Source organism: Streptomyces sp. CG 926 (assembly GCF_003148825.1).
Lineage (GTDB): Bacteria > Actinomycetota > Actinomycetes > Streptomycetales > Streptomycetaceae > Streptomyces.
The window spans coordinates 1-57,671 of sequence record NZ_QGGZ01000010.1 but is presented as its reverse complement, the minus strand read 5'-3'; the positions used below and the strand labels follow the sequence as shown (position 1 = coordinate 57,671).

Genomic DNA, 57,671 nt, shown 5'->3' with positions numbered 1-57,671 from the left:
AGGCCCTGGCCCATCTCGGTGCCGCCGTGGTTGATCAGGACGGAGCCGTCCTTGTAGATCAGCACCAGCGCGCCGGCCTGGTTGAAGGCCGTGAGGTTGAACGAGATGCCGAACTTGATGCCGGTGATCGCGAGCGCCCGCTTGGTGTGCGGGTGCGCGGCGTTGAAGGCCGCGATCTCGCGCTTGCGGTCGGCGATGCCGCCGTCGTTCTCGACCTGCTGCCAGACGGCCGCGATCCGTTCCGCCTGCGGGACGGGCTGGCCGTACGGCGTCGCCTGACCGAGACCCGGCTGGTAGAAGTTGCGCTTGCGCAGCTCCATCGGGTCCAGGCCGAGCAGCGGCGCGACCCGGCCCAGGATGTCCTCGATCACCAGCATGCCCTGCGGACCGCCGAAGCCGCGGAAGGCCGTGTTTGAGACCTTGTTGGTCTTGGCGATGCGACCGGCGACGCGGGCGTTGGGGATCCAGTACGTGTTGTCGATGTGGCACAGCGCACGGGCGCACACCGGCTCGGACAGGTCCAGGCTCCAGCCGCCGTCCGCGGTCAGCGTGGCATCCAGGGCCTGGATGCGGCCGTCGGCGTCGAAACCGATCTTCCAGTCGGCGTGGAACCCGTGCCGCTTCCCGGACATCGTGAGGTCCTGGGTGCGGTTGAGCCGCACCCGGACCGGCCGGCCGGTCAGCTTGGCACCGAGCGCGGCGATGGCCGCGAAGCCGTGCGGCTGCATCTCCTTGCCGCCGAAGCCGCCGCCCATCCGCAGGCACTGCACGGTCACCTCGTGGCTGTGCAGCCCGAGGACGTGCGCGACGATCTCCTGGGTCTCCGAGGGGTGCTGGGTGCTGCTCTGGATGAACACCTGCTCGGCCTCGTCGATGTAGGCCAGCGCGGCGTGCGTCTCCAGGTAGAAGTGCTCCTGGTCGGCGAACTGGAACTCGCCGCTGAACACGTGCGTGGAGTCGGCGAAGCCGGCGTCGATGTCGCCGGTCACCATCAGGGGCCGGGCGCCGTGGAAGCTCTCGGCCGCGATCGCCTCCTTCAGGGTGATCACGGAGGGCAGTTCGTCGAGTTCCACCTCGACGGCCGCCGCACCGAGCCGGGCCGCCTCCAGGGTCTCACCGAGCACCCACGCGACGGCGTGGCCGTGGAACATGACCTCGTCGGGGAAGAGCGGCTCGTCGTGCTTCATGCCGGCGTCGTTGACACCGGGCACGTCGGCGACGGTCAGCACACGGACCACACCGGGCACGGCGAGCGCGGGCTCGGTGCGCAGCGCGGTGATCCGGCCGCGGGTCTTCATGACCTGGACGGGGTAGGCGTGCAGGGTGTCCTTGGTGCGGTACACCAGGTCATCGGTGTAGAGCGCGGTGCCGGTGACGTGCAGTACGGCACTTTCGTGCGGCATGGAGACGCCGACTACCGGCTTCTCGGGACGCTCGGACAAATGGCTCATGAAGACACCGCCTCGGTGGTTTGCGCGTGCAGCTTCAACAGGCTCTGGCCGAGCATCGCGGAACGGTAGATGGAGCTGGCACGGTGATCGCTCATCGGCGTGCCCTCACCCCGCAGCACCCGGGCCGCGGCCTCGACCGTCTCCGCCGACCACGGCTTGCCCTCCAGGGCCGCCTCGGTGGCGAGCGCACGGATCGGGGTGGCGGCCACGCCGCCCAGACCGATGCGTGCCTTGCGGACGATTCCGCCCTCGATGTCGAGCGCGAATCCGATCGCCACGCTGGAGATGTCGTCGAAGCGCCGCTTGGCGATCTTGTGGAAGGCCGTGACGGGCGACAGCGGCAGCGGGATGCGCACCGCGCGGATCAGCTCGTCGGGGCGGCGCACGCTCTGCCGGTAGCCGGTGAAGTACTCCGCCAGCGGGACCACGCGCTCACCGTCGGCGTCGGCGAGCACCAGCGACGCCTCAAGGGCGAGCAGCACCGGCGGGCTGTCGCCGATGGGGGAGCCGGTACCCAGATTGCCGCCGAGGGTGCCGCTGTTGCGGATGAGGCGGGAGGCGAACTGCGGGAACAGCTCGGCCAGCAGCGGGACGTCGCCGTCGAGGCGGCGCTCGATCTCGGTGAGCGTCACCGCCGCACCGATCTCGATGTGGTCGGACTCGACCCGCAGCTCGCGGAGCTCGGGCAGCCGGTCGATGGCGACCACGCACCCGGCCCGGCGGGAGCGGATGTTCACCTCGACGCCGTAGTCGGTGGAGCCGGCGACCACGACCGCGTCAGGCCGCTCGCGCAGCAGCTGCAGCGTCTCGGCCAGGGTGTCCTTCCGCAGGAACGTGGCGCCGTCCTGCGTGTACTCGGTGGCGACCGGCGCGGGCGGCTCCTGCTCGCGGCGCTGTGCCAGCGGGTCGTCCTCGGCGGGTTCGCCGACCGCGAAGGCGGCGTCGCGGATCGGACGGTAGCCGGTGCAGCGGCACAGGTTGCCGCTCAGCGAGTGCAGGTCGAAGCCGTTCGGACCGTGCTCGGCGTCGCCGCTGTCGCCGTTGCCGTCAGGCTCCGTGTGCGCGCAGCGGTCGGGCCGGTAGTACTCGGAGGCCATGCTGCAGATGAACCCGGGCGTGCAGTAACCGCATTGGGAACCGCCGCGGACCGCCATCTCTTCCTGGACCGGGTGCAGCGTGGGTCGCGTACCGGGTTCGCCGACCGTGGCGAGACCCTCGGAGGTGATGATCTCCTGGCCGTCCAGTGCCGCGGCCGGCACCAGACATGCGTTGACGGCCACCCAGTCGGTGGGCTTGTTCACGCCAGGACGGGCCACCAGGACCGAACAGGCGCCGCACTCACCCTCGGCGCAGCCCTCCTTTGTACCGGTGAGGCCACGCTCGCGCAGGAGATCCAGCACAGTGGTGTGGGGTGCAGCCGGGGAAAGCGGTGTCTCTTTCCCGTTGACGGTGATCCGCGCCGCTACCATGGCACATCCTCATTTCCGCGCATGGTCGAGCTGATTATGCTAGTAGCCATTTCAGGGGCTTTCTATTTCGCTGGCGCAGCCCGGAGAAGAAACCGGAGCGCGACTCGGCACGCGACGACGTGCCGCAGGCGGTGTGAGAAATCGAAAGATGCCGGGGCCGCAAAAAGGGCAAACCGGAGAAGGAGGCTGTTCAGCAGCCGTGTGCTACGAGACCCGGAGTCCAGGCGACCTGATGCGCGGGGCGGTGCAGTGCGGAGATGATCGACATCCGACTTCGCCTCCTCCATCAGTTCACGGGCCGGTCGGCTCGAAGTTACGTTGCTGCAGGTCCATCGGTCAAGCCGCCGTGCGGTCACTGTTCGGGCTCGTCGAGGGCCGAGCCGACGACGGTCGACGGGGGCGACGGCGCAAGGCCGGATTCGGCAGATCCGGAAGCCGGCCGGAATCTGACGTATCGACCGGCCGAGGCGTCGAACGGTCGGCGGCACGGGAGCCCCATACGTTCGCCGCTGTCCCATGGCGTGGCTGTGGGCCGCCCCGTTCGGCGATGGGCGAGTCGGCGCGGCGGACTGCGGACACGGGCCGGAGGCAACCGCATCCGTCCCGAGCGAACCGCCCGCCGCACGTCTTACGCCTTCACGGCGTGGCGGGTGCCCCGGGGCGCGGTGTCGGGTCCGGACGGCGACGTGGACGGGGGCCGATCGGTGTGGTGGGCGACGGCGTCGAGGTGCGGCCGGGCCGGGGGCGGATTCCCGCCACGGCCGTGGGCCGATGCGGCAGGTCCGAAATCGCCGCCGACGCGGGGCCGTCATGACGTCCGCGTCAAGGAAGTCTTGACAGGGAAGGCATGTCAAGGTTTTCTTGACGCATGTCGATCTTGAAGCTGACGGCCTCCTCCGAGGAGGGCGCCCCTCGCTCCACCAGGGCCACCACCGGGGACGCCACCAAGGCCACCACCCCGGCCACCACCTCGGCCGCCCTGCTGCCGCTCGCGGTGAGCCTGCCCGCCGTGACCGCCGTGTTCCACGACCGCTTCGGGGTCACCGCCTCGATCGCCCTGGTCGCTCTGTCCCTCGTACTCGTCGCCGCCGCGGGCGCCCTGGTGGCCCGTACCGCGGCACGGACCGATGCCGTCACGGCCCGCGCCCGCCGGGACGCGAAGGTGCTCGACGCGCTGGAACCTCTCGCCGGCGCACGGCGATGAGCGACGTACCCCTGCTCAGCTCCCAGGAGGCCGCCCGGATCCGCGAGGGCATCGCGGCAGCCGTCATCGGCGCCCCCGAGGGCCTGGCCGACGCACTCGAACACGACGCGGACGGCTATCTGCGCCTGGTGGACGCCTCGCGGGTCGGAGCCGAGGAGGCGAGCCGGCTCCTGCGTGAGGCCGTGCAGGGTGCCCGGGCCGCCGGGCACAGCTGGGAAACGGTGGGTCGCATCCTGGGCGTGAGCCGGCAGGCTGCCCAGCAGAGGTTCGCCGGGGCGCCCGCACCCGGTGCGCCGACCGGTGGTGGGCCCGGCGCCCCGGAGCGCCGCATCCTCACTCCGCTGACCGCGTTCAACGAGATGGCCGCCCTGGAGGAGGCCGGACGCGACGGATGGCACCTCGTCGGATACGGATCCTTCTTCCATGAGGTGGAGGCCTCGGCGCACCCGTGGGAGCACTGCCGTGTGACGCTCTCCGCCGGCGGTCGCCACCGGCGGATGGAGGCGGAGGGCTGGATCCCCGTCGGCGCGGGCTGGTTCCCCTGGCGCTACTACAAGCGGCCGCTCGGCCCCGTCAAGGAAGGCTGAGGACACCGACCGCGAGGCGGGCCGGTGACCGCCCCGGCCCGCCGGTCAGGCGGAACCGGGACGCTCACCGTCACGTCAGGGCTCCGAAGGGGGCGGGTCAGGGAGTTCGGAGCTTGTCCACGATCCAGCGGCCGAGTTCGTCGGTGATGACGGTGTGTCCTTGGTTGTCGCTCGCGCACATGAAGTGGTCGAACTCGCTGTCGGCGGGGTCGATCTTGCTGTAGAGCGCGTCGCGGTCGTCGATCTCGCCGGCCGCCACGGCGCTGATGCTCGGCACGAACGTGGTCGCGTTGTACGTGAGCTCCGCCGGCTCGCCCTCGAGCAGCCCGGCCAGCATGGCGGCCGTGCCGAAGTTGGCGGGGCGGCCCGGCAGGTTCAGGGCCTCGGGGAACAGCCCACCGGGAGCGCCGTCGATGTCGGGCAGGCCCCTGACGGTGATCGGGATCTCGGGGGATCCGGTCTTCTTCAGGACGGCGACGATCTGCTCGCCCGTGTCCTGCGTGTCCAGCCGGGTGCCCGTCAGCTCCGCGCCCGTGGTGCGCATCGCCGTCACGCCCGCCGGGATGTTGTTCCCGGCGCCGGTGCCCGTGCCGTTGGCGACCCCGAGCCGCCGCACGCCGGGAGGCCAGCTGCCCACGCGCTCCAGTTCCGCGAGGAAGTCGGTGCGGGCCCGGTCCTGGCGGACCTCGGCGGAGACGCTCTCGATGTGCCAGCGCAGCAACTGCCGGGCGGCCGGGCTGTTGACCATCCGCGAGAAGCTGCTGAGGAGTTCGCCGAATCCCGGGAGGGCGCCCCAGTTGTCCTTCACGAAGTGCGCGAACGCCTGTACCGAGATGGGCAGCCAGGCTCCGGTGTGCGGGGTGTCGTAGGAGAGGAAGGTCGAGGTCTGGTGGTCGCCGCCGTCGTGGTGCATCTTGGCCAAGGCGTAACGGGTGACCAGCCCTCCCATGCTGAAGCCGCCGACCGTCAGCTCGGCGGACCCCTCGCGGTCGTCGATCGCCTTCTCGATGCACTGGATCGCCACGTCGGCGTTGTCGATGATGGACGCCGACCGCTCCTCGAAGCCCAGGAGCACCAGGTCGAAGCCCGCCTCCCGCAGCTTGGAGATGAAGGGGTATTCGCCGTTCTCCAGACCGTTCCACAGGGCGTCGGGATCGCTCTTGCCGGAGGAGAATCCGTCGGCGAGGATCACCGGCTTCCTGACCCGGGTCTGACCCGGGCTGCTGTAGAACACCCACGCGGTGCCCCCGTCGAGGGGCCACTCGGTGTCCCACGCCGATGCCCTCGGGTGGTGGGGCTGGACGCCCGGGAAGGTGTTGTCCCAGATGCTCACAACGGGCATGGACATGTAGTCCGGCTCCTCTGTCTCGTGGTGCGGTACAGCCCGCCCCCGGGGCGGGGGGCGCGGCGGGGGCCGTCCCGGTTGCGGCGCGCAACACGCTCGGGGACGGCTTGCACATGCCGGCGGCGTCATGCCGTAGTCATGTGCGGAACCGGAATCATGATCCCGAAGCAGGTAGCCCAAAACCACCGAATCCCGACCATGTCACTCGTACGTGGAACGTGGTTTTGTTGCAGGTCACAGGGCTGCAAGGGAAGAAACGATGATGCGGGCCCGACACGGTTCCGCCGTGGGTGTGCATCGTTGTCGCCCGCTCTCCGTGGGTCCGGCGGTGAGCGGGGCGCGAGGGTTAAGGGCAGATCAACTGGACCTTAAACGTGCCTGTGGTCGCCGCGCCCCGAGTCGATCAAGGCCGTCGGTACGCGTGCGGCACACACGTGGACCAGCCTGAGCCACGGGGCCGTGACCTGCGCCTTCGGACGTACGCCCGTGAGCCACGAGCCGCGTGCCGGCTCGCCACGCGGCGATCCAAACCTCCTCCCGGCCGGATTCGTAAAAAGGCAACAGGACTGAACTCCCTTGCGAAGTCGGCCGTATGCAGGACGTCAGGGGGGGACAACGTCCATCGGATCGAGGAGTGCCAAGTGTCCAGAAAACGGACCATGAGTCTCAAGAAGAAGCTCGTGCTCTCTGCCGTCGCGGGAGCCCTGGTGATCGGCGGGGTCGCCGCCACGGTGGCGATCGGTAATGCCGCGGTTCCCGACGTCGTGTGTCAGGGGTCGACGGTGACGTTGTCGGGTGAGGCGGGTGCGCCGGCGGCTTCGAGTGGGACGTTCCCGGTGGGGACGAAGTTGAAGGTGACGAATCTCGACAACGGTCAGTCGACGACGGTCGCCGTGAACGGTCCGTCAGGTAGTTGTGTGCTGTTGAACAATGCGGCGTTCGAGAAGGTGCGGGAGCCAGGGAAGAATTTGATCCGGCGGGCGCGTATCGAGCGGGTGGGTGGTGGCGGTGGTGGCGCGGCGGCCCCTGCGGCGCCTGCTGCGGGTGCGTCCGGTGGGGCGGCCGCGTCGGGTGGAGCGGCTGTTCAGGTGCCGCCGGCGACCGGTGAGGTCGTGTGTCAGGGGTCGACGGTGACGTTGTCGGGTGAGGCGGGTGCGCCGGCGGCGTCGAGTGGGACGTTCCCGGTGGGGACGAAGTTGAAGGTGACGAACCTGGACAACGGTAAGGCGACGACCGTGACGGTGAACGGCCCGTCGGGTAGCTGTGTGCTGTTGAACAACTCTGCCTTCGACACGGTTCGGGAGCCGGGGAAGAACCTGATCCGGCGGGCGCGTATCGAGCGGGTGGGTGGTGGCGGTGGTGGCGCGGCGGCCCCTGCGGCGCCTGCTGCGGGTGCGTCCGGTGGGGCGGCCGCGTCGGGTGGAGCGGCTGTTCAGGTGCCGCCGGCGACCGGTGAAGTGGTGTGTCAGGGGTCGACGGTGACGTTGTCGGGTGAGGCGGGTGCGCCGGCGGCGTCGAGTGGGACGTTCCCGGTGGGGACGAAGTTGAAGGTGACGAATCTCGACAACGGTAAGGCGACGACCGTGACGGTGAACGGCCCGTCGGGTAGCTGTGTGCTGTTGAACAACTCTGCCTTCGACACGGTTCGGGAGCCGGGGAAGAACCTGATCCGGCGGGCGCGTATCGAACGCGTGGGCTGAGCGACCGAAGCTACGGCGGGCACGGGGCATGCCGTCCCCGCCGTAGCGCCGGCCCTGCCGTGAGCGCACGGCCGAGTGGACAGGGACGGACAGGACTGGACCGTCATCACCCCTGCCAGGCATGGAGAGTGGACACCGTCCGCGTCGAGTCTGTGCGCCATGAACCTTGGACGCATGAAGAGCCGGGCGGCCGCCCCACCTCGACCGGGGGCCGCACTCGCGGCCCTGGCCGCAGCACAGTTCACCGTGATGCTTGCCACCTCGATCGTGAACGTGGCGTTGCCGCAGATCCGTTCCGGAGTGGGCCTGTCGGACGGCGGCACCACCTGGGTGGTCAACGCCTACGGCCTGGCGTTCGGTGCGCTGCTGCTGGCCGGGGGCCGGGCAGGTGACCTCCTCGGCCGCCGCCGGGTGCTGCTCGTCGGCCTCGCAGTGTTCGCAGGGGCCTCGCTGGCGGCGGGGCTGGCCGGCTCGCCGGGCCTGCTGATCGCCGCCCGCGCCGTGCAGGGTGCCGGCGCCGCCGCGATCGCCCCGGCCGCGCTCGCCCTGGCGCTCGACCTGTTTCCGCCCGGCCCCGGCCGAGGCAGAGCCTTGGGTGTGTGGGGTGCCGTCTCCGGCGCCGGGGGAGCGGGCGGGGTACTCCTGGGCGGTGTGCTCACCCAGGCGTGGGGCTGGCCGTGGGTCTTCCACGCCGTCGCGCTCGGGACGGCGCTGGTCGCCATCGCCGTGGTGGCGCTCGTACCCCGGGCCGCCGACCGCGGATCCGGGCGGTTCGATCTGCTGGGTACCGCGACCGTCACCCTCGCCCTGACCGCTCTGGTGTGGGGGCTGACCACGGCACGCGGCGCCGGCTGGACGGACGCCGGGGTACTGGCCGCCCTCCTGGGCGCCGTCGTGCTGCTCGTGCTCTTCGCGCTGGTCGAACGCCGCCGACCGGATGCCCTGATCCCGCCGAGGCTGTTCAGGACCGGCCGGGTCGCCGCGGGCAATCTGCTGATGGCGTTGCTGGGGTCCGTATGGATCGCGCTGTTCTTCTTCCTGCCGCTCTACCAGCAACAGGTCCTCGGCATGGGCCCGCTGGCCACCGGGGCGGGCCAACTCCCGCTCGCCGTGGCCAACATGCTCGGCGCGATGGTGGCACCCCGTATCACGGCCCGCATCGGGGCCACGGCGACCCTCACGGCGGCTCTGCTGACCGAGGCCGCCGGTCTGTTGTGGTTGTCGTGGATGCGGCCGGACGGGAGTTACCTCGTCGACGTCCTCGGGCCGAGCGTCCTGGTCGGCCTGGGCCTGAGCATCGCCTTCGTGCAGCTGACCGCGCTCGCCGTGGACGGCGTACCCCGCCAGGACGCCGGCCTCGCCGGCGGGCTGGTGAACACCACCCGCCAGGTCGGCGGCGCCGTCGGACTCGCCGCCCTCGCCACCCTGGCCGGCTCCGTCACCGCGCACGCCACCACCGACCGGCCACCCCTGGACGCCCTCACCGCCGGCTACCAGGCCGCCTTCACCGTCTCCGCCGCCATCCTCGCCACCACCGCACTCCTCGCCGTGGCGCTCACGCGTACGTCCCGGCGCGACCGCGGGCTCGCACCCCCTGCCGCTCCCGCCCGTGCGGTACAGCCCGGACAAGGCCAGACGGCCGACCGCGCACCCGCCTCCTGATCCGGAACCGGAAAGGGCATCCGTGCCCCCGTCGTCGTCAGCCTCACGACGCTGATCGACGCCCCACTCGCCACCTTCCGGGAACTGCACACCGACATCGACAACCGGTCGGTAGGTCCGGGCGCCCGGCACCGACCGGGCCCGGCCGAACAGCCCGCCCGAGTCTTCGGTCGGCGTTCGCCGGCCGTCGCCGTGCGGCGCATCACCCCTCCCGTCACCCCGTCACCCCGCCCTCTCAGATGGAGGTCTCCACTGTGTCCGGCTCCGCAACCGCTTCGCCGCCCGTCGTCCATGCCCACCCCACCGGTCGCCCGCGTGAGGTCGACAACCGCGCGGCCTACCTCAGCTTCGGACTCGCCTACGTACTGGGCCACGGCGCCGCCGCGGCTTCCCAGGGCGACCGCCCCTTGCTCGACCTGCCCGGTTGGCTGCCCATGACGCTCCTCGGCGGCGGCCTCGTGATCGGCATCGTGCTGACCACCATGGCTGCCCTGCGGGCCCAGCTCGGGGCCTCGCCGGCCGAGATCCTGTCCGGCCGGTTGCTCGGCGCCGCCTGGATCGCCGGCTTCACCGCCCTGTTCCTCGCCATCACCGGACTCACCTCCGTACTCGGACAGCCGGAGCTTCAGTCCGTCCTCTGGCCCGCCGGCTCCGGTCTGATCGTCGGCCTGCTGTACCTCGCCGAAGGCGCCGTACGCCGCAACCTGCTGCACTACGGCCTCGGCATCTGGCTCGCCCTGACCTCCACCGCCGCACTGTGGTTCGCCACGCCCGGCCTTTACGGGGTCCTCGCCGTCGCGGGCGGCGGCGCCTACTTCCTCGCCGCGGCCCTCGAACACCGGCGCCTCCGACCCTCCTTCACGGGACGCCCCCGCGTCTGACGCCCGGCCCCTCCCGCCCGTCAGGGGCGCAAGCCGGCCCGCTTGAGTGCGATCTCGGCGAGATCGGCGATGACCCGCTGGTCCCCGCGCCGCCAGGCGTCGGCGAGACCGCCCTCGGGCGTGGGCAGCGCGGCGAGGTCGCCCAGCCTGCCGGTGAGGGCGCGCAGGGCGAGCAGGTCGGCACCCCCGGGCGCGTCGAGGAGGCGCCGCATGGTCACGCTGCGCCGGATCCAGCGCAGGCGGGCAGGGAGCCAGAGCAGCAGTACGACGGCCACCGGGACGACGATCAGCGCCAGTGTGGTCAGGTTCGCCACCTGGCTGACGGCGTCCTGGAGCGACTGTCCGGCGTCGGCGATCCCGGTACTGGCCTCGGAAGCGGATTGCAGCGGCTTCTTCAGGAGACCGCCGACGAACGGCACGTTCGAGGCCGCCTCGCCGGCGTTCCCGAGCTCCGTGGCGAGGCTGTCGCCCGAGCTCTCGACCCTACGCCCGGGCTCGGCCAGCAGCATGATGGCGTCGTGGACGGTCAGGGCGAACCACACGGCGGCGGCCATGAGGCCTACGGCGATCAGGTCCGCGAGGATCTGGCGGTTCCGACGTGCTGGAGTCTGTGCGTAGAGGCGCATCGGCGGGCTCCCGTTCGGATCGGACGTCGAGGAGGACCGGCTCCGCCGGGTGGGGCGCGGCCGGTCGTTCGACCGTACGCCGGACTCCCCCTTCGCACCGGGTTCTGTGGACGAACGTCCGCACCACGACGCCTGGTCGGCGCACCGGGAGCCCGGAGAACCGTTCCCGGGCGGGGCCGAACGACCCGGGCGACTCGCGCTCGTCGGTGTACGGCGCCCTCGATCCGGTGTGTCGGCGCACGCCACGACCCTGCCGAGGCCCGTCGCACCCGAAGGGTGGGGGAGGCGACGAGGGAGTCGACGACGGAGGCGACGAACGAGAGGGCTAGCGAGGCGGCGGGGGCAGGCGCGAGCCGCGCCGGGACTTCGCCGTCACGGCAGGAGAACGGGGCGACGGCGCACGATGACGGGGTGCGACCGCGAAGCGCGGGCAAGCCGTCGGCAGCGAAGCGGCGCCGCACCCGGACGGCCGACGGCGGCCCACGCATCCCCTGCCCCGGTGGCCGGTCGATTGCCAGGGGTCTATAGGCTGCGGCGAGAGGAGAGAAGAGCTCGCATGGACTCCCGCATCCCGCGGCTGCGACGCAAGCTGGCACGCATCCCCTACACCCCGGGCCGAAGCCATTCCTTCGGCGAGGAACGGCACGCATTTCGTCTCGGTCCCTGCCTGCTCGAAGCGCGGGTGGATGCCTTCGAAGTCGAGCACGACGTGGAACTTCCACAGCCCTATCGCGACTTCCTCATCGCCATGGGCGGCAGCGGCGCGTCCCCGTACTACGGACTGGTCCCGCTGGAACGCTGCGCCCTCTTCACGATGAACCGGGCGGTCTCCGACACCGGCACGCGAGGATTCACCCGGGTCCACCGCGCCACCCGCGACGGTCACCTCTTCCTGGCGATCATCGAACGCGGCTGTACCGACCTCGCGCTCATAGGCGTGACCGGACCCCTCACCGGTCGCGTGCTCATCGGCAACGCCGAAGGCTTCTGGGGCCCGAACGTCTCCTCGGCCCCGGACTTCCTCGCCTGGTACGAGCGATGGCTCGACCACATGGCCGCCGGACGGGACAACCGCGCTCTGGTCCTCACTTCGCCGGGCCTCCACGCGCATCCACATGCGTACCGCATGGCGTCGGAGCTCTGACTCCGGAGTCGAGCAGGTGCCACGCCCCTACTGGTGCGAAGCCTCCAGGAGGACCGTTCGTGCCGCGACGACCTGCTGGCTCTCCACCCCGGTCCGTCCGCACGGGCGTCGAAGTCGAACTACCCTTCGGATCATGGCCTTACGACCCGATGAGTTCTACGACCACGCGCTTGCCGCCGCAGACGGTGAGCGTCGGCTCCCGCTCGCGCGCATGACCGGGTGGGATGTCAGCCCCTTCGAGCCGGAGGGATTGCGCGTCGCGCCGCTGCGCCCGCCGGTTCTGCCCGAGCCTCCGCGACACGGCGAGGACCCGGCGAACTGCGGGTCGTGCCGGGACCGGGACGAAGGGATCTGGTTCAACGACAGTTGGCGCCTCACCCGGATCCCGGGCGTCGGTGTGCCGCTGGTGCTCATGCTGCATCCGCGTGAGCACCACGACATGGCCGACCTGCCCGACGCACTGGCAGCCGAACTGGGGGTCCTGTCCACGCACATCGTCCGCCACGTGCAGGCCCTGCCGCACATTTCGCGAGCCCACGTCTACCGCATCGGAGACGGCGGCGCGCACCTGCACATCTGGTTCTTCGCCCGGCCCGAGGGGCAGAGCCAGCTGTACGGATCTTGGATGCCCGTCTGGGACGACCTGCTGCCGGAGTACCCGTCGGACGTCGCCGAGGCGGATGCGGCGATCGTGGCAGCCGCGCTGGTCGCCTCCCTCGGGGGCCGCCGCTCGGCTGCCGGCGAATCGCCGCGCGACTGATCTGCCGGCGAACTCGTTCGTTGTGCCGCGCGGTGGTCGAGGACCGGCGAACTCCGGCAGATTCGGATCGGTGTCGAGGCCGCGGCGGACGTTCTGAAGCACCTTGCCGGACCGGCTCGGTAGACCGAGGTCTCGGGCCGGCGGTTGTCTTGCTGGTGGGCGCCGGGAGCACCGACGTCGGGGAGAGGTTTTGCCGAACGGTCGGCCGACGAAAGTCCCTGCTCGGATAGGCCTTCGGCATCCGTTGAAGGTGATGTGCGGGCTGCTTGCGCCATGGTGGAAGTAGCCCGGTAGGAGGCATGCGATGAGTGCCTCATCATGCAGGACCTCGTCGAAGCCGTCCCCCTGGCCGACCCGGCGCCTCGTACTCGTCGACGGCCTTCCTGTGCCGGTTGACCGCCTGTTCGCCCGGTCGGCTCACGTGGTCAAGCGGGAACCGAGTACGGGCAGAAGCCGGTCCATCAGTACGCGGCGGGCTGGTTCGGAGGACAGCCACAGCAGTTTGTGGCGGGTGCGGTCCGTCATCGTGACGGCAAGGCCGGACGTGGTGAGACCGCGGTGCAGACCGGCGTGCGCGATCCTGTCGAGGGGGATGACCTTGTTGGTGTGGTGCGCCTGGAGGACGGTCGTCGGGTCGTAGCCGATCACAGTGGTGGCATTGTGTTCCCGTTCGGCGGGGCTGATGGAGTTGACGACGGTGTCGACGAATCCGCCGCGAATGCGGACCAAGGAGTCCGGCAGCAGCCACAACTCGCCGTGGAACCAGTCGAGCCAGCCCGTGGTGCAGCTGGTGGCAAGCAGGTGGGCGTGCTGCACCTTCAGGCCCTGAGCGCGCCGGACGGCGTCGTCCAGCAGTGCGTCCCATGCCTCGAGGGAGCGGATGTGGAAGCGCTTCTCCACCGACCCGAGGGGTGCGTGGTACGCCAGATTTGCCGTCCCGTGGGGCTGCAGCTCGACGGACAAGGCCACGCCCCAGTCGGGTCCTGTGATCAGCACGGCAAGGCGGTCAGGGGCGGTGGCCGGCCCGCGCTCGGTCGGTGCGTGTGCATGTGCTCGGTGGTGGCACAGGATGGGCGATACAGACAAGCCCTCTGCGAGCCACCGCTCCCTGCGGAGGTTCAGTCGTGCGCCGGCCAGGTGCAGTTCTATTCGCTGTTTCATCCCTGTGGCGTCGTCTCGTCGGGAGGAACCACGAGGCCGGTGCCTTCGACTGCGACGGCGATCGCGAAGTCGAAGTACTGGAGGAATGCTGCCCGTCCGGTGTTCGTGTGAGTGGCGCTCGCCCCCGGCAGATCCATGGCCGAACAGTACCCGTCCGTCATCTCAACCCCGACCGAATGCCGCAACGTTGTGCGTTGTGCCGGTTCGGTGCCGGTGAGAGAAGGCCGGGCCTCGACCAGGGGGCAGTGGTCGGGGCCCGGCGGGTGCCACGGGTCAGGGCCGCGGCAGGGGGTGGTTCAGTGGCGGCGGAGGGTGTCCTTGAGGTCTTCCTTGGCCTGGCGGGCGTTGCCCTTGGCCTGGCCGGCCTGCCCGTCGGCGACGCGTACGGGACCCTCCACTGATGGCCGTCGTCCGCGAGGAAGTTGCCACCCACACCGGACCACGCTGGACCCGCCGCGCCTCCATCCGCCCCCAGGCCGGCGGCCGCGAACTACCGACCGCCCTGGGCAACATCGAACCCCTCGGAACGCCCTGACCGCGCCGCGATCGCCCTCGGCCACGAAGGCGCCGCCCTCCCGATCGCCGACGTCTTCGCCGACCAGGCCATCGCCCTCAGCGACAGGCAACCCGCTCGGTCACCGATGGTCCGTCCTCGGCGAGATGGTGGGAACAGTGACAGCCCCCGCCCTCACCGCTGCATACATCAGCGGAATGCTCCTTCTCATGCAGACCACACGCGGCGCACGCATCGCAGCGCTCCTCGCCCCCGCCGGCCGCATGGCCCTGACGAACTACCTGAGCCAGTCCCTCGTCATGGCCCTCATCTTCACCGCCTACGGTCTGGCCCTGTACGACCGCCTCAGCCCGGTCACCGTCGTCCTCGGCGCTCTTGTCCTGTACGCGACCCAAATAGTCCTCAGCGCGCGACTGATGGCCCGATACGAGTACGGCCCGTCGAATGGCTGCTACGCACGGTCACCCTTGCGCGTCTCCCGCACGAACGTCACCGGTGGTCGGCCACGCAGTGACGCGGACGCCTGTCGGCGGTATCGCCCGTCGTCCCGTCCCGTCTCGTCCCGTCCCGTCTCGTCCCGTCCCGTCTCGTATCGGTCGGGCGGCTTCGGCCGACGCGACGCCCGTCCGCGGCGTCGATGCAGAGGTCCTCACCGCGTCAAGACCCGCCCGGCCGTGTCCGCTCAGGCGGGAGGCCGGGGCCCCGCGGCCCGGAGCAGCCGGTTGGCGATCGCCAGCCCCAGACCTTCCTCCGCCGGCAGGGACGCGACGATGAGGTCGCACCCCTGCTGGTCGAGCTCACGCAGGAATCCGTAGAGCCCCTGTGCGTAGGCCGCCGGCGAATCGGGCAGGGTCACCACGGCGTGTGCTTCGACCGTCGCTCCGGCGAGGGGCGGGGGAAGAAGGACACCGACCTGGTACCCCTCCTTCCGGGCGATCTCGGCTTCGGCGACGACCTTCTCCGGCTCGACGAGTACGACCCGGGCCCGCGGTGCGTAGTGGGAGGGATGTTGGCCGGGCACCCTGACATCGCTGGTGGAAGGTACGGCGACCGAGTACCCCAGCACCGCTTCGAGGTCCTCGCGGGTCACCCCGCCGGGACGCAGGATGGCCGGGACCTCGCCCGTGACGTCGACGATGGTCGACTCGACGCCGACCTCGCAGGGCCCACCGTCCAGGACGAGGCCGACGCCGTCACCGAGCTCCACCCGGACGTCGTTCGCGGTGGTAGGGCTGACCGAGCCGAAGCGGTTGGCGGACGGCGCCGTGATCCCGCCGCCGAAGGCCGACAGCAACGCGAGTGCGACCGGGTGGTCGGGCACACGCACAGCCACCGTCTCCAGCCCACCGGTCGCCGCCAACGGCACGCGCCGGCCCCGCCGCAGGACCAGGGTCAGCGGCCCGGGCCAGAAACGGTCGGCCAGCACGCGCGCGGCTCGGGGCACCTCCTCGACCCAGTCGTCCAACTCGTCCGACGCGGCGATATGAACGATCAGCGGGTGGGAGGGCGGACGCCCCTTCATCTCGAAGATCCGCATGACGGCGGCGGTGTCCTCGGCATTGGCGCCCAGACCGTAGACGGTCTCCGTCGGCAAGCCCACCAGGCCGCCTGCACGCAGCACAGCAACTGCCCTCTCGATGTCTTCGGCTGTCGCCGTCACCCTGACACTCCCTCGCACAGTCCGGTCGTCCGACGGCCTCCATGATGCCGCCCACGCCGGTCGGCCAGGTCGCCGACCGGAACACCACCTGCGCACGCTTCGAGGGGATCGCCCGCACGCGCTACGGCCCGGGCGCCGGATGGGGCCTGAGGCGGCCGACGTGAGGCAGCCGACGCGCGCGAGTCCACGGAGGCGATCTGTTCACGGGTACCGGAGGGGACCGCACCGCGGTGACGAGACGAGAGCACGCGTCGTGCCCCGCCGTCATGGCTGTCGAGCAGGCCGCCATCGGCGGACCGAGCGGGCACGGTGCCGGGGCACGGCGACCAGCAGCCGCAGTGGCCAAGGGGCCTGGCACGCACCGAAGCCTGCCGGCGTCCCGGAGGGGCCGGCAGGCTCGTGCGCGCGCATCCCGGGAGGCTTTTCCGAGTGCCGGCAGCCCCGTCGGCGCGCGCCGTGCGACGGTGCCCCTGCGTCTGCCCGCCGGGGCCTGGTCGGCTCAGGCGGTGTGGTGGGCGAGGAATTCCGTGATGAGGTGCTGCCACTGCTCCGGGGCTTCGACCATGGGCAGGTGACCCGTGGGGAGCTCGGCGAGCCGGGCGCCGTCGATGTTCTCGGCGAGGTGGTGGTGCAGGACGGGCGGGACGAGGCGGTCGGCGGTGGTGGAGATGACCAGGGTGGGGACGCGGATGGCGGCGAGGTCCTCGCGGACGTCGACCCGGGTGGCGAGCTCCGCGTGCTCGACGGTGCCGTCGGCGATGTCGGCGGCGGCGTACGCGATGACCTGCTCCAGCTGCTCGGCGGGCATCGCCTCCAGGGCCTGCGGGCTGAGGGCTTGGGGGAAGAGGAACTCGCTGACCAGTCGGCGGTCGCCGAGGGCCGCGAGCTTGCCCCACACCCGGACGGTCAGGTCCTGCTGGTTGTTGGGGCGGGCCATGGTCGCGGTCAGGACGAGCGCGGTCACGCGCTCGGGGTGACGGGCGGCGGCGCGGATGGCGACCGGGCCGCCGAGGGAGTAGCCGTGCAGGGCGAAGGTCTCCAGGCCTTCGGCGACGGCGGCCGCGACGAGCTGGTCGGCCATCTCGTCCAGCTGCAGCGGCGCGGTGGCGCGGGGGGTTTCGCCGCTGCCGGGATAGTCGACGCCGACGACGGTGTGGTGGGCCGTCAGGTGGTCCAGGATCGGCCCGTAGGTGCCGGTGAAGCTGCTGCCGGCGCCGTGGGCCACGACCAGGCCCGGGCCGGAGCCGAGGCGGGTCCGGGCTTGGGTGGGCTCGGGGAGGGTGCGTGCGGACATGAGGGACTTCTCCTTCAGGATGTGGTGATCGGTGGGGGGTCTCGGCGGTGGGGCGTACTGGCGCCACCGGCGGCGGGCTGCTCCGGTGCGGGCAGCGGGGCCCGGCCGTGTGCGGGGGAGATGTTGGCGGCGAGGCCGGGCGGGAGCCGGTAGTGGGTGACCGGGTCCGCGGTCGGTCGGCGAGCCTCCTGGTGTCGAGGGAGCCGGTCCCGGTGCGCGGTGCGCGGTGCGCGGTGCGCGGTTCGCCGGAGCGGGCCGGGCGGGCGGCCGAGGCGTGCGGACTATCTCGTTCCACTTCGGGCCTGGCGCCCGAACGCGGTGGCCCGGTCCGCATGCGCTGCCAGGACGGGGAGGTCGGCCGGCGCTATCGGTTGCCGTCTCGCGCGTGGCGTGCCGGTATGTGGGACTCGGGTTCGAAAGCGGGGCTTTCCCGCCCACTCCCGCACGGGAAAGGGAGGTTGGGGCGGTTGTCCTGGGTCAGGGCAGGAGGACGACTTTGCTCCGGACGTGGCGGGTCTCGATGTCGGCGTGCGCGCGGGCGGCGTCGGCCAGCGGGTAGCCGGCGCCGATCGGCAGGTCGAGGACGCCGGCTGCGAGCAGACCGGCCAGCTCGGGCAGGGCCTGCGGGAAGCGGTCGGCGGGGTCGGCGCCGGTGAAGCGCACCCCGTGCTCGGCGGCGGCCATGTCTGCGATGGTGATCACCTGGCCGGCGTTCCCGGTCAGGGCGACGGAGTCCGCGAGCAAGCCCGCGCCGGAGGTGTCGAAGACCCGGTCCACGCCCTGCGGCGCGGCCGCCCTCACTCGCTCGACCCAGCCGTCGCCGTACGGGACGGCGGTGGCGCCGAGCGCGGTGAGCCGCTCCAGGTCGTGTCCACCGGCGGTGGCGATCACCGTGATCCGGCGGGCGACGGCGAGCTGGAGCGCGATGGTGCCGACCGAGCCGCCCGCTCCGTGGATCAGGAGGGTTTCGCCCTCTCGGGCGTCGAGGTGGTGCAGGCCGCGATAGGCGGTCTCGCCCACCGTCACCAGGGCCGCCGCGGTCTCGAACGAGATCTCGGCCGGCTTGGCGAGCGGCCGCTCCAGCAGCGCGTACTGGCTGTAGCCGCCCAGCGAGGCGACGCCGAAGACCTCGTCGCCGATCGCGGCGTCGGCGCCCTCGCCGACCCGGTCGATGACGCCGGCGACGTCCCAGCCCGGCAGGTGCGGGAACTCCACCGGCATGATGCTGGCCATCGTCCCGGATCGGATCTTCAGGTCGATCAAGTTGACGGCGACGGCCCGGACCCGGATGCGGACCTGGCCCGGACCCGGCTCGGGAGCGGCGACCTCGACCCGGGTGAGCACGTCCGGGCCGCCGTAACGGGAGAAGGTGATCGCGGAAGACATCAGGAACTCCAGGAGGGGAAGACGGAACACCCGCCGAATCATCCGGCGTGTGTGATTGCCCTTTCAGGTGTATCACACAGGGTGTGTGAAACGCGATGCCGGAGTGGATGGCGCACATCACACGGCATGTGTGATTTCTGGATAGGATGAGCCCATGACGTCCACCCCGCCCGTCCACCTCCGCCGGCCGAACCCGGACAACCCCCGCGTCCAGCGCACCCGGACTCGCATCCTGGCCGTCGCCCGCGACCTGCTGCCCGAGGTCGGGATCACCGGACTGACCTACGCACTCCTGGCCGAACGGGCCGGCGTCACCCGTCAGACCATGTACCGGCACTGGCCCAACCGTGCCGCGCTGCTCTCCGACCTCACCCTGCAGGGACCCGACCTCGGCTACCCCACACCCGGAACCGACGTCCGCAAGGTCGCCACCGCCTGGCTGGTCAGCCTGCGCGCCGGCATCACCGACCCCGCCACCCGCGCCGCCGCCCTCGCCATGGCCGCCCAGGCCGATCACGACCCCGACAGTGCCCAGGCCTTGCAACGCATCGTCGAAGATCGCCACGCCGCCCTCAACGAACTTCTGCGACCCTCCGGCATCGAGATCACCGCCGAGCAGTACACGCTGCTCTACGGGCCGCTTCTCGCCCGCCTCTTCTTCGACCGGGCCGAAGCCACCGACGACTTCATCGACACCACCGTCACCCAGTGGCTCACCACCCTCGACCACACGAACAGGCAGTGACCGGACATGGCACAGGCATGCCCGCAGAGTCGCTCGGCGCCGCGTCGGCAGGAGACCTACCGCCGGGGATCACCGCGCTCCATGGAGCCGCGGCGTCGGTGATCGGCGTTCGACCACAGCTTTCCGGTTCGGATGCTCGTCCCCGACAACGTGTGGCTACGACAGGTTCCAGTCATCGGGGCTTCGCGGTTCGGTGGTGGGGCGGGTGCTCTCCGACAGTCGGCGGTCTCACCTGGCCGGTCGTACCGCGGCCTCGACGGTGGCGCCGGGCCGTCGCCTGCGGTCGCACCGCCGTCGCGCACTTCGGTACGGGTGCCGCGAGGGCGGCGGGCAGTCCTGCCCGCCGGAGCCCGCTCGCTGCTGATCGGCCGGTTCCACGCCTTCTGAGCGTGGAACCTGGAGGCGGCCGGGCCGGGCACAGGGCGTGGCTGCTCGCCCACGACAAGATCGAGGTGCCCAGGGCCGTGCCGAAGGTCTCGCTGGTCGTGCATGGCGGTGCGGGGCGCCGTACGTCTCCGTTCCGGCTCGACGCCCCGCTCCTGGTCCTGGCCGACGAGGCCCCCAGGGCGAGGACCAGTTGTCCCGGGTGGTCCACCGACGCGGACGTCGGCGAGCCGGCCGCCCGCGCGGCAGGGTTGTTCGGAGCGTCGGTGGGCCGCTGACCGCGCCGGGAACGGCGCGTTGGCGGTGCCGGGCGAAATAAGGGCGCCGCACCGGCCTGAGGGGGAAGGGTTCCGGTCTCCGCTCGGCAGGTGGCGACGGTGCCGGGCGGGGGCGTCGGGGTCGTGCCCCGGGTCTGTACGGCTACCTTCCGGCGTGCAAGGCGTGCGAGAGCGCACTCATGCTGATGTCGATGACCGTGCGGAGCTGCTTGTGGCTCGCCCCGGTCCTGCTCATCAAGGCCAGCGACTGGTTGACCGCCGTCAGGTGAACCGCGAAGTCGTCGGCATCGCCTTCGGTCAACTGCGCGGCGCTCAAGGCGGTCCGCAGCCGCGCACGCTGAAAGTCCAGAGCTTCGATCGCGCGTGCGGTGATGGTGGGGCTGAGCGCCGTTGCCGCCATCGCGGTCTGGGCGATCAGGCATCCATCAGGTACGTCAGGGTCGGCGATGCGCCGCAGGGTGACCTCGAAGAACGCCCCTACTGCCTGGAGCGGTTCCTCGGACGCACATGAAAGCGCCTGGTCATACCTGTTTCCGTACCGCGCGGCATAGCGGTCCAGGCAGCGCAGGTAGAGCGAGTCCTTGTCGCCGAACGAGGAGTAGATGGAACTGCGGTTCAATCCGGTCGCCCTGGAGAGGTCGTCGAGAGACGTGTCGGCGTAACCGGCCCGCCAGAACTGGACCATCGCCGCGTCGAGGGCGGTGCCCACGTCGAACTGCTTCTTCCCGGCCATCACGCGTGCACCTCGTTCTCGTACCAGCCGTTGTGGCTCCACCATCCTATCTTGAACTGAACAGTTCAAGATGCGCTAGGCTCGAAACATGACCGACGACGCCATGGCCCCGGACCGCTCCTGCGACCAGAACCCGGTCCCCGGGTTGCCGCTGTACGACCTTGCGGGTTTCACTCACCGCTGGGTCGACGCGGAAGGAATCCGAATCCATGCCGTGGAAGGCGGCCGGCAGGCCGGTCCCACCGTCGTCCTGCTCGCCGGATTCCCGCAGACCTGGTGGGCTTGGCGAAAGGTGATGCCAGGTCTTGCCGAGCGATTCCACGTGATCGCGATCGACCTGCCGGGGCAGGGCCACTCCGACCGCCCTCGAGGGGGCTACGACACGCACACCGTCGCTTCGTGTGTCCAGGCCGCGCTGACCGCGCTCAACGTGCCGAAGTGCTGGCTCGTCGCCCACGACATCGGGGCCTGGGTCGCCTTCTCGCTGGCCCTGAAGTACGCAGAGCGCCTGTACGGCGTCGCTCTGCTCGACGCCGGCATTCCCGGAATCACCCTCCCGAACTCCATCCCGACGGACCCCGACCGGGCCTGGAAGACCTGGCACTTCGCCTTCCACTTGGTGCCCGAGCTGCCCGAGGCGCTGCTCACCGGCCGCGAGCGTGACTACGTCGGCTGGTTCTTGAAGGTCAAAGCCCTGTCCCAGGACACCTTCGACGGCGCCGAGATCGACCATTACGCCGCCGCCATCGCCGCCGAGGGAGGGCTCTCAGCGTCCCTCGCCTACTACCGCGACGCCGCGGAATCGGCGCGTAAGAATCATGAGGCTCTCGAACGCGGGCACCTGCGCGTTCCGGTCCTGGGAGTCTCAAGTTCCCACGGATCGATCCCCGACATGGCCGCCTCCGTCAGTCCGTGGGCAGAGAACGTGACCGGCGTGGTCATCCCACAAGCCGGACACTTCATTCCCGACGAGCAGCCCGACGCGACTGTGGACGCGTTGACGGTGTTCATCGATCACGGGCTCGTCGAGTAGTTCGCGAGGCGCCGGTCGGTCCGGTGACGTCGGCGAGATCAGCCGGCAGCCGCGCCCCGGCACGACCCACCACTCCTGCAGCGTAGGCGGAGACCTGAAGCCAGGGACGCGAACCGACCCAGCGACCTGATCGCGCCGGCCGGCTACGACCTCGGGCGGAACCGCGCGCGGACCACGGTCCCGCGCACACCGGAGGGAGGCGATCGGCCCGCCTCACGACAGGAGAGAACCGCCTCTCCTTCGGACGGATCGGTCCGGCGAGAGCAGGAGCAGGGTGGTTGTGACGGGCCATGGATTCGGCTGGTTCGTGAAGCCGGGAACCCAGGGTCAAGTGGGGCGGCGGCTCCTGCGACGCCCCGCCCGATGACGCCGAGCACGGCCGAGGGCGGACACCCGGTCGACAGCGGTTCACCGGACCTGGCCGACGCCAACAGGCCATCGTAATGCGGTTCGGGACGCGGCCGCAGGAAGTTTGCGGATAAGACCGTCGAAAGGCAGCATCGAACGACGCTCCGGGAAGACGTTTCGGGCGTCTTCCCGGAGCGCCGGGTTCGTGACGGACCGGCTAGCGGTCAGGCACGGGTCACACCTTGGCGAGCGAGCACGCCGTCTGTGCCAGCGCCGGCGGGACGGCCGAGACGCTCGTCAGTACAAGCCGACACAGGGCCGAGTCGGCCGGCAGGCCGGAGCCGCCGATCGTGCAGGCGAGGTTGATGTCGGTGCTGGAGAAGCCGAAGGCGGCCAGATAGCTGGTGCAGTCGCTCGGCGCCGCCTGGGCGGCCGGGGCCGAGACGACGGCGAAGCCGCCGAGGGCGAGAGCGCCGACCGCGATGCTCGCGATGCGGGCGCGCAGGGATCCCTTCATCTTTTCCTCCGAGGAGATAGGTTTCACCGGAAGTGACTACTCCGGCGCAATCAAGAGACTAAGGAGAGATCTTGCAGAAATGGCAGAAAAAAGGATGGGAATATCCGGCCGGCAGGTGCAAGGATGCAATGTCGTCTACTTTTTTCCGCGTGGGCTCTCTTCGGCCGCGCGACGCGTGAAGAGCCGGCAAACCCGTGGGGCGCATGATGCGGGACATGCCCTGCGTATGGTCAGTCAATAAGAGAAATCTGTCATTCCCGTTCATTCGCGGAAGGTTCGATCCGGCTGAAGTCGGCCGAAAATCGCCCATCCATCTATGCCGCGCGAATAGTCCCCCCGGTTCGCCCGGGGAGGGGATGGTACGACAATCAGTTCTAGGGGTGAACGGCGGCGCACGTCTGCGGCGACACCGCCGCCCCAGGAGAAGACCCCACCACGATCACCGTGTTGACCGCCCGAGCCCGGCTCACCCTCTGTCGACGTACCGACCGGCGCGGGACAACCGAGCTGCTCATCACGACCGCCCTGCGCCGCCAGGCCGCCCGGTCCGGCCCGAGGCCGACACGATCCGCACGGCCCGCAACGCGCATGCCTGCCGGCACCTCCTCCGGAAGGAATCAGCTCCGACTCCGCCTTGGCCTTCTGCTGCTCGGCCCGTGGCAACCGCATTTCGGCGGCTTCGACCGCTCCACCCGCCACTTGACCGGCGAGCCGGTCGCGCTCCCCGGACAGGACGCGTACCGGGTCGTCGAGCCGGTTGACCTTGCCCAGCAGTACCGAGATCAGCGGGCCGAGTTCTCCGCCGCCTGCCGCAGCTCGTCTTTCTGTTCCAGCGCACGTGTGAGCCGCTCGTACATCTGCATCTGATCGGCCCGCGTCTGCGCGAGGGTGACGGTGCCGGGGTCTGTGTCGGCACCGCGGGGGCTGAAGTGCGGGGCCGATGCTCGGCGTCGCGTAAGAGCTGGAGGACGTCGGCCCCTCGGCGCTCGCGGAGCCGGTCCGGCACGGTTGCGGCGATGAGCGCGATGACAAAGTGCCGGGGTGGGATACGCCCGCCCAGCAGATGGCTGACCTGGCTTTTCGATTACCCGACTGCTCCTGCCGGCACGGCGAGGGTCTTGCCGCAGGCCACCACGATCCCGCCTCCCGTAAGGCCTTGGCCGATCATGGCGGCGGCCCGCAGGCCGGGCTGGAGGCAGTGGAGTTCCAGGACTTCGCCGATCCCGCCACCCGGCCCGCCGCTCGCCCGGTCCCGGTGACACCGGCTGCCTTGCCGGAGGCCGGACGACAGACGGTGGGACGGAGCTGGTGGCCCTTCTGGACATCCGCCGGGGCCCGCACCGCAATAGCGCGCGCGGGTCGGCCCGGTGCCTACCCGTTGAGGGCAGTACCACCGGGCCGACCCCACCCTTGGAACGACGCGTCGGTGCAGTCGATGTCGGTGAACCCGATTTCGAGCTGGTCTGTGCGGCTACCGCCGTCCTTGAAGCAGGTCTTCGGGAGCCGGAGCCTCAGCCGCCGGCCAGGGCGCGGTTCAGGAGGGGGAGCAGGTGTTCCCAGTGGCGCTTCAGTCCGGAGGCGCTGAAAGCGTCGGTGTCGGACATGGTGAAGCCGTGGACGGTGCCGGGGTAGATCTCGGAGATGTGGCCGACCCCCGCGGCATCCAGGGCCCGGTTGAGCTCGCCGAGGGCCTCCGGTGTGATGTCGCCTTCCGCATGGCCGAGGTGGACCTCGGCGGTGATCTTGGCGAAGAGGTCGGGTCCGTCGGCACCTACGGGGCCGTGGAACGCGGCGACGGCGGCCACCTGGCCGGGGTAGGCCGCCGCGGTGCGCATCGCCCAGAGGCCGCCTATGCAGTAGCCCGTCACCCCGACCGGACCCGCGCCGACTTCGGGCTGGTCGGTGAGGAACCTGAGGTAGGCGTCGGCGTCGCTCAGAACACGTTCGGCGGTGTGAGCCTCGATCAAGGGCATCACCCGGCCGAAGACCGCGTGCCGGTCCTCTTCCCCGATGTACTCGGGAAGATCGAACACCGGTGCCGGGCCGTGCCGGTGGAAGGGGTTCGGGACGAGTACGTAGTACCCGTGCCCGGCCAGTTCCTGGGCCATCTCGCGCAGCACCGGCCGGATGCCGAAGCCGTCCGCGTACATCAGTACCCCCGGGTGCGGCGCGCCTTGGTCGGGGAACGCGGCGAATGCGTCGGCCTGACCGTCCGCGGTGGGAATCTGCAGCGTCTTGATGGGCATGAATTCTCCTGTCGTGGTTGATGTGCGGAACCTGTGATCAACACGACGGAGGCGGGGCCCGCGCAGTAGCACAGGACCCTCGATCGAACAGCGGCCCCTTACGGGCCTGTTCGGCGCTCAGGAGAGCACCGGGTCGCCAATCCGTGTGTGGCGCAATGCCGTCCCGGTAGTCATCCTCGCAACGTAGTCGACCGAACAAGCCAACGCCAGCACCCCAGTCCCCAGCGGCCTGCGTGGTACGGAAGGCGGCACGGAAAGTGCAGTCGCGGTCGGCGCCGGCGTCGGCGTCGGGGGCCAGGGTGCAGGCAGCGTGCGGATCCGTATTGCGGGTGGGCTCGTCGAGAAGTGGCTGCAGGAGGGCGGTGTGGGAGGTGATCGCGGCCCGGACGGCGTCGGCCGACCTGCCCGCCGAGTATCCGGTTTCTCCTCGACGCCGTAGCGTGAGCAAGATCCGCCGCAGGGACACCACGGAGACGATCGTCGGCGCGATCACCGGCACCCTGACCCGCCCCAGCTCCTCGTCCTCGGTCGCCACGACATCGACGGCCGGCTGCGCGCGGTCGGCCGCACCGTACCGCTGCGCCCGAACGCCGCCCGGCGGGTCGCCGAGCACCTCGCCCGCCACTGGAAAGCTCGCCGGGCCCGCAGCCGTCAAGAACACGAACTCGCCCAGGCAATCGCCGACGCGCGCGCGGGCACGGTGAACTCCCGCCCCGGCAAGGAGCCCACCGTGCTGGAGGCCGTGGCCGCACACCGGGACGCCGACGGCAGCCTGCTCGACCTCCACACCGCCGCCGTCGAGCTGCTCAACATCCTGCGCCCCACCGTGGCCATCACCTGGTTCACCACCTTCGCCGCCCACGCACTCCACCGCTTCCCCGCCGTCCGTGAGGAACTCCGCGAGGGCGACGGTGCGTACGCCCCCGCGCCTTCGCGCATGAGGTGCGGCGCTGCTACCCGTTCGTGCCGTTCGTGGGGGGCCTCGCCGCCCGCGACCTGCGTTTCGGCGAGCAGGACGTGCCCGAGGGCACGCTGGTGCTCCTCGACGTCCCTGGCCACCACCGCGACCCCGACCAGTGGCCCGAGCCGCACCGCTTCGACCCGCGGCGTTTCCTCGGCCGGGAGCCCGGCCCCGGCGAGCTCATCGCCCAGGGTGGCGCAGCCGCCCGTACCGGGCACCGCTGCCCTGGCGAGGACATCACCGTCCACCTGCTGGCCACCCTGGCAGCGACCCTGGCCGACCTGGAGCTCGACTTCCCGGACCAGGACCTGCGCATCCCCGTCACCCGGGTCCCGACCCGCCCCCGCGGCGGCATGAGCGTGCGGATTCCGACCCGAAGCACGAACCGTGTTCCCGCCCGGTGAGGCCGGCGGTCAAACGGAGCTTGCGCGGCTGTGGCAGGAGACGGCCCGCAGATCGACAGCAGATGAGGACGCGTTGTCAGGCATACACGATGCCCTGACGAGACTCCGTCGATGGAAGGAATTGTCATGCCCAGGGGATCCAGCGCCAAGCACGAGCGCCGGTACGAACACATCAAGGAATCCGATGAACAGCGCGGGATGTCGGAATCCTGCGCGAAGGAGATGGCCTCCCGCACCGTGAACAAGGAACGCGCGCGGTCCGGCGAGAGCAAGACCGCGAGCCGCAGCTCCACCCGGCCGATGCCTCCGCTGCCGTGCTTCGTCGCGGCGGTCCCGGCCGTCCGCGGTCCTGGGGTGTGGCGCGTCAGGTGCGGGGAAGCCGGCCAGCGGTGAAGTCGGCGTTGTCCCTGTCGGCGTGGGCGCGTTCCTCGATGAGCTGGCGGAAGCCGGCTACGGCGTAGCGTTCCCCGGTGGCGGTGCGGGCTCCGGGTATGCTGGCGATGTCATAGCGGCCTGCGGCCGAGCGCGGTCGCGGTCTGGGCCAGCAGCATGGCGTCGCTCGCAGCCTCGTCCGCGTTCCGGCCGATAGCCGCCTCCTGCAAGCAACAGCTTAGCTCGGCCTCCCGGGTCTGCTGCGAGGTCACTTTCGTTTCCTCGAGCTCCCGTTCCCTCTCACTGATGCAGACGACGGTGAGGGGTTCGGCAGCCGGAAGGAACTTCTCCCAGGCAGCGAGAGCAGTTTGGTGCGCCTCACGGGCCGGTGAAGCACACCGGCCTCCGCAGCAGCGTCGGACGCAGCCGTCTCCGCGGTCTCAGCAGCGCCGATCTGCTCCTGCAGACGCTCGGTGTCAGCCGCCTCCTTCCTCGCGGCCAGGGCACAGGCACGCCGACGGATCTCCGGCTGCCTGTCAAGCTCCTGATTCAAACGGTCCACGAGCTTCTCCCCGGTGGACCGCCGCTCCTGCAGAGCACGGTCACCGATGCCGCTCTCCCAGTCCTGGCGTGCGCGAGCCCAGCGCTCACCGAGGCCTCGATCACTGAGACGTGACAGCAAGCCTGCCCTCAGCTGACCCCGTCCCTGACTCTCGCAACACCTCACGGCATGCCACCGATAGGAGAAGCCCGGCCTTGAGTACGGGAGCAGCCGCAGTGGCCAGACGTCATCCGCCGCCCCCCCGAGAGCCGCCACACCCATCCGCCGCATGACAGGGCTTGACCGGGCGAACGACATCCCGCTGCCGCCGCGCCGTGCTATCGGCGCTACAGCCATCCGCGCTTTGTGGCGTTCACCCCTGCCTGGAATCTGCTGACCGCCTCGAGTCTCTCCATCAGGTTGGACATCATGCGGCTGACGGTGCGGGGGGAGACGGAGAGCGTGCGGGCCGCGGCTTCGTCCGTGTCACCCGCGGCGGCGAGGGACAGGAGCGCTCGTTCTGTGGGGGTGCAGCCGTTGGAGTCGGGGTGAGGAGGCGCCCCGAAGGGTGTACCTGCGGACCAGCACTGCTCGAACAGTGCACAGAGGGCGGTGACGATGCCCGGGCTGAGGATTTCGAGTGCGCCCGCGCGGGGGTTCTCCGGATCGACGGGAATGATGGAGACACGGCGGTCAATGATGATCATTTGTATGGGCACGGTGGGTATGGTGCGCATCTGACCACCGCGCTCCGTCAGCCATCGGGCGTACGCGAGAGTGTCGGGGTCGTTGCGGAAGCTGTCGCGGCACACGGCTCGGATGACGACTCCGCGGCGCAGGGCCTCTTCGTTGAGCGGAGTGGCGGCGCTGCGGGCGTCCGGGCGGTGGGCACCGCCGGGGTTCAGTGACAGGCATTCGAAGTGGGTGGTCCGCTGGAGTTGTTCCAGTCTTGTGCGGATCGCGTCGAGGCCTTCGAGCCGGGTGGCGCTGTCGGACAGTCTCGTGCCGAGGTGGGCGGCGGCGATGGCTGCTATCTCCGCTCGGGCGCTTTCCACCTGTGCTTGGCGTTCAGCGATCTCCGCCTCGGCGGAGGCCAGCAGGGTGGCGAGTCCGACTTCGGGGCTGACCGGGCGGAGGCCGTCCCCCGTCTGGCCCGACGGTTTGAGTAGGGCGAGGCGGGCGAGTTCGTCGAGGGCGTTCCGTGTCGCCTGCTCGTCCAGTCCGGTGTCCGTGACGAGGGCGGCCACCCCGTGGTCGGGTCGCTCGAGCATCGCCCGATAAACAGCTTCTGCGTGGGCAGACAGGCCCAGCCACTGCAACATGAGATCCCCCCCGATATGAAGCCTTGATCCTAAAGGATGGTGCGGGCAATTTCCGGAGGAAGTTTTTCCTGAAAAGGTGGAGTGTTGCGGGCTGAGGTGGTGTGGGTGGAGAAAATCGCGGGTTGGCGGATCGACCGATTTGCGACGCATACCCACTGTTCGGGGGAGCGGGGCGTACAAGTACAGGTGGCCGGGTGCTGCCGCACCGACGCCGTACCGCGAACTGCTCGACCCGCCCACGTATCTCCTGGCGCCTGCCGCTTCGTCCAGCGACTGCTTCCGCTCCTGGCGCTCGAGCCCGGCGTGGTCCGGCTGCGGACGGACACCCAGGTGGCGTCAAGGCGCCAGGCGCCTTGACGCCACTCGCATGCTAGTGACACCGGCTCACGGCGCGGACAGGCTTGCTCCATCGCACACGGCATCTCCCTGAACGGGGGAGATGAGATGAATCCGTCGACCAGCACGCCTATTGGGGTTGAGTTCTTCATGTCCTACGTCGCCGCACGCCTGTTCGTGCCCGCCGCACTCCTCGCCGCCATCGGATCCGGTGCGTTCGTTCTCGGCCTCTCGGAAACGCGGCACACGACTGCGGGCGATGGTTTCGGGTGGAGCAGCACGCACCAAGTACTGGCCGGCGATGGCTACGGATGGAGCGCGCCGCGAGACGGTATCGCCCACCCGTAGCTTCGCTTTCGATACAGAGCGAGAAAGGCAAACCCGCCGGAAGTCGCCATGTATATGATCACATTCAAATTGATCGGCTCCTGTGGATCACTCATAGCCCCGAACGATGTCAGGGACCTTCTTACGGCCCACTTTGCTCCTGCTGACCGCATCGAGCACGTGACCGCAACGGCGGCCGCGGGAGACGATCGCGTCGATCTGGTTCTCTTCTCCCTCGCCGGCTCGGAAGCCGAGGCCATGCTCACCGCTCGCGCCGCGTGTCTGCGCGCCCTGGAGCGCGCACCCGAACTCATCGCCTGGCGACTGTCGGACGGCGCTGCCGGCGACGGGCCGGGCATTCGCTGAGCACTCCGGTATTCCGTCAGGAAGACCCCAGTCGATCGCCTGTCGAAATCAAGCGGACAGGTTCGGATCGAGCACCATGCGTTTCCACGTTCAACCGCCATAGCTGGTGAGGGCATGGCGCGGCGCCCGGGGAGATCTCCGCGTCATATGAAATGGGAGAAAATGTCTGCAACCCTTGGTCGGCGGCTTTGTCATGCCGTGGCGACCACGCTCGGCCTGGCCATGGTGATGAGTGTCGCTTCGGTGTACACGCCGGTAGCCGCCGTTGCAGATGCGCTGCCGGTGAATGAGGGCGAGAAGGCACTCAAAGCGGCAGCCGCATCGGGCAAGCCCGTCGAGGTGCTCGGTGAACGGACCGAGTCAACGACGACGTACGCGAATCCGGACGGCAAGTCCTTCCGCCTGGACACCTCGGCCGTTCCGGTCCGGGTCAAGGCGAAGGACGGCGCCGGCTGGGTCGCTCCCGACGCCATGCTGGAGGTCCGCCCGGACGGCACCGTGGGCCCGAAGGCCGCCCTGGCCTCGGTCGGGTTCTCAGGCGGCGGCGATTCGAGTCTGGTCACCATTGAGCACGGCGGACGGTCGATGTCCCTGGGCTGGCAGGGGGCCAAGCTGCCCAAGCCGGTGCTCGACGGTGACAGCGCCGTGTACCAGGAGGTGCTGCCCGGGGTCGACCTGAGGATGACGGCGACCTTGAAGGGGTTCCGCGAGGTCCTCGTGGTCAAGACGCCGGAGGCGGCGACGAACCCCAAGCTCCAGCGTGTCGAGTTCGACCTCGAGGCGAAGGACGTTCGTCTCAACTCCACCAAGGACGGCGGGCTGTCCGCCACGGACGCCAACGGCAAGCCGGTGTTCAAGGCGCCCCCGGCCCTGATGTGGGACTCGAAGGGCGTGTCCACCTCGCCGGCCATGTCTCCGAAGGCGAAGATGTCCGCGGTCAAGAGCGAGGGCGGCGCGCTACCCGAGGCGCCCGCCGGCGCGGAGTCCGGAAGCCGTCCCGCCGACGGTCCGGCCCTCGGCTCCGGGGCGGCGAACATGCCCGTCGAGGTAGACGCTGACTCGCTGGCCGTCGTACCGGACTCCTCGCTGCTGAAGCAGAGGGACCCCGCGGCCTTCCCCCTGTATATCGACCCCTCCGTCGCCCTTGACGACGGGACCGAGCACACCGCACTCCGCAACGACGGAGTGTCCTTCTGGAACTGGGACAACGGCGACGACGGCCTGGGCAAGGGCATGGGCAAGTGCGGCTCCTGGAACGGCTACTACTGCGGTCCGGGCTACGTGCAGCGCCTCTACTTCGAGTTCTCGCCGAGCAAGCTCGTCGGCAAGGAAGTCCTGAACGCCCGCTTCAGAGTCACCGAGCCGTGGGCCTTCCAGTGCGACCTGCGCAACGTGTGGCTGGTCCGCATGGACGGAGAGATCGGCCCGTCGACGAACTGGGGCAACAAACCCAACTATGCCGACCTCATGGGCGACCGCTGGCTGTCGGCCGGCCGTGGCTCCGCATGCGATCCCAACTCGCCCGCCGCGCCCGTCGAATTCTCGGACAACCTTCCTGACGAGCCGGACGAGAACCTCACCCCCACCGTCCGCGACTTCGCCAACGGCCGCTACAACCGTCTGAACCTGGAGCTGCGGGCCGAGGACGAGTCGGACACCGCCGCGTGGAAGCGCTTCCGCAACGACGCCGTTCTGTCGGTCGACTACATCGGCAAGCCCAACATCCCCATCTACGTCGGCCTGGTCACGGGCGCGGGGGAGATCTGCTCGAACGACCCGGCCAAGCCGTCGATCGTCTCCGACCCGACGCCGGCCATGACCGCGATCACCGAGACCGTGTGGGGCGGCGAGTCCGGCGCCCAGCTACGGATTCTCATGCAGACCGAGAAGAAGGAGACCAACGGCACCTGGGCCCCGGTCAAGGCCAACGCGGCCGACGCCGACTACATCAGTCGGCCATCGTCGGGATTCGTGGGGGACAACGTCAAGGTCAGCAGTGACCCGCCCGCCACGCTGACGGACGGCGCCCAGTACCGCTTCCGGACCTGGACCCGGTCGTACGCGGACGGGAACGAACGAACCAGCGCTCCCAGTGCGGACTGCTACTTCAAGGTCGACTCCAGTGCCCCCAAGGCCCCGACGGTCACCTTCGGGGCTCCGTACAGCCAGTGCACCGGCACCGCGTGCACGGCGGCCGGCAAGCCCGGCCAGGCGGGTCAGTTCACCTTCGCTCCGGCGAGCGGCGACACCGTCACGGCATTCCAGTACAAGCTGTCCACGGACACCACGTGGACCGAGATCGCCGGCTCGAACCCGACCGTCTCGATCACTCCGCCGCTGTCGGGGACGATGAAGCTGAGCGTGAAGGCCAAGGACGCCGTGGGCCGCTGGGGCGCGACGAAGATCGTCGACTTCGTGGTCAAGGAGGGCCCCGACCCGATCGGCTACTGGACCTTCGACGAGGCCTCCGGCCAGGCCATCGACACGTCGACGACCGACCCGGCGCTCAGGAACAACATGTACCTCGCCGCCGGAGCCCAGCGCCCCGCAACCGGCCGAAGGGGCTGGGTGCAGACGCCCACCCCGCACGAGGACCGCGCGCTCCAGCTGACGAACGGCCAGTACGCGAACAGTGCCAAGCCGGCGTTCGAAACGCGTGGCTCCTTCACCGCGGCCGGCTGGGTCCGCCTGGACCGCACGGACGGCACCTTCTCGATGCTGGGCCAGAGCGGCAAGAACTTCAGCGGTGTCGCCATCACCGCCGCCGCCGGCCAGCCGTGGTCGATGCAGATGGCCACGGACGACACGGCCGGCGGTACCGGTGCGATCAAGCGGCTGAACGGTCTGAACCCGGCGCAGGCCGGGGTGTGGACCCATGTCGCCGCCACGTACAACGAGTCCTCCGACCTCGCGAAGCTGTACGTCAACGGGCAGCTCCAGGGCCAGATGACCGTCACCAACCCCATCGCCTCCACCGGAGTCATGGGAATCGGCGCCGCCAAGCAGTCCGCCGCCTGGACGGAGCAGCTCCCGGGCCGGATCGACGAGGTCAAGGTCTGGCAGGACGAGAAGAGTGCCGTCGAGGTCAAGCAGGACTCCTCGCTCTTCGACCCGGCGACCGGCAAGCCCGCCGTCGACCTGGCCGGAGCCTGGGACCTCACCATGGCCGGTCCCGCCTTCGCCGACAAGTCCGGCAACGGCCGCGCCCTGACCGCGACCACCGGTACGCCTGTCACGGGAGGCGCCCTGGTCCTGAACGGCTCCACCCAGGCGGCCACCGTCGCGGGTCCGGTCGTCGACGACACTGGTTCGTTCACGGTGACGGCCGAGGCGAAGCTCGACAACACCGCCCTCCTCGCCAAACCGAACGGCTACAAGGCCCAGGTCATCGGCCAGCGCACGGCCACCGGTTCCTCCTGGAGCCTGTGGTTCGAGAAGACCGGCATCCGCCAGGAGCCGGACGAGCAGGACCCGACCAAGATGCTGGACTTCGTCGAGGGCAGCTGGCACTTCGGCCGCCTGACGGCCGACGGCGCCGGGACCTCGGTGGCCAGCGACAGCCCGGCCGCGCTCAACGCGGGCGTCCAGGTGACCGGTGTCCACAACGCTCAGGACGGCACCATCACCCTCTACGTGGGCGCGGCCGGCCAGGCCCAGCCCAAGGCCTACACGGCCACCGTCGGCAGCGGCGAGCTCGCCGTGGGCAAGGGCTTCACCAACAGCGCCTGGGGCAACTTCCTGCCCGGCCAGATCAAGGACATGCGCCTGTGGTCCGGCGCAATGAAGGACGCCCAGCAGGTCACGGAAACCGTCTTCGGCTCCGGTAGCTGACCCTCCGACTCCATCACCGATGTGCCGTGGCCGCCCCGCACAGGGGCGGCCACGGCCTCACCCGTACCCAAAACCCCTATCCACATGGAGCATTCGTGTCCATCCGACCACCAGGCGGAACAATCCGCCACCGGCTGCCGTTGGCGGCCGCACTGGCCCTGGCCCTCGTGGTGCCGGGGGTCATCACCCCGACAGCGGAGGCCGCGGATCTTCCGGGTGCCCCGAAGATCGCGAAGCACAAGGACGCCAAGGTCCGGGCCGTCAACGCGCAGGGCGCCAAGGAGGCCCGGGAGTTGGTGGCCAGGAACCAGGCCGCGAACAAGATCCAGGCGGACCGGGCCCGCGCCGAGGCCAAGGCCGACTGGCCGAAGGCGGCCACGCTGGAGGGTTCGTCCGGACGGTCGGGCTCGCGCCCGCTGGTCGACGTACGGTCCACGGCGCGGGTCAAGAGCCCGCTGCTCAATCCGTCCGTGCCCAAGGGGCCGGCGGCGCCCACCGCGGCTCCGGAGGGAGCGGTCGGGAAGTCGACCGTCAAGGTCCTCGACCAGAAGGCGGCCGAGAAGGCCGGGATCACCGGCGTCCTGTTCACGGCAGCCAACACCGCTGGCGGATCTTCACAGTTGACCGTCAACTACGGGTCCTTCGCCTCCGCGGTCGGCGGTGGCTGGTCCACCCGCCTCGGGCTGGTCAGCCTGCCCGCGTGTGTGCTGACCACCCCCGAGAAGGCGGAGTGCCGCAAGACAACGCCCCTGCCCTCGGCGAACAGCATCAAGAACCAGACCGTGACCGCCGACGTCGCCTCACTCCCCGCCGGAACCTCCTCCGCGGCCAAGTCCAAGGACCCGGCGCAGGCTCCGGCGGTCTTCGCGGTCATGGCCACGGACACCGCATCGCCCAAGGGCGCCGGCAACTTCGCGGCGACCCCGCTCTCCGCCTCCTCCACCTGGGGGTCCGGAACCTCCAGCGGAGGCCTCACCTGGTCGTACACGCTGGCCGTCCCGCCCGCCGCGGCGGGGCCCGTGCCCGCGATGTCGTTCTCGTACAGCAGCGGTGCCATCGACGGCCGGACCGCGAACTCCAACAACCAGGGCTCCCAGGTCGGCGAAGGCTTCGACCTGACCTCCTCCCACATCGAGCGCAAGTACGGCTCCTGTGACGACGACGGCCAGACCGACAAGAACGACCTCTGCTGGAAGTACGAGAACGCCTCCCTGGTCCTGAACGGCAAGGCCAACGAGCTCGTCAAGGACGACACGACCGGCAAGTGGCACCTCAAGGGCGACGACGCCTCCCAGGTCACCTGGGGCACCGGTGCGGACAACGGTGACAACGACGGCGAGTACTGGAAGGTGGTCACCGGTGACGGCACGACCTACACCTTCGGCCTGAACAAACTCCCGGGCGCCGGCTCCGAGCGCACCAACTCCACCTGGACCGTTCCCGTGTTCGGCGATGACTCCGGTGAGCCCGGCTATACGAAGGGTTCCACCTTCGCCGGCCGCTCCGAGACGCAGGCCTGGCGATGGAACCTGGACCTGGTCCAGGACGTCCACGGCAACGCCGCCACCTACTGGTACGCGGACGAGACCAACAACTACGCCAAGAACGGCGACAAGACCAAACTCGCCGCATACGACCGCGGCGGCACCCTCTCCGAGATCCGTTACGGCCAGCGCGCCGACACCCTCTTCTCGGGCAAGCCCTCGCACAAGGTCACCTTCGGCTACGAGGAGCGCTGCTTCGCGACGAACTGCGGCAGCCTGACGAAGGACACCTCGGACAACTGGCCCGACGTCCCCTTCGACTCGATCTGCGCCGCCGACATCACCGACTGCAAGGCAACGGGTCCCGCCTTCTTCACGCGCAAGCGGATGACGAACGTGAAGACCTTCGCGTGGTCGACGGCGAAGGAGCCGGACGACTACGCGCTGATCGACACCTACGACCTGACGCAGGAGTACCTGGACGCGGGCGACCTCGGCGACACCAGTGACCAGACCCTGGTGCTGAAGTCGATCAAGCGCACCGGCAGCAACGGTGAGGCGGTCAAGGTCCCGCCGGTGGACTTCACCTACCACATGCGCCCGAACCGGGTGGACGTGGACGGGGACAACATCGTCCCGCTCAACCGTCCGCGCATCAACACGATCACGTCCGAGACGGGCGCGATCACCACCTTCACCCTCTCGGACCCGGAGTGCGTGCGCGGTTCGAAGATGCCGGTCGCGGAGGACGACAACTCGCTGTCCTGCTACCCGGTCTACTGGCCGATCAACGGCGGTGACCCCACGCTCGACTGGTTCCACAAGTACAACGTCACCGCGGTGACCGTCGCCGACCCGTCGGGCCAGAACGACCTCGTCGAGAACTCCTACGAGTACGCGAACCCGGCCTGGCACCACAACGACGACCCGCTGACCCCCGAAAAGGAGCGCACCTGGTCCGACTGGCGCGGCTACGGCAAAGTCACCGCCTACACCGGAGCCGTCGGCAAGACCCGGTCCAAGACGGTCAAGATCTTCATGCAGGGCATGCGCGGCGACACCCGCAAGGGGACGACCGACACCCGCACCACCACGGTCACGGCCCTCCCGGTCACCGGCCTGACCATCCCCGCCATCAACGACGACGACCAGTACTCCGGCTTCCAGCGCCAGGAGATCACCTACGACGGAGCCACCCCGGTCACCGTCTCGGTGACCGACCCCTGGAGCAAGCAGACCGCCGGCCAGCAGAAGTCGTACGCCAACACCAAGGCCCACTACGTCCGTACGGGGACCGCTTACGCGCACACCTTCCTGACCGCCTCGAACACGTGGCGCACCACCCGCACCGACACCGGCTACGACGACATCTACGGGATGACCACCCACGTCTCGGCCTCCGGTGACACGGCCAAGACCGGCGACGAGACCTGCACCCGTACCTGGTACGCGCGCAACGACGCCAAGGGCATCACCAACCGCACCTCACGCACCCGCACCGTCGGGGCCCTGTGCTCCGTCACCGACGACAAGCTCGGCCTCCCCGCCACCTCGGCGACCCGCGGCGACGTCCTGTCCGACACGGCCACTGTCTACGACGACCCGGCCGCCACCGGATGGACCGCCAACCAGACCCCGACCCTGGGCCTGGCCACCTGGACCGGGCGCGCCCAGTCCTACCCGGCGGCCAGCGGCACCGCCGACCGCAACCCGGCCGGCGCCGCCGGCTGGCAGACCACCACGAAGACCACGTACGACACGGATGCGGCCAAGCTCGGCCGTCCGCTGACCAGCACCGACGCGGCCGGCAGCACGACCACGACCAGCTACGCGCCCGCCGCGTCCGGCCCGCTGGAAGTGACGGTGAAGACCGCGCCGAAGCTTACGTCCAACGGTCAGCAGCACAAGTCGTACGCCTACACGGACCTGCGCGGCTCGATCGTCCGGTCAATCGACGCGAACATGGGCTCGACCTACAACACCTACGACGGCCTCGGCCGCCTCACGGCAACCTGGCTGCCCAACCGCGGCCAGTCCCAGACCCCGAACGTCAAGTACGGCTACCTGCTGGAACGCGGCAAGCAGCCGTGGACCTCGGTCGGCACCCTCGCCGCCGACGGGAGCTACAAGACCGTCTACACGATCGCGGACGCACTGCTCCGCCCGCTGCAGACCCAGACCCCGTCGCCGAACGGCGGCCGGATCCTGACCGACACCCGCTACGACTCCCGCGGCCTGGCCTACGAGTCGTACGCCGACATCTGGGACAAGGACAAGGCGCCCGAGGGAGTCTATGCCCGGGCCGAGTACGGCAGCACTCCGAACCAGACCGCGACCGTCTTCGACGGCCTCGGCCGCGCCGTCACGAGCACCCTGCTCGTGTACGGGGTGCAGAGGCAGTCCACGACCAACACCTACACCGGTGACTCCACCGCCAGCACGGCCGTCCAGGGCGGCAACGCGACCCGCACCATCACCGACGCGCTGGGCCGCACCACGGAGACCCGCACCTACGACGGGACCACCCCCAACGACCCCGCGTACAGCGGCACTGCGCCGGGCACGCCGTACACCAGCGTGAGCCAGACCTACACCGTCGACGGCAAGCAGGCCACGGTCACCGGCCCCGACGACGCGAAGTGGACGTACGTCTACGACCTCTTCGGCCGGACCGTGACCACCACCGACCCCGACAAGGGCAAGGTCACCACGACCTACACGGCCCTGGACCAGATCGCGACGTCCAAGGACGCACGGAACACGGTCCTGGAGTACGGCTACGACGAACTGGGCCGCAAGACGGGCCTGTGGAAGTCGCCGAAGTCCGACGCCAACAAGCTCGCGGCGTGGACCTTCGACACGCTCCGCAAGGGCGCCGGCACTGATTCCATCCGCTACGAGGGCGGTCTGACGGGCAAGGCGTACACCAAGTCCGTCACCGCCTACGACACCCTGGGCCGTCCCGCGACGACCCGCCTGACCCTGCCCTCCGACGACCCGCTCGTCACCTCCGGCGCCATCGCCGCCAGCACCGACACCACGGTCAACTACCGGCTCGACGGCACGCTGGGCTCCACCTCCACGCCGGCGGCCGCAGGGCTGCCGGCGGAGATCACCCAGCTGAACTACAACGAATTCGGTCTGCCGAAGGGCTTTTCGGGGCTGACCGACTATGTGCAGAACGTCGCGTACTCCCCGCTGGGCGACATCGACCAGCTCACCCTGGCCCGTTCCGCCGCCGCCGGTGTGCGCAAGACGTTCATCGGCAACACCTACGAGGAGGGCACCCGCCGTCTGCTGAAGTCCACGGTCAACGACCAGATCCACAACGGCACGCTCCAGGAACTCACCTACAACTACGACCAGGCCGGCAACGTCCTGTCGATCTTCGACTCGGCCCCGCTCAGCGGCTTCACCAAGGCCGACAACCAGTGCTTCACCTACGACGCCCAGCGCCGCATGACCGAAGCCTGGACCCCGAAGACCGCCAACTGTGCTCCGGCCGGGCGCACTGCCGCCAACCTCGACGGCGCCGCCCCCTACTGGAACAGCTACACCTACACCGCGTCCGGCCAGCGGGCCACGGAAAGGACCAACACCGGGACCCCGAGCACCCGTACCTACTGCTACGACCCGGCACGCCCGCACGCACTGGCGGCCACCACCACCGGCGCCACCTGCACCGGCCTCACCCCCCAGTACACCTACGACGCCACCGGCAACACCACCAAGCGGGCCGAAACCCCCGGCAGCCCGACCTCCCAGACCCTGAACTGGGGCGCGGAAGGCAAGCTCACCAAGACCACGGAGGGCGCCACCGCCACCGACTACGTCTACGATGCCGAAGGCGAACTCCTGATCCGCCGCGACCCGGCCGGCGAAACCGTCCTGTACGCGGGCCTCAACGAAGTCCACCTCAAGGGCACCAAGAAGTGGGCCACCCGCTCCTACACGATCGCGGGAACCAAGGTCGCGATCCTGACCAACGAATCCGGCACCGCCAAGCTCTCGTTCGTGGCCGGCGACGCCCACGGCACCTCGTCCCTGACCATCTCGGCCGACGACACGCAGACGGTGTCCAAGCGCTACACCACCCCGTTCGGCTCAGCACGCGGACCCGCCGTGGCCAACTGGCCCGACGACAAGCGGTTCCTGGGCAAGCCCGAAGACACCAACACGGGCCTGACCCACGTCGGCGCTCGCGAGTACGACGCGGCCCTCGGCCAGTTCCTCAGCGTCGACCCCGTACTGAGCCTCGACCAGCACCAGTCCCTCAACGGCTACTCCTACGCGAACAACAGCCCGGTCACCAACAGCGACCCGACCGGCCTCGAAAGCTGCGGCAGCGCCGGCTACTGCGGTGGCGGCGGCGGGACCAACGGCAAGCACATCGAGGACATGCCGAAGGACGAGGGCGGAGGCGGAGGCGGCGGAGGCGGAGGCGGAGGCGGCGGAGGCGGCGGCGGAGGAGGAGGCCGAGGCGGCGGCGGAAACGGCGGCGGAGGCGGAAGCTGGAGCGGCACCTCGTTCGGTCGCGGCGACATCTTCAACCCCATGCCCTTGGGGTGGAACCCGGCTCTCGCCCCCCTGTTCACGACTCCCCGGGAAAGGTTCGGGATCGTGGACGAAGGCGGCCCGTACAACAGCTGGGAGAGTTCTCGGGGCTTGTTCTTCGGATGGCTCTGGGGTGGCGGTTACCCGCTCGGACCCAGCCAGAAGTTCAAGGGCGGAGACACGTTCACCAGAATCCTGGCAGCAGACGACAAGATTGCGGAAACCCGTTCCAACCTGCTGGGACAAGCCCTGAAGAGCGGAATGGACGCACCCAACGCAAAAGAAGCCCTTAATTTCGCATACAAGGACAGGGGGCCGGAACCGGGGAGCCCGTGGTACAAGGCCAACACGGCACGCGGGATCTACAATGATATTTCCAGCGTGTTGACCAACGGCACGCTCGGTCACGCCAACAGTGCCGACGCATTCCTTGGAACCTATTCCGGGACCGCCCGCATCACCAGCGTGGACACAAAGAAGGGCGACGTGCGAATTCAGTTCACCGTTCACAACCAGAGCGACTGGAAATCCGCCACACACGCGATCCCCAGATCCTGGAATCCCTTCTTCACCAAGACCTTCGGCGCCGCCACTACGCAGGACTTCTCGTGGCAGGAGAGAATCCCGCTCAACATGTGCGGATGTTCCGTAAGATAGAAGCTCACTCACATCGCCAACTCAGAAGACTGTGGAGACCACATGCGCGGCCGTCGACTATTCCTCCTGGCATTCGTTCTTCTTCTCTCGGCGTGCGGCGGTGCAGGAGAGGGCAAAGGCGCGGCGGAGGCGGGCGACATCGAAGGGAACTGGTCAACGGAAGCCGGCGTCCGCCTGTCTTTTGCGGCGGACCACACCTTCACCTCGCAGGGGCTGAAGTTCGACCCTTCGCTGGCGAAGGGCTGCCCCACCGGAACAGGGCGCGGGAGCTGGGGCTTCTATGTAGAGAAAGAGTCCCCGGCCGGGTACGTGGCGATGTCAAAGGAAGCGTCGGCCGGCGATACGATCGCAGTGAGTTTCACCGAAATCCCCCAAGGTGACTGCAGTATCATGCTGAGCGTGCTCAAGAGCGGCGAACTCTGCGTCTCGACAGACTTCGATGAAGTCTGCACCTTCAGCGACCGGTTCACCCGGACCAAGGAAACAACGACTCCGTAAGTCGAGTTGGCGTTTCGTGACGGCCCGTCGGTTCATCCGGCGGGCCGTTTCGGCCGTTCAGAGTTCGACGAGCGTGACCTCGGCGGCCCTGAGGCTGGTCGAGATGTCGGAGCCGTCCGCGAGGGCGAGGTCCGCGGTGGCCTGCCCGGTGATCTCGGCGATCAGGCCGGGCGTCCGCTCTTCACCGTGCTGGGACCACCCGCGCATGGCTCACCCTCTGCCGGCGCACCGAACTACGCGAGACCATCGAACTGGTCATCGTGACCGCCCTGCGTTGCCGGGCCACCCGTACCGACCCGAGCCCCACACGATCCGTACGACCCGCAACGCGCATGCCTGCCGGCGCCTCCTCCGGAAGGAGTCACCGGAGCAGGCCGCCGCCCCGGCGGGCCGGCCGGCCGACATGCTCGCCGTCTTCGGCGAGGACGACCGCCGCCGGGACGTTCTTGCATGGACCGAGGCGGTACTCGCCGGCTGACCGGACGCGCGGTCGACCACGACCGCCGGTTGTCGCTCATCTGAGGCGGATGCGGCGCGGGCCCGTATCGCAGCCGTGGGTGCAGGCCTTGACCGGGAATGCCTCTCGGTCTGTGCGTGAGGGGGCGCTCGGCAGGTCTTTGCCGTACTGGTCCCGGCTTGGCGGCACTCGGGTTGGGCGTCCGCATGGTGGTTCCGGCGATCCGCGGGCCCGGCACCGGGACCTCTTCCCGATGCCGGTTCGGGTGCGTCCATAGCCCTGGTCACCGAAACCCACGTGAAAGGCTTAAGGGTTGTGCGCGGGGTACGGCTTGCGGCGCCGGCCGCTGTCAGGCGTCGGCTGCCGGGGGCCTGTTGCTGCGGCGTCGGCGGATGCTCACCGCGGTTGCGGCGGCGAGGAGAAGGCAGACGAGGACAGGTCCGGTGAAGAGGCCCCAGCCCCAGACGGCCATGCCGAGCACGGTGAAGGGCAGGGCCGCGAGGAGAACGGCGGGTGCCGTGCGCAGCCGGGCGAACGCGGGGCGTCCGGCCAGGGCAAGTCCGGCTGCTGCCGGTACGGCGAAGCGGAGGGCGCCGGCCGACTCCGGCAGGAGGCCCAGGGTCAGCACGCCGGTCAGGAGCGCCGTCCATACCAGCACGGCGGCCAGTCCGGCCGCCGTACGGACGCGCGGCTGCGAGCGCAGGTCGGCTGGGCAGAGCAGGGCCGCCAACGCGGCGAGGAACAGCGGTGTCCTCACGAAGAACACGAGCTCGAGGCCTCCGCCGAGCCTGTACAGGTCGATGACCGCCGTCGCCGCGCAGCCCGCCGCCACGGTCCAGACGCCCGCGGTCCAACGGCCGCTCAGGGCGGTCGCGGCGCCCAGCACCATCACCAAGTGGGTCGCCGCCAGCAGGATGAACGGGACGGTGAGTTCCGCGGGCAGGACGGGTGCTGTAACGGCAGGCAGCATCATCCCGGTCCACCAGACCGCGCTCGCCCCGACGGCCGCGACGGCGAACGGGGCCACCGCCGCGAGGAGCCGCCCGGAGCGCCGGGCCGACGCGATCCCGAGACGCATGCGCAGGGCGTGCCCGGTGATGTCCAGGGCCTCCCGGATCCGGGCGGCCCGGCCCGCTCCGAGCGTGGCCTCGCGGTGGGCCATGGCGATCTCGTCGCCGAACTCCCGCCGGAATCCGGCCGGGTAGAGCCTCAGCAGCGCAGTCACGCCGTCACCGTCCCCGCCGCGAAGCCGGCCGGGCCGGGCGCGGCCTTCGCGCCGAGTCCGAGCCGCCGGGTGGCCTTCTGGGCGGTGCGGGCGATCCGTGCCGCCTCGGCGGCCAGGACCTCGCACCCTTGTGGCGCCGGCGCGTAGCTACGCCGCCTGCGGCCGTCGACCACCTCTTCCTCGTGGACGGCGATGAGCCCCTGGTCGAGGAGCCGTTCGAGGGCGCCGTACAGGGTTCCCGTACGTATCTTCATGCCGCCTTCCGAGATCTTCTCGACCTCCTGGGCGATCGCGTACCCGTGCCGTGGGGCGTCGGCGATCGCGGTGAGGATGAGGAGAGTCGGTTCGCGCAGGGCTTGGGTGTCCACGCAAGCCACCATAGATCTGTAGCCGACATATGTCGACCGTCGACCTATGGGGGACGCCTGACGCCATTCCTTCCTGGGCTCGACCTCGCGCATCCAGCTGCGCGGATGGCTTGGTCTCCCGACCGCCACACCTCTGCCTACGTTGTCCTCGGTGACACGGGCGACTGACACAGGCTGGTGGCCGGCCTGAGGGGACTACGGACAGCCCTCCGGCCGATGTCAGTGCTCGCGCCTAGGGTATCGGGCATGATCATGTTGACGGTGGATGAGTCCTGGGACCGCATCGAGAGTTGGCTCGAGCGGTACGCCCCCGTCACCCACGTGCTGCTGCGACCGCCGACCCGCCTGGCGGACATCGAGGCGGCCGAACTCCGGCTGGGGGTGACCTTCCCGCCAGACCTGAGGGAGTCGTTGTTGCGGCACGATGGTGTGGAGCTCCAGGACGGAACGCTCACGCTCGACTACTACGGACCACTGTCGGGAGTCGGGGAGATCGTCCGGAGCGCCGAGTTTCTGCGCGAGGCCGGTGGGGATGTCGCGGAGGAGGAGGCCGGCCTCGACGAGGAGGAGCGCGACGAGTTCGCGTACTGGCCGTATGAGCGCTTGCTGATCACCCTGGGTATCGGCCGGCAGTCTTCCGACGGACTGTTCCTGGTCACCCGGCCCGGCCCGCACCACGGGCGCATCGGACGGTACTTCGACGAGACGGGTTCGACCTTCACCCCCTGGCAGGGACTGCGGCACGTCCTCTCCGACTTCGCCGCGGCCTTGGAGAACGGCCTGCCCTTCGATGGGCGGACACCCCTGGCCCACGGGGGTCGGCTGATCTGGGACGGCGGCGGGACGGTCGTCGCCGACCCCACGTCCGCTCTGGGCCTCGCCGCCGGCGAGGCCGAGCCGCAGGTCCCACCCGCGGCCGAGCCGGCCCCGCCCGCCCCGCAGCGCTATGGGGCGTACATCGGCATCTCCGTCGGAAGCGGTGGATTCTTCGGACCCGAGCCCGCACGGCCCGTTCAGCCGGACGTAGTGTTCGTTGCGGGCATCGACCCCGGACAACTGCTGGAACGGCTGGGCGCCGTGCCCGCGACCGCCGGGCCACGCAGCCGGGAGCAGGCGCGGCTGTCCGCCGGTGCGGCCTGGGCCGCGCACCGCCCGATGGTCCGGGCGGGGTCCTGCGGCGATGGGTGGTCGTACGCCACGCAGGAAGGCGGTGACGCCCAGTTCGGCCGTCCCGAGGTGCTGTCACGGCTGTCCCGCGGAACCAGGGTGCTGCGACTGGCGAAGGAGGGGCCCGAGGTACGCGTGACCGTAGTGGAGGACGGCACGGAGCGCCCGCAGGCGGGCCACCGGGTCGAATCACCCCGTGAGGACTACGTGACCGGTCCCGACGGGCAGCCCGTACTCGGGCACGGCGGACAGCAGTTGCAGCGGATCGGGGTCGATCCCTGGCCGGGCTCCACAGCCGCTTACGCGCGGCTGCTGGCAGGCCTGACCGCGGAGCACGGCATCACCTGGGACCCGGCGGACGACGCAGCGGCGCCGCTGGCCAGCGCGCTGCTGCTGCCGGTCCTCGACGAGTTGCCAGAGGTGCGGCACCCGGTCACCGTCGTCCGTGACTTCGACCTCGGTGCCCTCATGGAGCTGACCCCGCCGGAGCGGTTGCGCTCCGCGGTGGCGGCGCAGCTCGCCCGGCTCGCCTCGGAGACCGGCATCGACGGCTACCCGGAGATCGCCCGGGCGCTGGAGCAGACCCGCCGGGGCGAGCCGGTGGACCTCCAGGCCGACGGGGCCCTCGACAAGCGCATGCGGACCATCCAGGCGGAGACCCGGGCCGTCCGCGGACTGCTCGACGCCGCTCGCCACCAGCCGGACCCGGGACCGGTCACCACCGCCGACCTTGCGGCGTGGCACGGACGGGACACAGCGGCAGGAGCCCTGCGCCGGTTCCTGCTGCTGCCCCTGCCTGCGGCGGCGGAAACGGTCCTGAGCCTGCGCATGTCCCTGCACTGGCGCGACGAGCTGGCGGCGGACCTGGTCGAGTAGGTCTTTTCCTTGTGGACTTGTTCCAGTGGTGGTGATCTGCGCGGCCGGCCGGGCGTCCATCCAGCGCCGTCCACGCTTTCAGCGTGGTGGTCCCGTGGCCAGACTTCCTGCCTGTCTCTGTCGGCGGCCTGCCACCGGGCGAGTTCCTTCTCGGTGGCCTCCGCCTCGATGAGTGCGTCCAGGCCGCCCTCGCAGCGCAGCGCCGTCCAGGTGGTGATGTTCCTGAGCCTGGGCCTGCTGCAGGTACAGGGTCGCCAGCTCGCCGTGGAGCGCGAACGGGCTCCGCGTGGGATACAGCTCGTCGGCCGGCGAGGCGTAGTACTCGTGCTCCTCCACGTCCAGGCTCAGCGAGGCCCTCCAGCGGATACCGGAGCTCGCCTCCCGCGTCCTGACCCGCCGGCACGTCCCGCCGGCACATCCCGCCGCTCACCCCCACCCAGACCCAGGCCGTCCTGCTCGCCTACCACCCGGCGTGGGGCAAAGTACCACCAGAGCACGTCGCCCGAGCCGACGAACGCTGCGCCCGGGGCAACTTCCGCGCCTTCGCCCAGATGACCGCCCACGTCATCGACGCAGTCCTGACCGACCCCCTCGCGCACTCCGGCAGCGCCCTGATCGAAGCGGCATGCCGCCGACTCGGAGGCATCTGAGCAGTCCGCCCTGAACGCCATGGAGCTCCGCGGCCCGTGCCCGCGGTAGTGGGCGCCGCGTTCCCGCTCGGTGTCGGGGCGGACCGACCATGTCTGCGTGGCTGTGATCGCCGGTGTCCGCGGGCTGTTCCAAGTTGGTGCAACCATGACCGACACTCGCAGCCCGTCCCACTCGGGACGGGAGCGAGGCGTCACCACTGTTCGGCGGTTGTACGTGACCAGCCAACCGAAGCGCTCAGTCGCAGCCGGGGTGGGTGTGACGGTGTTGCTCACCGCGGCTGCGGCCGGTGATCTGCGGTCAGTGCATGGCCGCGTCCGGTCCTGTGCCGAGTTGGCGGCGGCCGGGAGAGGGCGCCGCCGCAGGCCCCTCGGCGGCCGCCTGCACCGTGCTGCGGCGCCGCGCTCAGGTCCGCGCGCCCGTGGAGCAGGTCCGTACGCGAACGCTCAGGCCTTGCCCTGCATGCTGCTCCGTGCCGGGTTGCCTTGCTGGGCCGCCTTCGGGTCCTTCTCAGCCGCCTTGGCGCGTACGCCCTGCGCGATGCGCTCGCCGATCGACTTGTCGATGTTGGACCAGTACTGGAAGGCGCGCTCCAGGACCGGCTCGGTCACCCCGTTCAGGAGGTGCCCCACGACGTTTTCCACCAGCCGGTCGCGGGCCGCGTCGTCCAGGACCTCGCGGACCATCGTGCCCGCCTGGCCCCAGTCGTCGTCCTCGGCGTGCGACACGTAGGCGCTGCGGGTGATCGCCCCGTCGGTCTCCCAGCTCGGCGGCCGGCCGTACCGCTCGGTGTCGGCCGCCGGACCGCCCTTGGAGTTCGGCGCGTAGACCGGGTCGGTCGTCTTCCGGAAGGCCATCGCGCCGTCCTTGGAGTACGTGTGCACGTCCACGACCGGGGCGTTGACCGGGAGCTGCTGGTAGTTCCCGCCGATGCGGTGGCGGTGCGCATCGGCGTACGAGAAGAGCCGGCCCAGCAGCATCCGGTCCGGGCTCGGGCCGATGCCGGGGACGAAGTTGTTCGGCTGGAACGCGGCCTGTTCGATTTCGGCGTGGTGGTCCGTGGGGTTGCGGTCCAGCGTCATCCGGCCGACCTGGATCAGCGGGTAGTCGCCGTGCGGCCACACCTTCGTCAGGTCGAACGGGTTGAACCGGTATCCCTCGGCGTCCTCGTAGGGCATCACCTGCACGTACAGGGTCCAGCTGGGGAACTCCCCGTCCCGGATGTGCTCGAAGAGGTCGCGCGTGTGGTAGTCGGTGTCGGCCGAGGCCATCTGGTCGGCCTCGTCCTGAGTGAAGCACTCGACGCCCTGGTCGGTCTTGAAGTGGTACTTCACCCAGAACCGCTCACCGGCGGCGTTGATCCACATGTACGTGTGCGAGGTGTACCCGTTCATGTGCCGCCAGGTACGCGGGATCCCGCGGTCGCCCATCAGCCAGGTCACCTGGTGGGCCGACTCGGGGGAGAGGGTCCAGAAGTCCCACTGCATGTCGTGGTCGCGGAGGTTGTTGTCGGCGCGGCGTTTCTGGGAGCGGATGAAGTGCTGGAACTTCATCGGGTCCTTGACGAAGAAGACCGGCGTGTTGTTGCCGACCATGTCGTAGTTGCCGTCGGTGGTGTAGAACTTCAGCGCGAATCCGCGCGGGTCGCGCCAGGTGTCCGGGCTCCCGCGCTCGCCCGCGACGGTCGAGAACCGGGCCAGCAGCTCGGTGCGTACGCCCGGCTGGAAGACGGCGGCCTTGGTGTACGCGCTGACGTCATGGGTCACCTCGAAGTGGCCGAAGGCGCCGCTGCCCTTGGCGTGCGGCTGCCGCTCGGGGATCCGCTCCCGGTTGAACTGGGCCATCTGCTCGATCAGGTAGGCGTCCTGGAGCAGGACCGGCCCGCCGGGACCCGCGGTGAGCGAGTGCTCGTCGCTCTCGACGGGTGCGCCCGAATCGGTGGTGGTGGCCGGTGGAACGTTGGTCATGGAGCCTTCCTCTCTCGAAGCAGGACGCCGATGCGGTTCAGGAGCGTCCCGGGTGGCAGCCTCGTGACCGTCCGATCCGCGAAGACCACCACCCGCAGCTCTACGCCTAGCCCCGTCCGGCCGATGACAAACGCATGTACGGGCAGTCACCTCGGCCGGCCTCCCGTCGGCGGACATCCGGGTGAAACGGCGCATGCGTGTACCTACAGCCCGGCTGTGCTGTGTCAGGGCATGCCACCGGTGGACCCGGAGCTCCTGGACCTGCTGGAGCGTGTGAACAGCGCAGTGACCGTGTAGGGGGCCTGCGGCGGTGTGCTGCCTGGACCCCCGGTGGACGACCTGCTCGTCCTCCAGGTCGACACGGACGACCACACCGCCTGGCCTGAGAACCGATGGGCGACCTACGGACCGTCGAGGGTTGGGGTCCGGCCCGAGCACGGGCCGGCTTCCGCGCACCCGATGGCCTCCTCGGCGTCGAAGGGGAAAGCCTCAAGAAGCGGCAGCATCCAGCGGAACGCCTCCACACCCGTCTCGGCGCGCAACGCGCTTGCGGGGCTGGTGGAGACCCGGGCCACGGCCAGTGGGGCGGCCTGTCCGGGCCGCGGGTGTTGGCCGAGGCGAATGCACGGCTCCCACCTGCGGTTTCCCCGTGACCTGCGCACCGCCGGCAAGCGGGTCGTGGTGTCGCTGCGAGTGCGCCGATTCCTCTGCGTCGAGGAGTCCGCCTGCGCGGGCGAAGTCCGCGACGCGAAGGTGCTGGTGGTGGACCTCGCTGCGCCCCTCGTCCAGTGGTTCGCGTCGGGAGCCATCAGCAGGGTATGACGACCACTCGCCAGCGCTTCGGGGGCCGGTCCGCCGTACCCCGGGAGGACGGCGAACCGGGCATTCCCCAGCAGTGAATCCACCCTCCGCCTCCTCCTCGACTGCGCCCGCGACGACCTCGCCGACGCCCCGACCATTCACCGCTCGCTCGCTCGCTCGTCTCCGGCGGCACGGAAGTCCTCCTGGAGAAACTCCGCCGAGCCCTGGCCGAGGTCCGAAAGAATGCCCTTGCCGAGGGCGACGAACTGTCCGCACGATGCCGTCGTTGCGCGTATTGAAGATGGAGACGTTCAACACGCGTCGTGGGTACTGTCACCGGTTCTCGTGTCCGGTCAGAGGCTGGATGCTTCCGTAGCCGACGCTGACGGTTTCGTATGCGCAGACGTAGTGGTACGGGCAGCGGTTTCCCGAGTTGGCATGAGCTGCCTGCGAAACGGGGATGGCGACCGCCGGCCCCGCTTCGGGGACCGGTCCGGCAGCAACGGCTCAATGCGGACCCACTGGGCGTCAGTCAACGACACATCGGACCAACGATCAGATGATCTGAAGGGGCGTCAGAAGGGCGGCCAGTCGGAACCCGGGGGTGGGGCGGGAGAGACCCGGTTGCCGTTCCGCATATGCAGAGGCCAGCGCTCGTCGATGAGCGCAACCGCCACCTTGCACGCCTCGCAAGCACTCGGCCACTCGGAAATCCACAGGTGCGCCGAGGCGGTGATGCCCTCATGGGCTGGCCCGCACAGCGTTGCACCGAGACCGTCGGCGGAGTACGCGTACGCCACGTCGTACACGTGGGCCACGTCCTCCGAAAGCTGCGGGGATTCCGCTCGCTCCCACGGTATGTAGCCGTACTGCGGCCGGGAGACCTCGCGCGGGTCGTATCCGAATTCGGTCCACGCATAGCACCAGGGGCAGAACCAGCGGTCCTTCACCGCCATGTCCCACATCGACGGTTCACCCACCGGCATTCGCCGCATCTCATGGCCACAGACATCACAGGTCACACCACATTCTGCCTGGCCGTTGGCGACTACAGGCGTCTGTCGTCCCATGCGTTGCCGGCGGATTCGGGCCGGCCGACAAGATCCAAAGGAGACGCAGTAGTGGTGGAGGGGGTCGGGTTCGCCGTGGAGGTGGGGGAGATGTACCGGGTCCCGGCGGGCGCTCGACACGTTGTCGGACCCGGTAGCCACGGCACTTTGGTGATTGTGGAGGAGCTCGGGGCGTGGACGCGTTCCACCTCGACCGGTGATCAATTGCTCAGCGCGCACCTGCCCTGGCTGTGTAGCGTCCTCCCGATGGACGACTACCCCACGCGTGTGCCTGACGGGCTCTCCCGGCGCGCTCAGTACTTCGCCTCGATACACGGTCTACGGCTCGAAAGCCTGGGGGCCGAACAGTACCGAGGTGACTGGTCGGAGCGCGGGATCCCTGAAGCGGTCGTCGATCGGGTGGTGGCGTTCGAGGAGCGGTGGGGTGGCGTGGTCCTGCCGCCGGCTCCGACGTACAACGGCGGTCCGGCGAGGTTCTGCCCCGACACGCCGGAGAGGGCGCCAGCGGGTGGATGGTGGTTCTGGGCGGGCGATCAGCGGGCGGCGGTCCCCTACTCCTTCATGATCGGGCCCCGTGGCGAGTTCGGCCTCGGCACATCGCGGTGGGTGCCCCTGCACGCGAGCGTCGACGGATGGGTCGAGTCGGTCGCGCTCACCCATCACGCGGCCATGTGGGCGAAGCAGATCACCAAGGTCGCCGGCGATGACGTCGACGCCCTTGAGCTCGGCTCCTACGAGCCGGTGCCGGAAGTGGAAGGGCTGGCTGATCAATGGTGGCGTGGCACGGACTCGCTGATCGCGGTCCACACCGGCCAGGCCGAGTTCTTCTCCCGACCTGACTATCGGACCGCCGTCATCTACTCCGGCCTCGACCACTGGGGCCTGCACGGCTGAGCGGACAGCGCCGGCGCGGAGCCGCACGGGTCGGCCGTCCGTACGGCGCCGCCACCCGGTCGGCTGCGCCGTACGGATGGACTCGGTCCGTACGGCGCCGGGTTCAGGGTCTCGTCGTGCGAAGCGTCCTACGTTCGCACTGCTCGACCACCCCTCCACGAAAGGCAGTACTCGTGCGATCGATCCGTTGCGCCCTGACCGCTCTCGCCGCTGGTGGCATCCTCCTGGCGGGTGCGTCCGCCGCCGCCGCCGACGACGCCTTCACCATCTACGCACCGGTCAGCAACACGTACTCCATCGTCTTCGGTGACCTGAGCCAGGTGGCTGGTGACGACGTCTTCAACGCCGGTCACGACAACACGGTCGGCTCCCACAACGGTGCGGCCCCGGCCGGCGACATCGGTATGGCGGCCATGCCCGGGACCCAGATCCTGAGCAACGAGGCCATGATGCAGCGTGCCGCCGGCCAGTGGGCCGGCAGCATCATCACCAAGTAGTACCCGCCGGCTCCCGATACCGGGGCAACTCGCGTACCTCGCGCACCTCGCGCGGTCGGACGGGAGACACGGCGTGTGGGCCGCCACCCGGCTGGGGTGGCGGCTCCTTGCCGTTCTCGTGGCGACCGCGACCGCGACCGCGACCGCGGCCGAGGGACAGGGGTTTCCCGAAGAAGTTCTGCAAAAATACTTTTGGAAAGCCCCGAGGGGCTCTAGCCTTCCCACATGGTCAGCGAAGAGCACAGACGCGTCCTTGATCCTGCGCGGGACGCCGCAGCCCTGAAGGCGCTCACGCACCCGTTGCGCATCCGCCTGCTCGGGTTGCTGCGGCAGGACGGCCCGGCCACCGCGAGTGAACTCGGTGTCAGGACGGGGGAGTCCTCCGCCTCTACGAGCTATCACCTGCGCGTCCTTGCGAAGTACGCGTTCGTCGTCGAGGCCGAGCACCGGGACGGCCGGGAGCGACGCTGGCAGGCGGTGCACTCCTTGACCGCCTGGAGCAACGAGTCGATGGAATCCTCGCCGGACAGCCGCGCCTTGCTCAGCCTGTCGCGCAGGGTCCAGATGGAGCACCTGGAGACTTCTCTCCTCCAGCACGAGGCCGACATGGCCGCCGGCCGGTTGGCACAGGAGTGGGTGGAGCCGTCCGGAATCAGCGACCTGATGCCCCGTCTGACGCCCGAATCGCTCACCGAGCTCTGGGAGGTGTTCGGCCGGAAGCTCGAAGAACTGACCGCCCGCGATGCGGCGGATCCTCGCGCGAGGCAGGTCGTACTCCTCATGGCCGGGCTGGCTCTCGCGCCGCGCGAACCCGGCGCCGAGCGGTATGTTCCGGGCCCGCCGACGCCGACGCCGCCGACGCCGCACCCGCACCCGGACGCCGAGGCCGAGGCCGAGGCAGGCATAAGCACAGGCACAGGCACAGGCACCGGCACCGGCACCGGGAACGCGTCATGAAGGGGCCGTTGGACATACCCACCGCACGCCGCCGCTACGTCACGGTGTGTGCGCTCTTCTGGCTGCCGCTCGGACTGAGTATCGCTCCTTTGATCCTGCTGCTCACCGAGCGTGGCATGACCACGGCGGCGATCGCGGGCCTGTTCGCCGCGCACTCGCTGACGGCCGCGGCACTGGAACTGCCCACCGGGGGACTGGCCGACGTGCTGGGGCGCCGCGTCGTCCTGGTCGCCGCCGGCCTGTTGAACCTGACCGCGCTGGCCCTCGTAGGCCTGGGCTCCGCTCCTTGGCTGCTCGGCCTGGGCATGGTCCTGATGGGTGCGGGCCGTGCCCTGTCCAGCGGGCCGGCCGAAGCCTGGTACGTCGACACCGTCCACGCGGACTCCGGCCCCGGCGCCGACCTGCGCACCGGCCTGGCCGCCGGCTCCTCCGCCACATCGGCCGTGCTCGCCGCGGGAACCCTGCTCGGCGGCGCCCTTCCCTGGCTGCTCGGACTCGGCCCCGACCTCGGCGCCCGGCTGAGCGAGGCCTCCTCGGGGCTGGTACTGCCCCTTTCCGTCCCGCTGTTGCTGGGCTCGGCGGTCGAGATCGCCTTCGTGCTGTACGTCTTGACGGCTCTGCCCGAGCCGCCCCGGGCGCCGGTTGCCCTGCGCGACGTACTACGCGGCATCCCGGCCACCGTCGTGGGCGGCCTGCGTCTGGGCGGTCGGGACACACTAGTCCGCCGGGTGTTCCTCAGCGCGGGCGCGGTCGGCAGCGCCTTGGTCACGATCGAACTGCTCATGCCGGGGCGCGCCGCGGCCGTGACAGGGGCGTCGGAGTCGGGGGCGGTGCTCTTCGCCGCGCTGGCCTGCGCCGGATTCATCTGCTCCGGTCTCGGCAGCCGGTTTGCTCCGCTGACCGGCCGGCTGGCCGGCAGTGGTGAGCGTGCGGTCATGGTGAGCCTCGGCGTCGGCGCGGGCGGCCTGCTCCTGCTCGGCGCCACCGCGGGCGCCACGGGAGCGGGAGCCCTGGTCCTCTCGGCCATCGGCTACGGACTGCTCTACCTCGGACTCGGCGTTGCGGGACCGAACGAGAACGACATCCTGCACCGCCGTGTCGCCAGTACGGGCCGGGCCACCGGGCTGTCCGTCCAGTCCCTCGTCATGCAGTTGGTGGGAGCACTCATCGGCCTGGTCGTCGGCGTCCTCCGGCCGGGCCCGGTGCCCTGGCTGCTGGGTGGCTGCGTACTGCTGGCGGGAGCCCTCCTGTGGCTCCGGCGCAGCGAGCCCGCATCGCCGTCTCCGGTGGCGAGGCCTCAGCCACCCGTGGCGTGTCCCTCCCCGGCATCGCAGGACGCCACCGCCAGGAGTTGACCGTGGCTCGGTGGGCGACGTCCGCCGAAGTGCTCCCGTGGTCCGGGCGAGGCGGTGTGGTCGGGGCATCGGCCCGGCGGCACACTGGAGCCCCAGGCCCCGCAGCGGCAGGAGTGACGTGCCCGTCCCGATCATCATCGACTGCGATCCCGGACATGACGACGCCCTCGCGATCATGCTGGCCGCCGCGGACCCGGCGGTGGACCTGCTCGCCATCACCACGGTCGCGGGCAACCAGACCCTCGACAAGACCACGCTCAACGCCCGCCGGGTCTGCACGGTCGCCGGGATCACGGATGTTCCCGTCGCGGCCGGTTGCGACCGTCCGCTCGTCCAGCCGCTCGATGTGGCCGCCGACGTGCACGGGGCCAGCGGACTTGACGGGCCGAGGTTCCCGGCCCCCACGGTGGACGTCGTTCCGGAGCACGCCGTGGACCTCATCCACCGACTGCTGGCCGAGCACCCCGAGCCGGTCACCCTCGTCCCCACCGCGCCGCTGACCAACATCGCCCTGCTGCTGACGCGGTACCCGCAGGACGCCGCCCGCATCCGCGAGATCGTCCTGATGGGAGGTTCGACGGAGCGGGGAAACCGCACCCCGGCCGCCGAGTTCAACATCCTCACCGATCCGGAGGCCGCCGACATCGTCTTCCGTTCGGGAGTGCCGGTCACCATGTGCGGGCTCAACGTCACGCACCAGGCATTGGCCACACCCGAGGTGGTGGCCCGCTTCGTGGCCCTGGGCACGCCCCTCGGGCAGACCTGCGCGGACCTGCTGACCTTCTTCGGATCCACCTACCGCGAGCTGTGGGGGTTCCCCAGCCCACCGCTGCACGACCCCGTGGCGGTGGCCCGGGTCATCGATCCCGGGCTGGTGCACTGCGTGGACGCCGAGGTGGTCGTGGAGTTGCACGGCCGGTACACGCGCGGCGCCACCGTGGTGGACCTGCACCGTTCCACGGGCCGCCCGGTCAACGCGCGCGTGGCCGTGACCCTGGAGACCGGCGCGTTCTGGGACCGCATGGTCGCCGCGGTCGCGGCTCTCGGTACGCGTACCCTCGGGCCGACGTCCCCCTGACGAGCGCGAGGCGCGCTGCCGGTCGGCGGCGGCGACGGCGGCACGGCTGCTGTACTGCACGGCGCCGGTGGCAAGCGCTCCGCCGGGTTCCGGTCCGCCCGCGGCAAGCGGGTCGACGCGGGCTGACCACCTGGAAGTCCTACTACGAGGCCACCCGGCAGTTCTCCCCGCTGCGGGAGGCGATGTCCTGGTTGGATACAGGGTCTGCTCGGGCCGGTTCTGTTCGGCCCAGCAGGAGCCGGCGGTGGGGCGGATGCCCAGCGGCCCGAACTCGCCGAATGCGAACGTGCGGTCAGGACACTCGTTGACCGCGTACTCGATCCGCTCCAGCTCGGCGTTGAATGCCGGGCCCGGGGATTCCTTCCAGGTCTTCGTCCGCCGGAAGGTGATCCCGCGGCGGGCCGGTAAGCACCGCAGGGCGTCCCGGCCGATCCGAACGGGCCGGGCCACGTCCCTGCGCAGGTGATCGACCAGTTCGCGGACCGACCAGCGGGTGAAGGGTTTACCCAACACGGCGGGCCGGGTGGTGGCCGTCCGGACGACGAAGTCCTCGTCGTCACTGCTCAGTAGGCGGGGACGGCCTCCCGCCCACTGAGGGTTGAGGCATGCGAGTTCGACCCGCCGCACGATCTGCTGGGGCTTCTGCCCTCCTGCTCCGCCGGTCTCCGGACCCTGACCGGTGGTGCCACCCCGCCTCCCCTGCTGGTTGGAAGCGACATCGCCTCCAACCAGCGCAACGAGCAACCCGGTGAACCTATGCGGTCAGAGCACTAGGGCGGGTTTTGAAAGTTGCTGGTGTGCTGGGTGGGCCGTCGGGAAAGGTCGCGGGCCGCCATCCAGATCGTGGGGGTGCGGGCTTGCGGTTGCCGCTGCGGCAGCTTCTACCGTCTTTGACAGGGCCGGAGAAACCGGTCCGGTGACGGGATCGTGAGGGAGAGGGCGATGGACTGGCCTATCGCGGAGGTCGCTCGGATGTCGGGCGTGACCGCCCGGACTTTGCGGCACTACGACGAGGTCGGCCTGCTGCGGCCCGCCCGGATCGGGGCCAACGGCCACCGCTACTACGGGGAGCATCAGCTGCTGCGGCTGCAGCAGATTCTCGTACTGCGGGCACTGGGTGTAGGGCTTCCCGAGGTCGGCCGGATCCTCGCCGAGCAGGTCGACGAGGTGGACGCCCTGCGCGGGCACCACCGGCGGCTGCTCGCCGAGCGGGACCGGCTCGACGCCCTGGCCGGCACCGTCTCCCGCACGATCGCCGAACTGGAACACTCCAGAAAGGACGGCAACCCCATGACCATCAACCGACCGGAGAACCTGTTCGAGGGCATCCAGCCCTCCCAGTACCAGGAGAGCCTGCACGACTTCCCCGAGCACGCCGAGGAAGTCGCCCGCACGGTCGCCGCGATGACCCCGCAGGACATCGAGGCCGGACAGCGCGAGCGCACGACACAGATGATCCTGCTGGCCGACCTGATGGCCGCCGGCCACCCGGCCGACGCCGTGCCCGTGCAGGCCCAGATCGACTCCCAGTACCAGGCCATGACCGAGCTGCGGCCCGTCTCCGCCGAGGAGTTCCGCGCCGTCGGACGCTCCTGCGTGGACAACAGCGCCTGGCGCGCTGCGTACGAGGCGATCGCACCGGGCCTGGCCGCATACCAGCGCGACGCCATCGAGGTTTATGCCACAACCCGGCTCAGCTGACTGCTTTCCGGGCTGTCCCGCGAGACCAGCCCGGAGAGCAGTTGGTTCGTCGCACCAACAGGCTCACCTCGCCCGGCCGTCTCTTTCGGACCTTGCCGGGCCCGCGACGCCCGGCACCGCTCCCGGCCACGTTGTCGGGGCGACCGAGTACGTCCGGTACGCGGGCGCCCCTCCGTCTTGCCGGGCAGGGCACCGGACGCCGCGGGCTCGGCCGCCACGATCCGAAAGAGACGGCCTAGGAGCTGTCCGGCCGATCATGTGACTGTCGAGTGGTCGGATCGTTGTCCCGTGTATGGGGCGGGGCGAACGCGGGGATCTGTCAGACGCGGAGTGGGAACGGCTGCGGCCGTTTCTACCGGTGAACAATGGACGGTGCGGGCGGTGGCGTGATCACCGGCAGGTGATCGATGGGATTCTGCACCGGGTGAGGACCGGGGTGCACTGGCGCGATCTACCGGAGCGGTTCGGACCGTGGACGACGGTCTACGAGCGCCATCGGCTTTGGTCTGCCGATGGCACCTGGGAACGGTTGCTGCAGCAGGTCCAGGCCGCAGCCGACGCAGCCGGTGAGATCGACCGGGACATATCGGTGGACTCCACCATCGTGCGTGCGCACCAGCACGCAGCCGGCGTCCGCACCGATCCGTCACCGGCCCTCGCCAGCTCAAAGGGGGACGAGGCACTGGAACACCAGGACGAATGTCCGTGGCAGAGACTCGCCGACCAACTGGTGGAGGTGGTGCGGGAGGCGAGGGCCTGGGCCGCTCACCCGGCGGCTTCACCAGCAAGATCCACCTGAGCGCGGACGGCTTCTGCCGCCCGCTGTCCCTGATCGTCACGCCCGGGCAGCGGGCCGACTGCACCCAGTTCGTGCCGGTGCTGGAGAAGATCCGGGTTCCCCGCCTCGGACTGGGCAGGCCGCGCAAGAAGCCCGCCAGCGTCGCGGCCGACGAGGCCTACAGCAAAGGTCCCTGCCGTCAGTACCTGCGACAGCGCGGCATCCGGCACACGATCCCGGAGTAAGCCGACAGCCAGGCCGCCCGTCTGCGCAAAGGATCACGAGGCGGACGGCCACCGGGCTTCGACGAGGAGCGGTACAGGAAGCGCAACACCGTCGAGCGGGCCATCAACGAGCTGAAGAATTCACGGGCCGTCGCGACCCGCTACGACAAGCGCGGCTACGTCTTCCTTGGAACGGTCACTGCGGCGGCCCTGGTCATCTGGCTGCGGTCATGAATCGACGTGCCGGCCTTCCGTCCCGGACATGATCGGCTCGGTGTCGAGCGGCCAGCGATGGCCGGCGTCATGCAACTTGCTCAACGCCAAGTGGTCATTGGCCACCAGCACCTGGGCCAGCCGGGCTGCCGCGGCGACTACAGCAGACCAGCCAGGCGAGTCCAGATATACCTCGTCCCGAGCCGCGGCGCCGACCGAATCCTGTACCGCGCCGTAGGCAGCACCGAGACGCGCAATCAGCTCGACTTCCTCCTCGCTGCGAAGGCTCTGCCCAAGCCAGGGCCGAGGATTGTTCGCATCGCAGAAGTCGTCGAAAAGCACGTGGACGGTGTAGTCGAGGTCCTCGAACTGATCCGGATCGAGCCACACCTCTCGCTGCCATGTCGGACTGGCCAATGCCACGACCGCAGGTACGACATGAAGGCGGTAGTGAGGCAGAGCAATGCCGTGATCGATCACGAGCCAAGGGTACGCATCCGATGATCGGCCGGACAGCCCCTAAAGGGTGTTGCAGAAGGTCGGGCCTGGGCGGGTCGAAGTGGCGTCTGGCCTGCTGTTTCACCGTGTCATGGCGAGGTTGTGCATGGTGGCGA

At 69.9% G+C, this 57,671-nt stretch carries 47 protein-coding genes and 4 pseudogenes (1 of these 51 running past the window's edge); 30 read left to right on the top strand and 21 right to left on the bottom strand.

Features of this window, described 5'->3' with window-relative positions; translation table 11 throughout:
* Positions 1-1,451, bottom strand: partial view of a xanthine dehydrogenase molybdopterin binding subunit gene (gene xdhB / locus BCL76_RS25435; protein ID WP_109781721.1) — the 5' portion only. It extends 961 nt beyond the left edge of the window; the window shows 1,451 of its 2,412 coding nt (coding positions 1-1,451); the start codon lies at positions 1,449-1,451; its stop codon lies beyond the left edge, outside the window.
* A complete protein-coding gene (locus tag BCL76_RS25430; RefSeq protein ID WP_109781720.1) occupies positions 1,448-2,920 on the bottom strand; it encodes a xanthine dehydrogenase small subunit in 1,473 nt (490 codons plus the stop codon). The genes xdhB and BCL76_RS25430 overlap by 4 nt, the downstream gene beginning before the upstream one ends.
* An 868-nt stretch (positions 2,921-3,788) precedes the next feature.
* Here BCL76_RS25430 and BCL76_RS25425 point away from each other — a divergent pair.
* On the top strand, positions 3,789-4,124 hold the full coding sequence (locus BCL76_RS25425) for a hypothetical protein (protein WP_109781719.1): 336 nt from the start codon (positions 3,789-3,791) through the stop codon (positions 4,122-4,124).
* Positions 4,121-4,711, top strand: a complete 591-nt coding sequence (locus BCL76_RS25420; RefSeq protein WP_109781718.1) for a hypothetical protein — start codon at positions 4,121-4,123, stop codon at positions 4,709-4,711. Before BCL76_RS25425 ends, BCL76_RS25420 begins: the two co-directional genes overlap by 4 nt.
* Positions 4,712-4,808: 97 nt before the next feature.
* On the opposite strand, the gene BCL76_RS25415 is transcribed toward BCL76_RS25420, so the two are convergent.
* On the bottom strand, positions 4,809-6,059 hold the full coding sequence (locus tag BCL76_RS25415) for an esterase/lipase family protein (RefSeq protein WP_109781717.1): 1,251 nt from the start codon (positions 6,057-6,059) through the stop codon (positions 4,809-4,811).
* Positions 6,060-6,790: 731 nt separating this feature from the next.
* Here BCL76_RS25415 and BCL76_RS40525 point away from each other — a divergent pair.
* From BCL76_RS40525 to BCL76_RS25400, 4 genes and pseudogenes are all read left to right on the top strand, one after another.
* Positions 6,791-7,057 (top strand): annotated as a pseudogene (locus tag BCL76_RS40525) (hypothetical protein); the annotation flags it as partial.
* Complete coding sequence (locus BCL76_RS40625) at positions 7,043-7,756, top strand: hypothetical protein (RefSeq protein ID WP_441350754.1); 714 nt, start codon at positions 7,043-7,045, stop codon at positions 7,754-7,756. The pseudogene BCL76_RS40525 and the gene BCL76_RS40625, both read left to right, overlap by 15 nt.
* 159 nt (positions 7,757-7,915) lie before the next feature.
* Positions 7,916-9,418 (top strand): MFS transporter, encoded by a 1,503-nt coding sequence (locus BCL76_RS25405; RefSeq protein WP_109781715.1) that lies wholly within the window; start codon positions 7,916-7,918, stop codon positions 9,416-9,418.
* Between the two features lie 254 nt (positions 9,419-9,672).
* Positions 9,673-10,299, top strand: coding sequence for an ABC transporter permease (locus BCL76_RS25400; protein ID WP_258309893.1), 627 nt, complete (start codon positions 9,673-9,675; stop codon positions 10,297-10,299).
* 20 nt (positions 10,300-10,319) lie between these two features.
* Here the strand turns inward: BCL76_RS25400 and BCL76_RS25395 are convergent, their stop codons facing one another.
* Positions 10,320-10,925, bottom strand: a complete 606-nt coding sequence (locus BCL76_RS25395; RefSeq protein WP_109781713.1) for a hypothetical protein — start codon at positions 10,923-10,925, stop codon at positions 10,320-10,322.
* Between the two features lie 556 nt (positions 10,926-11,481).
* Between BCL76_RS25395 and BCL76_RS25390 the strand changes: the two genes are divergently transcribed.
* Positions 11,482-12,069, top strand: coding sequence for an SMI1/KNR4 family protein (locus BCL76_RS25390; protein WP_109781712.1), 588 nt, complete (start codon positions 11,482-11,484; stop codon positions 12,067-12,069).
* Positions 12,070-12,202: 133 nt separating this feature from the next.
* Complete coding sequence (locus tag BCL76_RS25385; protein WP_109781711.1) at positions 12,203-12,829, top strand: hypothetical protein; 627 nt, start codon at positions 12,203-12,205, stop codon at positions 12,827-12,829.
* Between the two features lie 417 nt (positions 12,830-13,246).
* Here the strand turns inward: BCL76_RS25385 and BCL76_RS25380 are convergent, their stop codons facing one another.
* Positions 13,247-13,825, bottom strand: coding sequence for a hypothetical protein (locus BCL76_RS25380; protein WP_146228422.1), 579 nt, complete (start codon positions 13,823-13,825; stop codon positions 13,247-13,249).
* A gap of 161 nt (positions 13,826-13,986) precedes the next feature.
* The gene (locus BCL76_RS39130) at positions 13,987-14,127 is read right to left on the bottom strand and encodes a hypothetical protein (protein WP_181382727.1); all 141 of its coding nucleotides are present in this window, start codon (positions 14,125-14,127) and stop codon (positions 13,987-13,989) included.
* Between the two features lie 263 nt (positions 14,128-14,390).
* Here BCL76_RS39130 and BCL76_RS39955 point away from each other — a divergent pair, with 263 nt between their 5' ends.
* The gene (locus BCL76_RS39955) at positions 14,391-14,525 is read left to right on the top strand and encodes a hypothetical protein (RefSeq protein ID WP_258309892.1); all 135 of its coding nucleotides are present in this window, start codon (positions 14,391-14,393) and stop codon (positions 14,523-14,525) included.
* 125 nt (positions 14,526-14,650) lie between these two features.
* Positions 14,651-14,932: pseudogene (locus BCL76_RS39950) on the top strand (DUF418 domain-containing protein); the annotation flags it as partial.
* 254 nt (positions 14,933-15,186) lie between these two features.
* Here BCL76_RS39950 and BCL76_RS25360 read toward each other — a convergent pair.
* The 3 genes from BCL76_RS25360 to BCL76_RS25350 all read right to left on the bottom strand — a co-directional run bounded on the left by BCL76_RS25360 (position 15,187) and on the right by BCL76_RS25350 (position 18,844).
* Positions 15,187-16,164, bottom strand: coding sequence for an L-threonylcarbamoyladenylate synthase (locus BCL76_RS25360; protein WP_109781709.1), 978 nt, complete (start codon positions 16,162-16,164; stop codon positions 15,187-15,189).
* 499 nt (positions 16,165-16,663) lie between these two features.
* Positions 16,664-17,458, bottom strand: a complete 795-nt coding sequence (locus BCL76_RS25355; protein ID WP_109781708.1) for an alpha/beta fold hydrolase — start codon at positions 17,456-17,458, stop codon at positions 16,664-16,666.
* A gap of 477 nt (positions 17,459-17,935) precedes the next feature.
* Positions 17,936-18,844 carry an NADP-dependent oxidoreductase gene (locus tag BCL76_RS25350; protein WP_109781982.1) on the bottom strand — a complete coding sequence of 303 codons (909 nt, stop codon included), beginning with the start codon at positions 18,842-18,844 and terminating at the stop codon, positions 17,936-17,938.
* 154 nt (positions 18,845-18,998) lie between these two features.
* Between BCL76_RS25350 and BCL76_RS25345 the strand changes: the two genes are divergently transcribed.
* Both BCL76_RS25345 and BCL76_RS25340 read left to right on the top strand, forming a co-directional pair.
* Positions 18,999-19,589: a TetR/AcrR family transcriptional regulator gene (locus tag BCL76_RS25345; RefSeq protein ID WP_109781707.1), complete on the top strand. Its 591-nt coding sequence runs from the start codon at positions 18,999-19,001 to the stop codon at positions 19,587-19,589.
* 389 nt (positions 19,590-19,978) lie between these two features.
* Entirely contained in the window at positions 19,979-20,251 is a 273-nt protein-coding gene (locus BCL76_RS25340) for a hypothetical protein (RefSeq protein ID WP_109781706.1), read from the top strand.
* A 142-nt stretch (positions 20,252-20,393) separates the two neighbouring features.
* Here the strand turns inward: BCL76_RS25340 and BCL76_RS25335 are convergent, their stop codons facing one another.
* Positions 20,394-20,984 carry a TetR/AcrR family transcriptional regulator gene (locus tag BCL76_RS25335; protein WP_181382726.1) on the bottom strand — a complete coding sequence of 197 codons (591 nt, stop codon included), beginning with the start codon at positions 20,982-20,984 and terminating at the stop codon, positions 20,394-20,396.
* 88 nt (positions 20,985-21,072) lie between these two features.
* Here BCL76_RS25335 and BCL76_RS25330 point away from each other — a divergent pair, with 88 nt between their 5' ends.
* Complete coding sequence (locus tag BCL76_RS25330; RefSeq protein ID WP_109781704.1) at positions 21,073-22,017, top strand: alpha/beta fold hydrolase; 945 nt, start codon at positions 21,073-21,075, stop codon at positions 22,015-22,017.
* Between the two features lie 583 nt (positions 22,018-22,600).
* On the opposite strand, the gene BCL76_RS25325 is transcribed toward BCL76_RS25330, so the two are convergent.
* The 3 genes from BCL76_RS25325 to BCL76_RS39945 form a co-directional block, all read right to left on the bottom strand.
* The gene (locus BCL76_RS25325; protein WP_109781703.1) at positions 22,601-22,882 is read right to left on the bottom strand and encodes a hypothetical protein; all 282 of its coding nucleotides are present in this window, start codon (positions 22,880-22,882) and stop codon (positions 22,601-22,603) included.
* A gap of 1,511 nt (positions 22,883-24,393) precedes the next feature.
* Complete coding sequence (locus BCL76_RS25315) at positions 24,394-25,128, bottom strand: dienelactone hydrolase family protein (RefSeq protein ID WP_109781701.1); 735 nt, start codon at positions 25,126-25,128, stop codon at positions 24,394-24,396.
* A gap of 37 nt (positions 25,129-25,165) precedes the next feature.
* Positions 25,166-25,990 carry a hypothetical protein gene (locus BCL76_RS39945; RefSeq protein ID WP_258309891.1) on the bottom strand — a complete coding sequence of 275 codons (825 nt, stop codon included), beginning with the start codon at positions 25,988-25,990 and terminating at the stop codon, positions 25,166-25,168.
* 101 nt (positions 25,991-26,091) lie between these two features.
* On the opposite strand from BCL76_RS39945, the gene BCL76_RS39940 reads away from it, so the two are divergent.
* Together BCL76_RS39940 and BCL76_RS39935 are read left to right on the top strand one after the other, a co-directional pair.
* Positions 26,092-26,493: a cytochrome P450 gene (locus BCL76_RS39940; protein WP_258309890.1), complete on the top strand. Its 402-nt coding sequence runs from the start codon at positions 26,092-26,094 to the stop codon at positions 26,491-26,493.
* A 126-nt stretch (positions 26,494-26,619) separates the two neighbouring features.
* Positions 26,620-26,886 carry a hypothetical protein gene (locus BCL76_RS39935; protein WP_258309889.1) on the top strand — a complete coding sequence of 89 codons (267 nt, stop codon included), beginning with the start codon at positions 26,620-26,622 and terminating at the stop codon, positions 26,884-26,886.
* 867 nt (positions 26,887-27,753) lie between these two features.
* Here BCL76_RS39935 and BCL76_RS25295 read toward each other — a convergent pair.
* Positions 27,754-28,677, bottom strand: a complete 924-nt coding sequence (locus BCL76_RS25295) for a helix-turn-helix domain-containing protein (protein ID WP_258309888.1) — start codon at positions 28,675-28,677, stop codon at positions 27,754-27,756.
* 495 nt (positions 28,678-29,172) lie between these two features.
* Here BCL76_RS25295 and BCL76_RS25290 point away from each other — a divergent pair, with 495 nt between their 5' ends.
* The 5 genes from BCL76_RS25290 (at position 29,173) to BCL76_RS25270 (ending at position 40,781) form a co-directional block, all read left to right on the top strand.
* Positions 29,173-29,412: a hypothetical protein gene (locus tag BCL76_RS25290; protein WP_109781698.1), complete on the top strand. Its 240-nt coding sequence runs from the start codon at positions 29,173-29,175 to the stop codon at positions 29,410-29,412.
* A 48-nt stretch (positions 29,413-29,460) separates the two neighbouring features.
* On the top strand, positions 29,461-29,757 hold the full coding sequence (locus BCL76_RS25285; RefSeq protein ID WP_109781697.1) for a hypothetical protein: 297 nt from the start codon (positions 29,461-29,463) through the stop codon (positions 29,755-29,757).
* A 198-nt stretch (positions 29,758-29,955) separates the two neighbouring features.
* Entirely contained in the window at positions 29,956-33,588 is a 3,633-nt protein-coding gene (locus BCL76_RS25280; RefSeq protein WP_258309887.1) for a LamG domain-containing protein, read from the top strand.
* 95 nt (positions 33,589-33,683) lie between these two features.
* Positions 33,684-40,283 carry an RHS repeat domain-containing protein gene (locus tag BCL76_RS39125; protein ID WP_258309886.1) on the top strand — a complete coding sequence of 2,200 codons (6,600 nt, stop codon included), beginning with the start codon at positions 33,684-33,686 and terminating at the stop codon, positions 40,281-40,283.
* Positions 40,284-40,325: 42 nt separating this feature from the next.
* Positions 40,326-40,781: a hypothetical protein gene (locus BCL76_RS25270; RefSeq protein ID WP_109781696.1), complete on the top strand. Its 456-nt coding sequence runs from the start codon at positions 40,326-40,328 to the stop codon at positions 40,779-40,781.
* Between the two features lie 57 nt (positions 40,782-40,838).
* On the opposite strand, the gene BCL76_RS39120 is transcribed toward BCL76_RS25270, so the two are convergent.
* Positions 40,839-40,988: a hypothetical protein gene (locus tag BCL76_RS39120; RefSeq protein ID WP_181382725.1), complete on the bottom strand. Its 150-nt coding sequence runs from the start codon at positions 40,986-40,988 to the stop codon at positions 40,839-40,841.
* A 67-nt stretch (positions 40,989-41,055) separates the two neighbouring features.
* Here BCL76_RS39120 and BCL76_RS25265 point away from each other — a divergent pair, with 67 nt between their 5' ends.
* A complete protein-coding gene (locus BCL76_RS25265; RefSeq protein ID WP_109781695.1) occupies positions 41,056-41,259 on the top strand; it encodes a hypothetical protein in 204 nt (67 codons plus the stop codon).
* A 328-nt stretch (positions 41,260-41,587) separates the two neighbouring features.
* Here BCL76_RS25265 and BCL76_RS25260 read toward each other — a convergent pair whose 3' ends face one another.
* A complete protein-coding gene (locus BCL76_RS25260) occupies positions 41,588-42,463 on the bottom strand; it encodes a hypothetical protein (protein WP_109781694.1) in 876 nt (291 codons plus the stop codon).
* Complete coding sequence (locus BCL76_RS25255; RefSeq protein ID WP_109781693.1) at positions 42,460-42,831, bottom strand: PadR family transcriptional regulator; 372 nt, start codon at positions 42,829-42,831, stop codon at positions 42,460-42,462. Before BCL76_RS25255 ends, BCL76_RS25260 begins: the two co-directional genes overlap by 4 nt.
* 246 nt (positions 42,832-43,077) lie before the next feature.
* Between BCL76_RS25255 and BCL76_RS25250 the strand changes: the two genes are divergently transcribed.
* Complete coding sequence (locus tag BCL76_RS25250) at positions 43,078-44,874, top strand: SMI1/KNR4 family protein (RefSeq protein ID WP_109781692.1); 1,797 nt, start codon at positions 43,078-43,080, stop codon at positions 44,872-44,874.
* 1,094 nt (positions 44,875-45,968) lie between these two features.
* Here BCL76_RS25250 and BCL76_RS25245 read toward each other — a convergent pair.
* A complete protein-coding gene (locus BCL76_RS25245) occupies positions 45,969-47,489 on the bottom strand; it encodes a catalase (protein WP_109781691.1) in 1,521 nt (506 codons plus the stop codon).
* Between the two features lie 459 nt (positions 47,490-47,948).
* On the opposite strand from BCL76_RS25245, the gene BCL76_RS40385 reads away from it, so the two are divergent.
* Positions 47,949-48,311, top strand: a complete 363-nt coding sequence (locus BCL76_RS40385; protein WP_309136867.1) for a transposase family protein — start codon at positions 47,949-47,951, stop codon at positions 48,309-48,311.
* A 554-nt stretch (positions 48,312-48,865) separates the two neighbouring features.
* Here BCL76_RS40385 and BCL76_RS25230 read toward each other — a convergent pair.
* Positions 48,866-49,312, bottom strand: coding sequence for a hypothetical protein (locus BCL76_RS25230; RefSeq protein WP_181382724.1), 447 nt, complete (start codon positions 49,310-49,312; stop codon positions 48,866-48,868).
* A 294-nt stretch (positions 49,313-49,606) separates the two neighbouring features.
* Here BCL76_RS25230 and BCL76_RS25220 point away from each other — a divergent pair, with 294 nt between their 5' ends.
* The 5 genes from BCL76_RS25220 to BCL76_RS25200 all read left to right on the top strand — a co-directional run bounded on the left by BCL76_RS25220 (position 49,607) and on the right by BCL76_RS25200 (position 54,141).
* A complete protein-coding gene (locus BCL76_RS25220) occupies positions 49,607-50,254 on the top strand; it encodes a hypothetical protein (protein ID WP_109781979.1) in 648 nt (215 codons plus the stop codon).
* A 173-nt stretch (positions 50,255-50,427) separates the two neighbouring features.
* On the top strand, positions 50,428-50,751 hold the full coding sequence (locus BCL76_RS25215) for a hypothetical protein (protein WP_109781687.1): 324 nt from the start codon (positions 50,428-50,430) through the stop codon (positions 50,749-50,751).
* Positions 50,752-50,976: 225 nt separating this feature from the next.
* Positions 50,977-51,708: a helix-turn-helix domain-containing protein gene (locus BCL76_RS25210; RefSeq protein ID WP_109781686.1), complete on the top strand. Its 732-nt coding sequence runs from the start codon at positions 50,977-50,979 to the stop codon at positions 51,706-51,708.
* A complete protein-coding gene (locus BCL76_RS25205; RefSeq protein WP_109781685.1) occupies positions 51,705-53,063 on the top strand; it encodes an MFS transporter in 1,359 nt (452 codons plus the stop codon). Before BCL76_RS25210 ends, BCL76_RS25205 begins: the two co-directional genes overlap by 4 nt.
* Before the next feature lie 118 nt (positions 53,064-53,181).
* Entirely contained in the window at positions 53,182-54,141 is a 960-nt protein-coding gene (locus BCL76_RS25200; RefSeq protein ID WP_109781684.1) for a nucleoside hydrolase, read from the top strand.
* A 204-nt stretch (positions 54,142-54,345) separates the two neighbouring features.
* Here BCL76_RS25200 and BCL76_RS39930 read toward each other — a convergent pair.
* Positions 54,346-54,756 (bottom strand): annotated as a pseudogene (locus BCL76_RS39930) (IS630 family transposase); the annotation flags it as partial.
* Between the two features lie 327 nt (positions 54,757-55,083).
* On the opposite strand from BCL76_RS39930, the gene BCL76_RS25190 reads away from it, so the two are divergent.
* Both BCL76_RS25190 and BCL76_RS25185 read left to right on the top strand, forming a co-directional pair.
* Positions 55,084-55,842 carry a MerR family transcriptional regulator gene (locus BCL76_RS25190; RefSeq protein ID WP_109781683.1) on the top strand — a complete coding sequence of 253 codons (759 nt, stop codon included), beginning with the start codon at positions 55,084-55,086 and terminating at the stop codon, positions 55,840-55,842.
* 292 nt (positions 55,843-56,134) lie between these two features.
* Positions 56,135-57,078 (top strand): annotated as a pseudogene (locus tag BCL76_RS25185) (IS5 family transposase).
* On the opposite strand, the gene BCL76_RS25180 reads toward BCL76_RS25185, so the two are convergent.
* The gene (locus tag BCL76_RS25180) at positions 57,073-57,537 is read right to left on the bottom strand and encodes an SCO4402 family protein (RefSeq protein WP_258309885.1); all 465 of its coding nucleotides are present in this window, start codon (positions 57,535-57,537) and stop codon (positions 57,073-57,075) included. The pseudogene BCL76_RS25185 and the gene BCL76_RS25180 overlap by 6 nt on opposite strands.
* Between the last annotated feature and the right edge of the window lie 134 nt (positions 57,538-57,671).

Bases quoted from the DNA above. Each gene is read 5' to 3' on its own strand.
- BCL76_RS25430 (WP_109781720.1), bottom strand. From the start codon at position 2,920: ATGGTAGCGGCGCGGATCACCGTCAACGGGAAAGAGACACCGCTTTCC.
- BCL76_RS25425 (WP_109781719.1), top strand. From the start codon at position 3,789: ATGTCGATCTTGAAGCTGACGGCCTCCTCCGAGGAGGGCGCCCCTCGC.
- BCL76_RS25420 (WP_109781718.1), top strand. From the start codon at position 4,121: ATGAGCGACGTACCCCTGCTCAGCTCCCAGGAGGCCGCCCGGATCCGC.
- BCL76_RS25415 (WP_109781717.1), bottom strand. From the start codon at position 6,059: ATGTCCATGCCCGTTGTGAGCATCTGGGACAACACCTTCCCGGGCGTC.
- BCL76_RS25405 (WP_109781715.1), top strand. From the start codon at position 7,916: ATGAACCTTGGACGCATGAAGAGCCGGGCGGCCGCCCCACCTCGACCG.
- BCL76_RS25395 (WP_109781713.1), bottom strand. From the start codon at position 10,925: ATGCGCCTCTACGCACAGACTCCAGCACGTCGGAACCGCCAGATCCTC.
- BCL76_RS25390 (WP_109781712.1), top strand. From the start codon at position 11,482: ATGGACTCCCGCATCCCGCGGCTGCGACGCAAGCTGGCACGCATCCCC.
- BCL76_RS25385 (WP_109781711.1), top strand. From the start codon at position 12,203: ATGGCCTTACGACCCGATGAGTTCTACGACCACGCGCTTGCCGCCGCA.
- BCL76_RS39130 (WP_181382727.1), bottom strand. From the start codon at position 14,127: ATGGATCTGCCGGGGGCGAGCGCCACTCACACGAACACCGGACGGGCA.
- BCL76_RS39955 (WP_258309892.1), top strand. From the start codon at position 14,391: ATGGCCGTCGTCCGCGAGGAAGTTGCCACCCACACCGGACCACGCTGG.
- BCL76_RS25355 (WP_109781708.1), bottom strand. From the start codon at position 17,458: ATGTCCGCACGCACCCTCCCCGAGCCCACCCAAGCCCGGACCCGCCTC.
- BCL76_RS25350 (WP_109781982.1), bottom strand. From the start codon at position 18,844: ATGTCTTCCGCGATCACCTTCTCCCGTTACGGCGGCCCGGACGTGCTC.
- BCL76_RS25345 (WP_109781707.1), top strand. From the start codon at position 18,999: ATGACGTCCACCCCGCCCGTCCACCTCCGCCGGCCGAACCCGGACAAC.
- BCL76_RS25335 (WP_181382726.1), bottom strand. From the start codon at position 20,984: ATGGCCGGGAAGAAGCAGTTCGACGTGGGCACCGCCCTCGACGCGGCG.
- BCL76_RS25330 (WP_109781704.1), top strand. From the start codon at position 21,073: ATGACCGACGACGCCATGGCCCCGGACCGCTCCTGCGACCAGAACCCG.
- BCL76_RS25325 (WP_109781703.1), bottom strand. From the start codon at position 22,882: ATGAAGGGATCCCTGCGCGCCCGCATCGCGAGCATCGCGGTCGGCGCT.
- BCL76_RS25315 (WP_109781701.1), bottom strand. From the start codon at position 25,128: ATGCCCATCAAGACGCTGCAGATTCCCACCGCGGACGGTCAGGCCGAC.
- BCL76_RS39935 (WP_258309889.1), top strand. From the start codon at position 26,620: ATGCCCAGGGGATCCAGCGCCAAGCACGAGCGCCGGTACGAACACATC.
- BCL76_RS25295 (WP_258309888.1), bottom strand. From the start codon at position 28,677: ATGCTCGAGCGACCCGACCACGGGGTGGCCGCCCTCGTCACGGACACC.
- BCL76_RS25290 (WP_109781698.1), top strand. From the start codon at position 29,173: ATGAATCCGTCGACCAGCACGCCTATTGGGGTTGAGTTCTTCATGTCC.
- BCL76_RS25285 (WP_109781697.1), top strand. From the start codon at position 29,461: ATGTATATGATCACATTCAAATTGATCGGCTCCTGTGGATCACTCATA.
- BCL76_RS25270 (WP_109781696.1), top strand. From the start codon at position 40,326: ATGCGCGGCCGTCGACTATTCCTCCTGGCATTCGTTCTTCTTCTCTCG.
- BCL76_RS39120 (WP_181382725.1), bottom strand. From the start codon at position 40,988: ATGCGCGGGTGGTCCCAGCACGGTGAAGAGCGGACGCCCGGCCTGATC.
- BCL76_RS25250 (WP_109781692.1), top strand. From the start codon at position 43,078: ATGATCATGTTGACGGTGGATGAGTCCTGGGACCGCATCGAGAGTTGG.
- BCL76_RS25245 (WP_109781691.1), bottom strand. From the start codon at position 47,489: ATGACCAACGTTCCACCGGCCACCACCACCGATTCGGGCGCACCCGTC.
- BCL76_RS40385 (WP_309136867.1), top strand. From the start codon at position 47,949: ATGGCCTCCTCGGCGTCGAAGGGGAAAGCCTCAAGAAGCGGCAGCATC.
- BCL76_RS25220 (WP_109781979.1), top strand. From the start codon at position 49,607: ATGGACGACTACCCCACGCGTGTGCCTGACGGGCTCTCCCGGCGCGCT.
- BCL76_RS25210 (WP_109781686.1), top strand. From the start codon at position 50,977: ATGGTCAGCGAAGAGCACAGACGCGTCCTTGATCCTGCGCGGGACGCC.
- BCL76_RS25205 (WP_109781685.1), top strand. From the start codon at position 51,705: ATGAAGGGGCCGTTGGACATACCCACCGCACGCCGCCGCTACGTCACG.
- BCL76_RS25190 (WP_109781683.1), top strand. From the start codon at position 55,084: ATGGACTGGCCTATCGCGGAGGTCGCTCGGATGTCGGGCGTGACCGCC.